This is a genomic window from Kocuria carniphila (assembly GCF_004136555.1).
GTDB lineage: Bacteria > Actinomycetota > Actinomycetes > Actinomycetales > Micrococcaceae > Kocuria > Kocuria carniphila.
This window is the reverse complement of sequence record NZ_NOIT01000015.1, coordinates 1-57,671: the sequence shown is the minus strand read 5'-3', so window position 1 is coordinate 57,671 and position 57,671 is coordinate 1. Positions and strand designations below refer to the sequence as shown.

Genomic DNA, 57,671 nt, shown 5'->3' with positions numbered 1-57,671 from the left:
GCGCGCTTGACGCCCGCCCGCGGGTCCCCGCGCCACGCCTCCCCCGTGACCAACTGAGACAGCGGCTGCTGAGTTGCCACCACCAGCGCCACGCCCAGAGCCAGCCACGGGGCCATCTTTGCAAGTGTCCGGGGCGCACGAGTCCCGGCGCCGGATGCGCGAAGTCTCACCACGGCGTCGACGAGGGCGATGAACACGATGGGCATGATCACCGCGTTGTAGTGCCAGCCCGTTCCCCAATAACCGTGATTGGGCGACAGCATTCTCCAGGCCAGGGTGGGGAGCGCAATCAGCGCCAGCGGCGAGCGCACCGCAATCACCGCGCCGGCCGCAAGGGTCAGCAGCCACGTGCCCAGTTTCTGTTCCGGAACGAACAAGGAGATCACCGCTCCGGCCGGATCACGCAGGATTCCGGCGATGTCCAGTTTGTCCGCGTAGGCAAAGGAATCATTGGGGTTCAGACCGGGAAGCACCACCCAGATCGCCAGCAGGCTCAGCCCCACCCCCCACAGCATCAGCAGGGCACCCAGCAGGGCCGGCCGTTGCGCGGTGCGGCTCAAAGCCGCACCGAATTCTCTCACCGTTGCCCCCGACGACGACGCCGCTCGCGCGCCCGGTCCGCGCTCGGTCGCCGGTTCGTACACGCGGTTCAAGAGCATCCCCGACACCCGCGCCGCGGGCCGGAACGCGTGACCAAACATGACCGCGCCCAACATTGCGACCGTCATACCCAGATCTTCCTTGACCAGGGCCACCGGCGCGCTCCACAGGGTTGCTGTGACCCACCGCCGTTCCCTCAGTGCTGCCACTGCGAGAGCCAGGAGCGGCACGGCGAGGGAGATCTCGTGGAACTGCACCGATACGGCACCCTGCAGACCGAAGCTCAGCCCGTAGGCCACTCCGATCGCTGCGGCGGGTGCCGTCCGGAGGGAGCGGACGGCGCACCCTGTGACCACCCCCACCGAAATGCCCAACAGGACGTCCTGGGTGATCATCAAGGTCAGTGCGGAGGGGAACAAGCCGTAGACCGGCGCGAGCACCACTAGCAACGGATGAAAATGATCGCCGAGCAAATTGAAGTCGTGGCCTTTGATGTTGACCACGGGTGGCTGACCGGAGGCGTAAGACTGCAGCAACTGGGTGAAGATCGCGTTATCCCACGACGGCACGTCCCAGCGGTACCACTGGGACAGCGAGAAGAGCACGTACAGGGTCGTGCACGCCACTGCGATCACACATGGCAACCAGGGCCCGACGCTGGGAGCCTTGACCCCGCGCACCACCAGGCCGCCCCTTGAAGGCTTGGAACGCGCGAACGAGGTGGACACGGGATTTCCTCACGTGGGTGGTAGTCGTGGGCAGGATATCCCAGCCCTCTCACCTGCAGATGAACATGTAAACGACACGAAATGCGGCGCAGGTCAGCGTGCCGGTTGCTGCGGCCCCCCGCACTAGTGAGTTGCTTATGCGTGTCGTAGGCCCGTGGAATGATGACGAGCATGTCCCTGGAAATGGTCGCCAGCACCGCGCAGCAACTCGGGTCCGAGCCCGTGCGGCTCCGCTGGTCACCGCGCGGATCGGTGCATCTGGGGCAGACCTTGTCGGTGCTTGGCCGCGGCACGAACGATCCCACGGTGAGGGTACTTTCCCCCGAGTGCGTGTGGATCACCACCAGGTATCTGGGCTCGGCCGTCTCCGCACGATTCACCCGCGGATCCGGTGGCACGGACACGACCGCGCTGGAACGGGACATCGTGGTTGATGCATGGGGCCCGGGAGCGGCCGCATGGATTTCACAGGCTCCGCGGTGGTGTGGTGCCGCGGATGACTGGACTGATTTCGAGTCCTCCCCCGCCTACGGCCTACTCCCGGAACGATTGACACTGGCGCGCCGTCGGCACCCCGGACTGCGGTTGCCGGCCACCGGCGCGGTGATTGACCGGGCCGTCATCGCCATCATTGAGCAACGTGTCACGGCCATCGAGGCCATTCGTGCCTATCGCTACCTGGTCCGACTGGCGGGTGAACCTGCGCCCGGCCCCGCCCCCGTCGGAATGTACGCGCCCCCCACGGCGGAGCAGTGGCGCAAGATCCCGTCCTGGCAGTGGCACCGTGCCGGCGTGGATCCGCACCGGTCCGCGACCGTCATGCGAGTAGTTCAGCGCGCATCGGCGTTGGAACGCCTCGGGCTGCTCGAGGACCCCGTCGTGGTGCGTGCCAAATTGCAGACTCTCAACGGGATCGGTGTGTGGACCGCCGCGGAAATTACCCAGTGTACGCACGCGGACCCTGACGGGATCAGCGTGCGCGATTACCACCTGGCCGATTACGTGTGCTGGTTCTTCGACGGCGCACCGGGCTCGGACGAGCGCATGGAGGAATTGTTGGAACCGTGGCGGGGGAACCGTCAACGCGTGGTGCGGCTCATCAAGGCCAGCGGTCATCGAAAGCCGGCGTTCGGGCCACGGCTGACTCCCGCAGACCATCGCCGGCACTGATCCTGGGGGTCGAGTTCCGAATCAATGAATGGCCAAGTGAGGGTTGGTTAACCTAGCTAGCTAAATTTTGGGTGCCGGAGCACACTGAAGACATGAGCGAGCACGTCATCACCGAACCCCACAATGACAAGTACGGCGAGAAACTCAACAAACTTCGCGCCGGAGTCCTGGGCGCGAACGACGGCATCGTGTCCGTCGCTGCAACGGTGGTCGGTGTTGCCAGTGCGACAGCCAATTCATGGCCGATCCTGGTGGCCGGTTCGGCAGCCGTCATCGGCGGTGCCCTGTCCATGGCGCTGGGGGAATACGTATCGGTCTCCAGCCAGAAAGACTCGCAGGAAGCCCTGATCGCCAAGGAAGAACTCGAGCTCCGGGAAATGCCGGAGGCCGAACTGGAAGAACTGATCGGTATTTACCGGTCCCGCGGGCTGTCTCATGACACAGCTCGGAAAGTTGCGGTGGAACTGACCGAACGCAACGCCCTGCTGGCGCACCTGGATGCGGAGCTGGGCATCGATCCGGGAGACATTCCGAGTCCGTGGGCCGCAGCATGGGCCTCCGCGGTCGCTTTCCTGCTCGGTTCGCTGCTCCCGATGCTCGCCATCCTGCTACCCCCGTCGGAATGGCGGATTCCCGTGACGTTCGTTGCCGTGCTCGTGGCCCTGGCCATCACCGGCAGCCTGGGCGCGCGGCTGGGTGGTACCCCGCACGTGGGACGTGCCGCTGCTCGCGTGGTGATCGGTGGCGCCCTCGCACTCGGCGCCACATTCCTGATTGGATCTTTGCTGGGCGTGACTGCGGCTTAGCCGGCCGTCTCGAGAGCGAGATCTGGCCGCGCGGAAGGAATACCGCGCCGGTCCATCTCGAACAGAAAAAGACCCAGGGGCGCTCTCCGACCGGAGAGCACCCCTGGGCGATTAAGTCTTGAGCTGGGTCAGTTGGCCTGCTCGCCCTCGGCGGCCTGCTTCTCGACCTCGGCGCGAACCTCTTCCATGTCCAAGCCCTTGACCGCGTCAATGACCTGGTCCAGAGCGTTGGCCGGCATGGCACCGGGCTGGGAGAACACCAGAATGCCCTCCCGGAAAGCCATGAGAGTGGGGATCGAGGAAATCTGCGCTGCGGCAGCCAGTCCCTGCTGGTCCTCGGTGTCCACCTTGCCGAACACGATGTCGGAGTGCTGCTCAGATGCGGCCTCGTAGGTTGGAGCGAACTGCTTGCAAGGGCCGCACCAGTCTGCCCACCAGTCCAACAGGACAATATCGTTGTCGGAGATGGTCTGGCCCAGAGTGTCTTGGGTGATGTCTACAGTAGCCATGGAACCAGCCTAAAACGCCGGGAGTTTCAACCCCAGAGCGTTCACTGCGGGCACAAGACCCCGCCGGGGCGAACTTCGCGGAAGAAGCCGTGTGAACACGCAGCTTGGAATCTTGTCCTGGGGCGAGACCGCCGCTGACCCGACCACCGAATCCGACTGTCCGCCACGGCTAGCAACCTCACCACCGCAGATCCGGTACGTCTCGCAGAACAACGCACCACGTTGTCCTTACTCTCCCGGGGTCGCACCGAGCTCGTCGCCGGACAGGGCGGGCTCCCCCGCGACCTGGAACTCTTCGGGGTTGACCCGCACCTTCGGGAAGAAATCTTCGAAGAACGTCTCGACCAGCTCCTCGGCCTGCTTCGCCCCGGCCCCTCAGACCTGCTCGGGACCTTCCGCGAGCGGGCTACGAACGTGGAGCTGCCCGCCACCGGACGGGACCCGCGAGATCTGGTGTGGGCGGCGTCGTCGGGCTCACCCAGGTCGGTTTTGCGCGGCGGGACACGGGCTCGGTGTGATGCTGAACGTCATGGAGGGCGAGTGGCGCCATCTGGTCCCCTATGTGAAGGCGTATCGCGAGGCGTTGCACGGGTTCGGGGATGAAGCCTCCGCGCGCGTGGGTCTCGCGGTTCCGGCGTTCGTCATTCCCGACGACGCCGCCCCCACCCCCTGGGAGGCGGCCGTCCAGCAGGCGCACCCCTACTTCGCCGCGGGCACACGCGCGTTCGGCGCAGCCTCGCCCGAGGTTTCACCTTGGACCCTCGACGAATTCGCGGCTCAGTGTGGACCGGAAGGTTCGCTCGTGGTGGGTGGGGTGAGCGACGTCGTCGACAAACTCACGACCCTGCGCCGGGAACTGGGGGTGGAACGAATCCTGCTGCGTGTGGATATCAACGGGCTGCCGCACGAGAGGGCTCTGCGAACGCTCCGCCTACTCGGCAACCAGGTATTGCCGCGGTTGCGATGCAACCCCGAACAACTGGAGGAGCGCTAGGGCACCGGCCTGTCCACGAGAACAGCCAGGCCGTCGAGCACTCGGTCAACACCGAAGGCATAGTTGCTCCGGGCGTTGTACGCCCCACCCTGCGCCTGACCGGCGGAGGTCCCCACACGGGTGGCCAGGGGGTAGTCATTCGGGGATACCAGTTCCTCGAGGACAGGTCCGGCAGCTTGCCACCAATCCGGTCCGGAGTTGTTCAGGGTTTCTCGGTCGGCAACGTCCAGTGCTGCCGTACGAGCAAAGTTGTTGAGGAAAGTCAGGGTCGCATCCAGAGTGATATCGCTGAGACCCAGCCCTTGAAGACACTCGAGCTGTCGTTCATATCGCCCCAGGAAACCTGGGCCCAAGACTGGTTGCTCAGTATGAATGGACGAAAGCCAGTCATGTGACAAGTACATCTGGAACGTATCGTCGATGACCGCCCTGACCCGATCGCGCCACGCCCCTGAATGGGGCAATGACCTGGCCGAGCTGTCGAAAACATGATCCGACATAAGCGCTAAGAGGCTCTTTTTGTCTGGCACATGGGCATACAAAGTCATAGTTTTCACGCCGAGGTCAGCAGCCAAGTCCCGCATAGTCAGTCCGCTCAAGCCAGCCGATCCAGCTCGTTCAATAGCGGTGCCAACCACGTCATCCACGGTGATGCGCGGACGCGGCCCGGGACGAACCGGCTTCTCGTCATGACCAGCCCACAGCAGCCGAAGATGCTTCTTCACGACCTCAAGGTCGTTATCCTCCGGGGTCTTGGGAATTTTCTGCGGCATAACTGCATTCTACCTAATACCGTACGATGTACGGCATTAATCTAAGGAGCCCCATGAACATCACCGCTTCTGCCATCTCCCTCAATGTGGACGACGTTCAAGCTTCAGCCGCGTTCTTCAAAGATCACTTCGATTTCCAGGAGGTCATGGCCCAGGATGGATTCGCCTCATTGAGCCGCGAGGATGCCGGGTTCAACGTGGTTCTCCTCCGAGCAGGTCTCGATACCTTCAAACCAGCCAGTCACGCGGGGACCGCCGCAACCGGCCTGCTCATAGTCTTCGAGGTCGACGACATCGACGCCGAATGGCACCGATTAGGCTCCCGCGACCTGGTGATCCCCACCGCCATCGAGACCGAGCCCTGGGGCGAACGGTACTTCCAAGTTCTGGATCCGAATGGGATCATCGTCCAGCTTGTTCAGTGGGTGGATGCACCCTGACCCTGAGTTCTACAACGAAAAAACCCGGACCTCACGGTCCGGGTTTTTCTCGGTGGCAGATGAGGGATTCGAACCCCCGTAGGCATAGCCAGCTGATTTACAGTCAGCCCCCTTTGGCCGCTCGGGTAATCTGCCGCGGCATCACTCACGTCAATGAGCAATAAGGTGCCCCCGCGAGCGGGAGCACCTCAACATTACACAGGGATGAGCCCGACTCCAAAATCGGAGCTGTCAGTCCATGTGTCGAACGAGCTTGGTGACGAACGCGTCGGCCTGTTCGCGCGTCACGTCACCCACGGCGACGGCACGATCCAGGTCTTGCCGGATGCCGTCCAATCTCCGCTGAACCGCCACGCCCTGACCGGTTATGGTCCCAGGTTGAACCACTGGAGGCGTCATGAGCGCACGGGGAGGCTGAGCCTGAGCGGCTCCCGAGCCACCGACGATCAGGCCTGCGGCAAGGGCCGTTCCTGCCAGGGCGCCACTGCCCCGGCGGAGCGCGGACCTGGAGGCCTTGACCCCGGGCACACGGATGCGCGGTTGTTTTTTCATAGGGAGAACGTGTCCTGACAAGGAAGAATGATGGGAAGAAGCAGAACGGCTGCTGTCGATCTGAGTCATGCACTTATCCTCACCTGCCGTCCTGAGATCCGCCTGTGCTCCCGATGACAAGTTGATAACAACTCCGGCACCGGAACGAGCACTAGGCTTGTCCGTAAGAGTTAACGACATCCCTGAAACTCCCAATGAAAGGAACATCGTGGCTTCAGAATCTTCGTTCGACGTGGTCAGCAAGGTAGACAAGCAGGAAGTCTCCAACGCGCTCAACCAGGCCCAGAAGGAGGTGTCCCAGCGCTACGATTTCCGCGGGGTGGGTGCCGAGATCGACTTCTCCGGCGAAAAGATCTTGATCAAGGCCAACTCAGAAGAACGCGCTCAAGCAGTTCTCGACGTGTTTCAGTCCAAGCTGGTCAAGCGCGGCATCTCCCTGAAGTCCCTGGACGACGGAGAGCCCTACGCCTCCGGCAAGGAGTACCGCATCGAGTCCACCATCAAGGAGGGCATCGCCCAGGACCAGGCGAAAAAGATCACCAAGCTCATCCGTGATGAAGGCCCCAAGGGCGTGAAGGCCACCATCCAGGGCGATGAGCTGCGCGTTTCTTCAAAGTCCCGTGATGACCTGCAAGATGTCATTGCCCTGCTCAAGGGCTCAGAGCTGGAAGTTGATCTTCAGTTCGTCAACTACCGCTGACTCGGTCCATTCAGGGGAGGGAGAATGACTCGCGTATCAGTGGTAATTCCGGTTTACAACGCCCATGAATGGGTAGATGAAGCCGTGCATTCGGTTCTGAACCAAGATCACCCTGATCTAGAGGTGATCATTGTCGACGACGGCTCAACGGACCCCAAGACCATAGCTCTCATGGAGAACCCTCCATGGCACGGGGTCAAAGTTATTCGACAAGACAATGCAGGGTCGGCGGCAGCTCGGAATGTCGGCATCACCGCAGCAACGGGCGATTACATCCTCCCCGTGGACGCGGACGACTATATTGCCCCCACTTACGTATCAAAAGCGGCGCAGATACTAGATAGTGAGCCCACGATTGGGATAGTTTATGCACAGGCAGAATTCATGGGCGACGCTACCGGGCCATGGCAACTTCCCCCATATTCGCTAAAGTTGATGCTAACCGAAGGCATCATCTTTGCAACCGCCTTGTTTCGAAAACAAGACTGGTTCACCGTGGGAGGCTATGATGAAACTCTACATTTTCGTGAAGACCACGACTTTTGGCTGAAAATCGTTGGATTGGGACGCGGAGTACATCGGATCGATGAAGTTCTTTTCCGGTACCGTATCCGCGCTGACTCGTTGAACAGCGTGTTCACACGTGACGAATTAGTTGCCACCTACGCGAAGATCATGAGAAATAATTCGGCGCTGTATATCGACAATGCGAATCTCCTCTTTAGCGCATGGTTCGAGAGAACGGACGAACTCACCGATTATAAACATCGATATCGCCGCCTCGAAGGCCTCATTGACAAACATCCACGAGTCTATGGTGTTTTGCGTAGGGTAAAACGAGCCTTAACGTAAATGAAGGTGCGGCCGCGAATTAAGTCGCGGCCGCACCTTCATCTTGAATCGATTAGCGACCGTAGTAACCGCCGCTACGCGCCATGTTCTCCAGGCGTGCCACCCGGTCATCGGTCGACGGGTGAGTGCGGAACATGCTCTTGAGGCCGCCACCGCGGAACGGGTTGGCGATCATCAGGTGCGAGGTGTTGACCACCTTCTGATCGTTGGGATTCATGGGGCGCTGGGAGGCACCACCCTCAATCTTGCGCAGCGCCGAAGCAAGTGCGAGGGGGTCACCGGTCAGCTGAGCCCCGTCTTGGTCGGCGTCGTATTCGCGGGTCCGCGAGATGGCCATCTGAATGACCATGGCCGCCACGGGTGCCAGGAATGCCATGAGCAGCGCGACCAACGGGTTTCCCCCACGGTCACCGCCGCGGCCACCAAAGATGGCGGCGAACTGCAAGAACTGCGCCGCCGACGTGATCAGACCCGCAACGGCCGCGGCTACCGATGAAGTCAGGATGTCCCGGTTGTAAACGTGCATCAACTCGTGGCCCAGCACTCCCCTGAGTTCCCGTTCGTCCAAGATCTGCAGAATGCCTTCAGTGCAGCACACGGCGGCATTCTCCGGGTTGCGTCCGGTCGCAAAGGCATTGGGGCTCATTGTGGGGGCAATGTACAAACGCGGCATGGGCTGGCCCGCCCGCTGGGAGAGCTCATGCACGATGCGGTACATGGTGGGCGCCTGCTGCGGCGTTACCTGGATCGCTCGCATGGAACGGATGGCCAGTTTGTCGGAGTTCCAGTAGCTGTACGCGGTACCGATCAGGCCGATCACGGCAAAAATCACGATGAACACCGAGCTGCGCGTTGCACCGGCAATGATTGCGCCGATGGCCAGCAGCACCGCCCACATGCCACCCAACAGCAGCACGGTTTTCAGCCCGTTGTAATGCTTGTGCATTCCACCTTCTCCTCCGCACCGGCATTACTACGCACAGATCACGGGCGCCCGCCGGTAAAGACAATGACGATCCATTCGGACAACGTCCAACCTTCTGGAAGTGTTCCCCACCAGCCTGTGACATCGCCGGGATTCTCCGCGCTATCCGCGTTTCGATCGCCCACGTCCTCAGCCGGGGGCAGCACGGGTTCAACAGTCGGTACAGCTGGCGACGGCGCATTGGGATTCACCGCGGGAGCGGTGGGTTGGGTGCCCGGCCCGTCCAGCGGCGGGTTTTCAGGCAACGACGGCGCTCCCGGCCTCACCGGCGCGCCCACCTCCGGGGCGCCCGGCTGGGGTTGCGGATTGTCCGGGTTCGTATTGTCGGTTCCCTCAGGAGCCGCGTTCCCATTCCCGTTGCCGTTGCCATTCCCATTCCCGTTGCCCGGGTTACCAGAATTCCCTGGGCTGTCGTTGCCGCTGTTGTCCTCGCCCGGGAGCTCTGGAACATCCGTACCTGGAATATCCGTACCTGGAATATCCGTACCTGGATCGTCTGTATCCGGATCGCCGGGTACAGGATCGCCGGGTACTGGGTCTTCAATGACAGGTACTTCAGGAACAGGGGTGATCAACGGATCCGGAGTGTCAATGGGTCCGGGAATCTCGGGCGTCCCATCTTCTTCATCACTGTCAAGCGGGTCCACGACCGGGCCGTCTAGAGGACCCGTATCTTCCGAAACCGGAGGTTCAAGAGGCAGCTCAGGGGCCGGCAGGGTGGGAATGAATGGCACGTCGAGCTGGGGAATATCGGTATCCCCAGGCAACGAGGGCATGTCGATGCCCGAAGGGGTATCTCTCGAAGACGACGAGTCCCGGCCCGAGTCCCGGTCCGAGTACGGGGGCAGTAACGCACCAGTGCCAGCGAGGACGTCACCGGGCTGCTCGCCGCTGGCTCTCTCACCGCCGACACTCGGACTTTGTGCCCCGAGCGGCGCACCGGTCACATCGGATTCTTTCCCGTCCGATCCGCCGTTGGATTCGCCTTCTGCCTTATCGGCACCCGCGTTTGCTTGGCGGCCGCCGGAATCGCCAGCGGGGGGATCAGCCTTGTCGTTGCCACCGGCTTCCGCCTGGCCCTCGGCTTCATCGGAGGTATCGGATCCGGCAGAAGAACCTGGGCCGCCACCGGAGTCAACATCCGAGGACCCGCCCGCAGAGCCAGCAGAACCCCCGGCGGTATCGCCGGTAGCTGCGCCCTCTCCTGTACCGGCTCCGGCAGGCCCATCCGCGGCCGGCTGCGCCTGCCGAGTGATCTCCACTTCGGACGAGTCCGGTTGGACCGCAGTCACGATGCCCGCGGTGCCCGCTCCGGCAACGGCTACACCAGCCGCCGCGAGAATGACCTTGGTGGCCGAGCCTGCCAGGAACCCGCTGGCTGCAGTAGTGGCGACCGCCCCCGACGCCGCCGCTCCCGCGCTGCCTACAGACGTTGCCGTGGCCGTGGCCACTGCAGGAACTGAGGCGCCCTCGGCACCGGCCCCGAGCGGCGCCGTCGTCCCGGACAACCAACCCGAGACGCCAGCGGCGCCCCCGGCACCCGCCGCGCCGAGTGCGGCAATTAGCCGTTCCGAGGCATCGCCCCAGAGAGGCAGACCAGCCAGGATGGGCAGGATCCAGCCGCGCAGGCCCACACCCAGGTCCTGGAGCTGAAGGTATTCGGCGGTGCACCGTTCGCAGGAATCGAGGTGGTCCTGCATGAGCTTCATCTTGGACGGCGTGAGCGTGCCGCGCACGAACGCTCCCAGCTGCGCGGAGTAGTCACCGCATTCCTCGAGCGCCTGAGCGGACACGTGCTGCTGCATGTACGCGGTGCGGAGGCCATCGCGGGCGCGCTTTCCCAGTGCGGAAACAGCATTGGGTTGCATACCCACCGCGGAGGCGACCTGGCGGGGCCGATATCCCTCGATCTCCAGGTACCACAGCACCTCTTGCCAACGCTCGGGCAGTGAGGCGAAAGCCCTGGCAACCACGGCGGCGTCGACCTGTCGCACCAGGGTGTCGTCGAAGAGCTGGACACGATCCAGTTTGCCCTGTTCTTGGGGTTCCTGCGGTTGGGTCCGATTGAGGTCATTGGCCCGATCGGCGGCCAAGCGTGAAACAGCGGTGACAAGGTAGGCGCGCAAGAACTGTCGCGGACCACCACCGGATTTCAGGAGCGTGAGCACACGGGTGAAGGCCTCCGAGGTGATGTCCTCGGCCTCGGCCTGGCTGTGGGTGTGTAAACGGGCTACGGCGAACACCGCGCCACGATGACGTTCGTACAGCTCACCGAACGCCTGGTTATCCCCGTTTCGGACAGCGTCGAGCAACGGCTCGTCGTTGGCCGCTGGTGTCGAATTCTGCTGGCCGTCCCTCGGAGTGGGACGTCGGTGATGTTCCATGGCGCCTTAAGGGTGCTGGCAGGTCCATCTATTGTGTCAGCACACCGGCACTACGTGGCTTGAGATACCGACTGTGACAAAACCGATACCAAGTGTTTCAAGAGGTGGGCCGGGGGTGCGGTGTCTCCCCTCGCCCGCACCCCCGTCTCCTATGTCACCCGTCTCTCCCCCATCCCGAGCAGCCCACTCGGAAGTTGGTCGCTCTAGCCCACCGCGACGCAGGGCCCTCCCCGGTCCTTGTGCTCCGACTGCGGCGGTACGGCGACCTCCGAGCGAAAAGGCCGTCCGGAATCACACGCAGCCCGCGCGAGATTCACTATGTAGACAGCCGAACGTGCGAATCGTGACGCGAAAACCGAAAAGATTTTTGGAACCCTCCGAGTGAGACGCACGCCACTCAGCTCTATTGTGAGCTACTCAAAATAAAGTTATGGTGGTTGCCATGGAGACCACGCAGACAGGCGCAAGCCACCCCTCACAGCAGGAGTGGGCCGAGCAGCTGCGTTCGAACGGACGCAGGGTCACCAAACAACGTCTCGCGGTACTCGACGCGGTGGACGCAATGCCTCACGCCACGGCGGACGACACCGTACGGCGGGTCCGTCAGGTCCTACCGAACATCTCTGTTCAGTCCATCTACGTGGTCCTCACGGATCTCACGGCCATTGGCATGGTGTCCAAGTTCGAACCGCCCGGCTCTCCTGCGCGCTACGAAACCCGCACCGGAGACAACCACCATCACGCGTATTGCATCAACTGCGGAATGATCGCGGATGTCGCGTGCGCGGTGGGGCACTCGCCGTGCCTCACGCCCTCGGAGGACCACGGCATGAAACTGCTGTCCGCCGAGGTGGTGTATCGGGGGATCTGCGCGCAATGTCAGCAAGACATGGCGAACAGCTCCGCCGTTCAGTAATTGACCGCACGTCCGTCGGATCCCGTCCATCACCCAGGAGGAACCATGTCTGACACCACTCCCCATGAACACGGCCTGCGAATGACTGGCTCGGCCACCACCGACCAGTTGGGTAAGAAAGTAGCGTCCGACGAGCACTCGCTGTCTGTCGGTGCTGACGGCCCCATCGTTCTCCATGACTCTTACGTGGTCGAGAAGCTCGCGGCTTTTGACCGAGAGCGCGTTCCGGAGCGAGTGGTGCATGCCAAGGGCTCCGGGGCTTTCGGTGAACTCGAAATCACCGAGGACGTCTCCCAATACACCAAAGCTGCCGTGTTCCAGCCGGGTACCAAGACTCCTATGCTGGCTCGTTTCTCGCAGGTGGCCGGCGAGCAGGGCTCTCCGGATACCTGGCGCGATCCCCGCGGTTTCTCGCTGAAGTTCTACACGACCGACGGCAACTTCGACATCGTGGGTAACAACACCCCGGTCTTCTTCGTCCGTGACGGCATCAAGTTCCCGGACTTCATCCACTCCCAGAAGCGGCTTCCGGGCTCGGCACTGCGTGACAACACCATGCAGTGGGATTTCTGGACCCAATCCCCCGAGTCCGCCCACCAGGTGACCTATCTGATGGGCCCCCGCGGTATCCCCAGGTCCTACCGTCACATGAACGGTTACGGCTCGCACACCTTCCAATGGGTCAACGAGGCCGGCGAACGTTTTTGGGTCAAGTACCACTTCGTTTCGGACCAGGGCGTCGAATGTTTGACCGGTGATGAGGCCGAGAAAATCGCCGGCGCGGACGCAGACGCCCACCGCCGCGATCTTTACGAAGCCATCGAGAACGGCGACTTCCCCTCGTGGACCGTGTACGTGCAGATCATGCCGTACGAGGATGCCAAGACCTACCGGTTCAACCCGTTCGACGTCACCAAGACGGTCTCCAAGAAGGACTACCCCCGCATTAAGGTGGGTAAGTTCACCCTGAACCAGAACCCCCTGAATTACTTCGCTCAGATCGAGCAGGCTGCGTTCTCCCCGGGTAATACGGTCCCGGGCGTGGAGATCTCCCCGGACAAGATGCTGATGACCCGCGTGTTCTCCTACCCGGACACCCACCGTCACCGCATCGGCGCGAACTTCGCGGATCTGCCCGTGAACTACCCGTACCGTTCCGAGCAGAACTCCTACTCGCACGACGGCCCCATGCGCTACTCGTTCAAGCACCCCAATCAGCCGGTTTACGCCCCCAATACCACGGGTGGCCCGGTGGCCGGTGGCAAGGATGCCGCTGATGAGCTGCGTTGGGAATCCGACAGCGATATGCTGCGCGCCGCGGCCACCCTGCACTCCGAGGACGACGACTTCGGTCAGGCGGGCACGCTGTACCGCGAGGTCTTCAACGACGAAGAGAAGGCCATGACGGTCGAAAACATCGCGGGTCACGTGGGTGATGTGGCCGACGAGGCCATCCAGGAACGCGCCTTCCAATACTGGGAGAACGTTGACGCCGACCTCGGCAAACGCGTACGCGAAGCCGTTGCTCGCGATGCCGGCAACGACGCGTACGGCATCTGATCGCCCGTTCGCTCGGGCCGGTCAGTAGCTGATCAACCAGTCACCGAGCAGAAGGTCCCGTTCCCGTTTCACGCGGGGACGGGACCTCACTCGTTCCGGGGCCACTTCCTTGTTCCTGGTCAACTGCCTCCTGGCCCACCTTGTCCCGACCCATTCCGCGGCCTCATGGACGACGCCGCCGCCTCAGACGGTCTCGACCAACATCTCCCGGCCCTTCCGGTCTTCGGCGGCAAGACGCTCATTGAGTTTCTCGCCTTCCACGTCCACGTTGGGCAGGATCCGGTCCAGCCAGCGCGGCAGCCACCACGCGTGTTTGCCGAGCAGCTGCATGGTGGCGGGGATGAACGTGGTGCGAATCAGGAACGCATCCATGGCCACGCCGAACGCCAGGGCGAACCCGATGGGCCGCACCACGGACACGTGGGCGAAGATGAAGCCTGCGAAAACGGACACCATGATCACACCGCACGCGGTCACCACGGTGCCGCCCTGTCGATAACCGACCCGCACGGCGTCGTGCGCCTCGAAGCCTCGCATGTACGCCTCGCGCATGCCCGAGACAATGAAGATCTGATAGTCCACGGACAGCCCGAACAGCACCCCCACCAGCAGGATGGGCAGGAACGCCAGAATGGGTCCGGGGTCGTGCACGCCGAAGAAGTCAGCTCCCCAGCCCATTTGGTAGACCATGACCACCGCGCCGAAACTAGCGACGGTGGAGAAGATGAAGCCCAGCGTGGCCATCACGGGCACCCAGATCGAGCGGAACACCAGCAGCATGATGACCAGGCACAGCACCAGCACAATGGCCATGTAGACGGGCAGGGCGGCGTTGAGCGTGTCCGAAATGTCGATGTTGGCCACGGTCTGCCCGGTGAATCCCACGTCGGTGCCGGTCGCGTCCTGAATCTCCTCACGCTGGTCCCGCAGATCTTTGACGAGTTCTTCGGTGCGAGAATCCGCCGGACCGGTCTCCGGTGTCACGGTCACGATCGCGGTGCGGAAGTCGTCGCTGATGGTCGCCGGTACCGCGGTGACCACACCGTCCATGCCCGCGATGTATTCGGAGACCTCCACGGCGGCCCCGGTGGCCCGCTCGCGGGTCGGGCTTTCATCCGGCAGCGACACCATGGTCACGATGGGAGCGTTGGCCCCCGCGCCGAAGTTCTCGGAGACCACGTGGTAGGCGGTGTTGGCGGTGGACCCGGGAGGTTCCGCGGCACCGTCGGGCAGGCCGAGCCGCAATTGCATGGCCGGCAGTGCCAGGGCCAGAAGCACGACCACTGCCACAGCGATCATCGCAATGGGATGCTGCGTCACAAACGCACCCCACCCCTTGTTGGCGCGCGCCAGGGCGAGGGCTTCCGGTTTGTTGCCGGCGGCCAGGGCCTCGCGCCGGACATCGGCTTCGATGCGCTGGGCCTGGGCTCGCGCGGACATTCGGGAAGCCCGCTCACCCGCCGACGCCGCTGGGCCCACCTCACGTTGTCGAGCCACCTTCTCGCCGTGTTCGGTGAACCCGCGCTCGCGCCATTTCTTGGCGGGCACTGCACGGTGGCCGACCAAGGACAACAACGCCGGGGTCACGGTGACCGAGGCCAGGATGACGAGCATGACGGTGCCCGCGCCGGCCAAGCCCATGGTCCCCAGGAAGGGGATGCCCACGGTGGCCAGGGCCGCCAGGGCAATCACGTTGGTCAAGCCCGCGAAGAGCACGGACGTGCCCGCGGTGCCGGTGGCCCGCGCAATGGATTCCCGCAGCGGGATTCCGTCGAGCAGGTTGGTGCGGTGTCTGTGGGTGATGAGCAGTGCGTAGTCGATCCCCAGGCCCATGCCCAGCATGAGCGCGAGCACCGGATCGGTGGCGGTCATGTCCACCACGGAGGACAACGCGTAGACCAGGGCCACTCCGGTGCCGCACCCGATCACGGCGCTGACCACGGGCAGCCCGGCCATGACGATACTGCCCAGCACGATGAACAGGACGACGGCCGCCACCGCAATACCGATCAGCTCCGTGGAGCCCACGAGCCCTGAGACGTCCTGGGTGATCTCCACGGAATAGTCTGCAACGACACCTGCTGGCAGCGCCCCACTGATCGCCGAGGTGACGTGATCGCGTTCTTCAGCGCTCATGGACGTGGTGCTCTCCGAGAAATCCACGACCCCTCGGGCGACTGTCCCGTCCTCATTGACGAATCGTTGTTCCTCGGTGAGCGCCGTCTGACGCTGGGCCGTACTCAGTTCTTCCGACCGTGACTCGAGTTCCTGCCGGGAGTCCCGGAGCTGAGCCTCGCCCTGCTCGAGCTGACTCTGGCCGTCCTCGAGTTGCTCGATCTGATCGGCCATGGCGGGATTCGCCTGAGCCGCTTGCTCTCTACTCGGGTTTCCCGGCAACTGCTCCAGGGACCGGTCCAGCTGTTGCGAAGCGCGGTCCAGGTCGCGGCGCTGCTGCTCGAGCTCACGTTCGCCACGTTGGAGCTCGTCTTGACCCGAGTCCAGTTGTTGCTGCCCCTCGGCCACGCTCCGCGCGGCATCGTCCAGTTGCTCTTGCGCCTCGAAGGGATCCGTGATCGAAGAAATGACCGGGACGTCCTCAACGGCACCGTCCAGGGCCGAAGTGATCTCTTCCCGCTCCTTATCGGAAAACGCTTGACCGCCCGTCGTACGGAACACCACGGTGCCCGAGCCGAAGGTGGCCTCCGGCATGCGCTCGTTCATCTCGTCCAGCACCCGCTGATACGGGGCGTCCGGAACCGAGTACTGGCTACTGGTTCCCTTGGCGAACACGAATGCCGCTGCTCCGGCGAGTGCAAGGATCATGAGCCACACGATCATGACGGCCGGAGCTTTCCGGGCACACCAGGCGCCTACCCGGTACAGCAGCGTGGCCATTAGTGCTGTTCGTCTTGCTGTTGGTTCTCCTGCTGTGCGACCAGCTCGAGAAGCTCTCGCAACTGCTGGGTGGGAATCGTAGCCACCGGCGGCAGCGCATTCACGCACATGCCCGCCGCACCCGAATCCACCACGAACTTCAACACTTCACGCGAGGGTGCCGCGCGAACTTGCAGGCTGGTGTCCAGGGCCGCAATTTCCGCGGCGGAGGTGAACACCATGATGGTGTCCGGCGCCGCGTTGGGGTCCTCCGGTTGGACCATCACCGGCATGGACTTGCCGTCCTGATCCCGTGTTCCGAACAGCAACTGACCGTTGGGGTTGAGGACGGCCGCGAGCAAGCCGGACATGTTGTTGTCCAGCAGGGCTTCCTTGACCGGTCGGTTCTGCGGGGTCCTGTTGACCCATTCGATTTGTTCGCGCTTGATGCGCATGGGGTTTTCTCCCCCGGGGTCATACACCAGCTCGTCATACTGCGGGTCCGTGGCGACCATGTTGAGCACGGCCCCGGACGGCTGTCGGAACAGCACGGGTTCGGTCTTCTCGGAGTCCTTGTTGTTCTCACGGAACACCGTGCGCGCTTCTTCGGTGGTCGTGTAGACCGCCAACGCACGGGTGCCGTCCTTCTGCCCCAGGGCCTGCACACGAATATTGGATTCCGGACCCACAGGCTGGCCGTCTTCGCCCGGCACCAGGTCGGAACCGGTGATGTCCAGCAGCACCATTCCGGTCATGGCCTCGCGGAGCACATTGGCCATGGCCTGGTCCACGGGGTTCGCGACGTACTGGGCGATGGCCGCGCGCAACCGGGGGTGGGCGTCGTCGGCCTGGGCGCTCTGGTCCTCGGCGGGGTCGACGAACTCGAGGTCGATTCCCTGTTCCCCCGTGATGCCGATGGCCCACTCGGGCGTGCGTGCCACGGTGCGAGGGTAGGTGCCGAGATGCGTGGCAATGTCCTGGGCTCCGTACCGGCCTTCGTTCGAGAATTGCGGTGGCAGGTCGTGGTAGTTGTACCGAGCGGCGAATCGGTATTCAGGGTCTGGCCAACCCTTCGCAGCGATCGTGACGCTTGTGGAGAACCACGTCCCGCGTCCCTTGAGGTAGCAACTGCGTTGCAACTCTTCGAGTGAATCCAACACGGGGCTGCCCTGTTTAATGGGCCCGGCCGCACCGGGGATAGCCGTGCCGTCCCGGTTCTCCGCAACTCGCAAGTACACGCGATCACCCTGCGGCTTGAAATCGACACGCATGGAGTCCCAGCCGGACTCGGTCCGAAGCACGGACAGCACCCAACGCCCGATCTCCGCCACCAGCTCTCGTTCGCTGCGTGTACCGGAGTTCTGTTCGGCGTGCGGAGTTGAGGTCATGGTGAGTAGGTGTCCCTTCGGCCCGGCAACGCGGCGCCCATTGGTAGAGCGGGATTCCCCCGCGTTCCTCTGCAAACAACCCTATCGAACGCGGCCGCGACGTCAGCAGCCTGAGATCTTTCTGCCAGACGCGGTCAAAACCGCCATGGGCTGCACAGAGGGGCCGTGCCAGTTGTTAGCCTGGGTGGTATGACAAAAACGTTGCAGGAGCTGATCGACGCTTCGATTTTCATCTCCACCGAATACCAGGCAGTGCTGGCGGAACTGTCTCAGGGTGCGGATTGGGACGTGGATTTTTCCGCGCCGTCGTTCACCCTGCAGACGACCCCGCCGGTCACACTCACCCCGTACCTGTTGGGCACCGAGTCCGCCTCCCGCGGTAGCTGGATCTGGTCCTGGCAGGAACTGGGTCACTTCAACCCTGAGGTCGTCTCCGCAGCCGTCCAGGCCAAGGAGGCCGGCCAGCGGCTGGAAGTCGACGAACTCACCACCGACGAACAGCCCATCCAGGATGGCTTGGCACGTCGCTTGACCTTGGCCTCCAAGGCCGTCACGGGTCTGTACGCCCACTACCCCGCACGCGCCGGTGGCAACATCACCGCGTGGTTGTTGCTCGAGGGCGATGCTTTCGAGCTGCCCCGCCTGACCGAGCAGCGCATGATGCAGGTGATCGGCGAGTCCCTGACCACCGACACCGCCGTGGACCACAATCTGGCCGTGAACAGCTATGCCGCCCTGCGAGGCGCTCACGTCGAGTGGGACACGGATGCAACGTGCGTGGTCACCGTTCACGACGGCGCTCAGCGCTTCTGGTTCGATGATCACCAGATCACCGGGGTGGAACCCGCCGAACCTTCCGTCGGTGAGAAGGAACTCGAGGAGCTCGAGCGCCAGGCCGAGACCCACCGCGAGGCCCTGCGCGAGGATCGCCAGGTCGCCATGAAGCTCGCCGTTCAGCTGGGCGAGCTGCAACGTGCCGAGGCCGAGGAGAAGAACGAGCGCGAACGCGAGGCCGCTGAGAACGAGCGTCGTGAGCGCGAGGCGGCCAGGGCGGCGTCGGCGACCGAGGAAGAGCCCCTGCCCCAGAAGCTGTCCACCGAGGACATTTCGGCTCCCGAACCGGAACAGCCCGAGGACGACGTTGCGGTTCCCGCGAGCGAGGTGCGCGACGGCGATCGCCCGTTCGACCAGGAGCCCACCCAGGAACCGGCCGTTCCCGGTCGTGTGCAGACAACCGTGCTGCCGGATCCGGAAGACAAGGGCGAGCCCACTGCGGGCCCGCAGGCGTCCCCGCAGCCGGACACCACCACCATGGCGCGCATCCCCGAGCCGGACCTGGCTGCTTCCCAGCCGGGTATCCCGCGCGAGGAAGAAACCGTCGTGGCCGATCGTGGACGTGACGAGCGCGAGGTCGTGGAGGTTCGCGAAGACCTCGAGATCCGTGAGGTGCGCGAGCAGGACGCCGCCGCCCGCCGGGAAACCGTGGCCGGCCCCGATGCCGCCGAGGACATCTCCGCTCCCGCCGTGGTCGACGGCGAAGAAGTGGAGACCAACGAGCAGTTGGAAAAGAAGGGCGAAAAGAAGAAGGGCTTCTTCAGTCGTTTCTTCGGAGTGTGATCGAGTGGCCGTCCGCCGTTAGGATCGGACGGTGACTTATAACGCTGAGACCGGCTCGGGACCTGATCGTAAGAAAAGGACCCGGGCCGGTTTTCTGTACGGGTTCGGCGCCTACGGCCTGTGGGGCCTGCTGCCTCTGTACTTCGTGCTCCTGCTGCCCGCCACCGCGTACGAGATCGTCTCGATGCGGGTGCTGTTCTCTGTGCTGTTCTGCCTGATTCTGCTGGCACTCACGAGGTCCCTGGGCACGCTGGTGCGGCTCTTCCGGGACGGCAAGGCGGTCATTGCGCTGGTGATCGCGGGTGTACTGATCGCCACGAACTGGCTGCTGTACGTCGTGGCCACCACCACCGGCCACACGCTGGAAGCCTCCCTGGGGTACTTCATCAACCCCATCGTGGCGGTCCTGCTGGGCGTGATCGTCCTGCGCGAGAAGCTCCGGCCCCTGCAGTGGGCTGCGATAGCGGTGGGCTTTCTGGCCGTGCTCATCATGTCCGTGGTCTACGGATCCGTGCCGTGGCTGTCGCTGGCCCTGGCCTTCTCATTCGGCTTCTACGGGCTGGTGAAATCAACGATCGGCGGCCGTTATCCGGCACTCGTCACGCTTACCGGTGAGACTGCGGCGATCGCTCCCCTGGCGTTGGCGGCCGTATTCTTCCTGAACTCCGACGGTCAGATCACGTTGTTCTCCGAGGGCGCGGGCCACTTCTGGCTGCTGGCGTCCTCCGGCATCATCACGGCGGTCCCCCTGCTGCTCTTCGGATCCGCGGCCGCCCGGCTGCCCCTGAGCACCGTGGGCATGATCCAGTACGTGGCACCGATCGGCCAGTTCATCTTGGCCATCACCGTGCTCAACGAGTCCATGCCGCTGGAGCGCTGGATCGGTTTCGGTATCGTGTGGTGCGCCGTGCTCCTCATGATTCTCGACGCCGTTCGCGCACCTCGCGCACGCAGGCTGCAGCGCGAGCGGGACGCGGCCTAGCCCCTGCTCCTGCGCGGGCACGGCGAAGGCCGGGGCGCACCGGGATTCCTCGTGGAATCCGGGCTGGCCCCGGCCCTCATCATGCGTTCGCCTCGTGACGACGGCGCCCGCTCAGCGGGTCGGTTCGCTCACGCGGGAGCGCTCCCCCTGTTCCGGCTGATCCGGGTTGCCGAACCCATCGGGCTGCTCCGGGTAATCCGGATCCAGCTCGTCGACCTCTTCCGGTGACCGTCGAATGTTAATGATGGAGAGCACAAGTCCGCCCCACACCAGCACGATAGCGACGACCATCATGACGATTGCGGTGGTGCTCATCGGGCACCTCCTTCGTGGTTGTCACGGGTGGGCTGGCCCGCGGAACGGGACGCCGGGGCTTCGTCGGCGGTTGCCTTGCCCTCATCCCAGGGAGCGCGCTGGTGCACCACGGTGCCGTGCTGAATGGCGCGCAATGAGTAGTCCTGATCCAACGCCGGGCTGCGCATCGCGGTGTCGCGGTAGTGGGTGAAGGACTTGTCCTGGGTCAGCAGGTCGCGGTCCAGGTAGGCGTCCTGCACGCTGGGCGCGGGGCTGGTGAAGGCCGCCGCCGTGCGACGGGACCAGGGCAGCTTGGACAACAGGTACGCGATGACCACCAGGCTGCCGGCCATACCCCAACCGAACACGTTCACGAACCAGGCGGGCATGTCGTTGTACCCCTCGGCCAGGTTCAGCGTGAGCTGGTCGATCAGCATGTAACCGAGCACCACGGGTGTCACGGCACCGGCCACGATCATCCAGGTGCGGCCCAACTTGAAGGAGGACACCGAGTTGAGGTGATCGCGCAGGGTGGGCAGGGCGGAGAAACCAGCGGTCAGCATGAGCACCGACACCAGTGCAGCGGCCACAATGCCGAAGTTGTTGACGAATGCGTCCGTCACGTCCAGCAGGTTCAAACCCGTGGTCGTGGGGAAGAACAGCAGCGAGACAGCGGCCAGCGGGATGACCACCACGGCCACTGCGGTGCGGCGGCTCAGGCCCAACTTGTCGCGGAAACCGGCCACGATCACTTCCACGATCGAGATCATGGACGTGAAGCCTGCGAAGGCCAGCGCGCCGAAGAACAGCACACCGATCAACACGCCGAACGGCGCCTCCGAAATGATGGTCGGGAAGGCGATGAACGCCAGACCGATACCCGAGGTCGCAACATCACCGACGCCGGTGCCCGCAGCGGCGGCCATGAAGCCAAGTGCCGCGAACACGCCGATACCCGCCAGAATCTCAAAGCTCGAGTTGGCGAAACCTACCACCAACGCCGAACCGGTCAGGTCCGACTTGGGCTTGAGGTAGGCGGCGTAGGTGATCATGATGCCGAAGCCCACGGACAGCGAGAAGAAAATCTGTCCGTACGCGGCAACCCACACGGACGAGTCGCCCAGGGCCTCCCACGATGGAGTGAACAGGGCGTCCAGACCACCGGCTGCGCCGGGCAGGGTCAGAGCGATGCCCACCATGATCAGGAACATGACCACGAGCAGCGGAATCAGGATCGCGTTGATGCGGCCGATGCCCTTCTGCACGCCCATCATCAGAACGACCAACAGGGCCAACCAGGCAATGGCGGTGGCGATGAAGACCGGCCAGATGAAGTTGAAGCTGATGGTGACTTCTTCGGAGACCTGCATGTAGTCGGACATGAAGAAGGCCGCCGGGTCATCTCCCCACGCCTTGGTGAAGGAGAAGATCGTGTACTGCATGGCCCAAGCCAGAATGATGGCGTAGTACAGCGAGATGATCACGCAGATGCCCAGCTGCCACCAACCGATGGCCTCGAGCTTGGGGTGTAAGCGGCGGTACGCCAAGGGCGCGGAGCCACGGTAACGGTGGCCCACCGCGTAGTCGAGCATCAACAGAGGGATGCCGGCAGTCAGCAGTGCGACCAGATAAGGGATAAGGAACGCGCCGCCACCGTTGTCATACGCGACATAGGGGAAACGCCAGATATTGCCCAGACCAACGGCGGAGCCGATGGCGGCAAAGATGAACATGGTGCGTCCCGAGAAAGCCTCGTTGGAAGCGCCACCACGTAAAGGTTTTGTGGACATTCGATGATCCTCACAGGGGGAACACATCCCGCCCGAGCATCAGTCTGGATCACAGCGTAACGCGGGGCGGTTTTTGGATAGCCCCCAGCTTACTGAGGTATCAGCCTTCTCGGTGGACCACCGCGTGGGCAAATTCGATCAGTGCCGCCTTGGTCACGGTTTCGGGCAGCGGCTGGATCGCCGCAATGGCGTCATCGGCCCATCGGTTGGCCGTGTCCCACGCTTCCGCGGACACCGGGTGCTCACTGACGGCGGCCACGGCCCGTGCCAGTGCCTCATCGCTGGAGAGGTCCCCGTCGATGAGTTCCAGGGCTTCGCGTGCGGAATCCGCCACGGCCTGGTCCGCGCTCTGCGCATCGCGGCGCAACAGCAGGACGGGCAGCGTGTCCACGCCTTCGCGCAGGTCCGTGCCCGGAGTCTTGCCGGAAACGTCGTCGTGGCCGGTGAGATCGATGATGTCATCGGCCAGTTGGAAGGCCAGACCCACCTTCTCGCCGTATTCGACCATCATATTGATCACGTCTCGCGGTGCACCGCCCAGCAGCGAACCGAACTGGCCGCTCGCGGCGATCAGCGAACCGGTCTTGCCGGCCAGCACGTTGAGGTAGTGCTCCACGGGATCCTGACCGTCCACGGGACCCGTGGTTTCCTGCAGCTGACCGATGACCAGCCGCTCAAAGGTCTTGGCCTGGATCAACAGCGGTTCCTGACCGAGTTCGGACACCATGGCCGATGCCCGGGCGAAAATCAGGTCACCGGTGAGAATGGCAACGGAATTGCCCCACACGGTCTGCGCAGTCTCCACACCGCGGCGCAGGGGGGCCGAATCCATGACGTCGTCGTGGTAGAGCGTGGCCAGGTGGGTCAGTTCGACTACCGCCGCAGCTTCGATCACGTCCTGGTTGACTTCACCGGCGGCTTCTGCGGCGAGCAGCGTGAGCAACGGACGAACACGCTTGCCACCGGCCTGCAGCAGGTGACGGGCGGTCACATCCGCGAGTTGATCGGTGGAGCGCAGAGCCTCTTCCAGCCGCGTTTCGATCTGCGCGAGTGATTCCACGACAAGTGGACCCAGGTGGTCGTCCTGGGCAATGAGCTCAAATCCTGCGGGCAAACGCAATGAGCCATTCAGTCGGCTGGTTTCAGTCACGGTGTACCACTCTATCGAGAATTCAGCGGGCGGGCGTCAGCGCATCAATGAGCGCTACGGCACGGTCGGTCAGGGTGTGGGCGGGGCGATCAGAAAGCTCGGTCATGACCTGCACCGCGAATCGCATCAGCTGGGGCATCCGCATTCCGGCTCGCACACCGGCGCTCAACAGCGCGGGGTGGCCGATGAGTTCGGCGAGCGCCCGGCCCTGCACGAAGTGGGCGCCCCATTCGTCGTGCACCATGTGCGGATAACGGGCCAGCGCGTTCTCGCGCTGCTGCGGGCCATTGGCCGAGGCTGCGTCGACCACGCAGGATGCGGCGAACAGCGCGGATTCCATGGCGTTGGAAATCCCCTCGCCGTTGAACGGGGACACCAGTCCGGCGGAATCACCCAGCAGCATGAGGCCGGGAATGTAATGCGGGGTACGGTTGGCGGCCATGGGCAGCGCAGCCGATCCCACGCGGCCCTCTTGATGCTCGGGGTCGAAGGTCCACTCGGCGGGCATGGATGCGGCCCAGTCGCGCAGCACGGCACGGTAGTCGAGTTTCCCGAAGGCGGGCGAGGTGTCCAGGATGCCCAGGCCCACGTTCGCGGTACCGTCGCCCACGCCGAAGACCCAGCCGTAGCCGGGCAGCAGCGACCGCTTGGGATCGGTGCCATCCACGAGTTCGAGCCAGCCCTCCATCCAGTCCAGTTCGGAGCGCGGGGAGCGGTAGTAAGTGCGCACGGCCACGCCCATGGGGCGGTCCTTGCGGCGGTGCAGTCCCGCGGCCACGGCGGTGCGGGTCGAGTTTCCGTCCGCCGCCATCACGAGATCCGCGTGGTAGTCCTCGGTTTCCGAGGTGCGGCGCCCGGTCGCCGGGTCCATCACGGTGGCCCGCAGGCCGATGACCCGCCCGGTGTCGTCGCGCAGCACATCCTGCACGGAACGGTGCTCGATCACGGTGGCTCCGGCGCGCTGGGCATGCCGGATGAGGTCCTCGTCGAAACCGGCGCGCGTGCGCACCAGTCCGTAGGAGGGGAAGTCGGTGAGTTCGGGCCACGGGAATTCCACGGTGCGCCCGTCGGCTACCAGGCGCAGACCCTGATTGCGCTTGTAGCCGTGCTCGCTGTCGTGGGGCAGACCCATGAGCTGCAATTGTTTCACGGCGCGCGGGGTCAGTCCGTCGCCGCACACCTTTTCGCGCGGATAGCTGGTTTTTTCCAGCACCGTGACCGAGATTCCCTGGGTGGCCAACCAATAGGCTGCGGTGGCTCCGGCGGGCCCTCCCCCGCTGATCAATACCTTCACTCTGCCGTGGCCCTCCGTGTGCCCATAGCCGTTACTGCTCGGTCCGTCGTCCATTGTGTCATTGCCGGTGAGCTTTCTCCGCCCGCAGCCGTCCTATGCTTGAGGGCAATGACCATCGATACTTCCCCGCCCAGTCTGAGTGTTCTCACGGTGCCCGCAACCGACGTGCAGGCCGCCGCCGATTTCACGACCCGTCCGGATGTCCGCCGCCTGCTGGGTAGTCCGGATCCGGCCACGTGGATTCTGCGCGGTCAGGGATTGTTGGGGCTGGGCCGTTCCGCCGAGTTCCGGGTGCGCGGTGGCACCCGCTTCACCTCCGCTCGTGTGTGGTGGGACGCGGTGCGCAACGCCGCGCGCGTGGACGATCGTGTCAACCGTCCCGGCACCGGCCTACTCGCCTTCGGCGCGTTCGCCTTCTCACCGTCCTCCACCGTGAGTTCCGGGCTCGTGGTCCCGGAGGTGGTCATCGGTTCCGATGACCACGGCGCGTGGGTCACGTTGATCCGCCCCGGTTCCGAAACTCTCACCGAGTCCGACGTCGACGCCGCCTGGCGGGCTCTCGTGGTCGAGGCACCGGCCGCGATCGAAACGCGACCCGCGTCCGAAACGACGAGTGCGGCGTCGTCGTACCCCACCGCGACCCCGGGTGCCCTGGACGAGAACCGCTGGATGGCGGCCGTCGCGGACGGTGTGGACATGATTCAGGCCGGTGACCTGGAGAAACTGGTGCTCGCGCGGGACGTGGTGGTCAACGTGGGGCAGCCCATCGACCTGAGTGCGGTGCTTGCGCGGCTGAGCGACCGGTACGACTCGTGTTGGACGTACTGTGTGCGGCCCGGTGGCATCGACGATCCGGACGCTGGGCGGTTGCTGGGCGCGACTCCGGAAATGCTGATCCGCGTCAAGCAAGGAACCGCGTCCGCTCGCGTGCTTGCGGGAACACTGGACCGGCACGATCTGCCGGAAGGCGCCAATCCGGAAGACTTTGCGGGTGTGACGCTGGGCGGCTCCGACAAGCAACAACGCGAGCACAAGTTCGCCGTGGATTCGCTGCTGGCGGGGCTGTCCCCGTACGCGGAGACCGTGCACGGTGAGGAAGAACCCTTCATCCTGGCCCTGCCCAATGTGTGGCATTTGGCATCGGACGTGCGCGCCGAACTGCGCACCGGCGTGGACGGCACCCTGCCCTCCCCGCTGGAACTGGCCGAGGCCGTGCACCCGACCGCTGCCGTGTGCGGGACGCCCACCGATGTGGCCGGCGGCGTGATCGAGGACCTTGAGCGCATGGACCGTGGTCTCTATGCCGGGCCCGTGGGGTGGCTGGACGCCTCCGGTAACGGCGAATGGGGCATTGCCCTGCGCGGCGCCGTGCAGTTGGATGCGCATCAGGCGCGCGTGAGTGCTGGCTGCGGGATCGTGGCCGAATCCGATCCGCAAGCCGAGCTGGCTGAGACCTGGGCCAAGCTGCGGCCCATGCTCGAGGCGTTGCCCGCCACGCGTCTTTGATTCTTGCGCGTGAATTCGCTCGGGGTGGGCTCGGCTTGAGGTCGCCAGAAATAACGGCGTAGTAAGGTTTTCCCCAAACTAGATAGCGCTTTTGCTTTTCGAGGGAGATCCCATGTCCAAGCTTCGCCGTGTAATGCCCGCACTGGCCGTGCTGTCCGCAACCGGCCTGATCCTGACCGGTTGCGAATCCACGTCCGAGTCAGATTCCCAGGCGGGCGGCGAGGGCGGCACGATCACCGTGTGCGCCAACTCGCCCTATCCCCCGTTCGAGTTCGAGCGCGACGGCGAAGTTGTGGGCTTCGACATGGCCCTGGCGGACGAGATCGCCAAGGACCTGGGCAAGGAGAAGGAATTCATCCAGGCCAACTTCGAGACCCTGGAGTCCGGTGCCGCCCTGGACACCGACCAGTGCGAAATGGTCATCTCCGGCATGGGCATCACGGACGAGCGCAAAGCCTCCATGGACTTCTCCGAGCCGTACTTCAATGACGAAATCGGCCTGTTGACCACCAAGGATTCCGGTATCACCAGCTTCGATTCCATCGGTGACGCATCCGTGGGGGCCCAGCAGGCCACCTCCGGTGAGAAGTACGCCGAAGAAAAGGGCGCCACCATTCAGCAGTTCGAGGATGTGGAGCTCATGTTCCAGTCCTTGGAGACCGGCGGTGTGAAGGCCGTGTCCGGTAACATCTCCACGCTGGGCAACCGCGCCAACGAGAATGAGGACCTCGAAATTGTCGAGACCGTGGACACCGGTGAGAACCTGGGTGTGGCCGTGAAGAAGGGCAACACCGAACTGCTCGATTCCGGGAACAAGACCCTGGACCGCCTCAACGAGGACGGCACCATGGACAAGATGCGCGAAGAGTGGATTGGTCTCTGATCCGGTTCCTCGAACCAGGTCCTGAACCAGCTTTGATGTGATCGACAACGGGTGCCGGGCGAGTCTCTCGCCCGGCACGCCCGTTGTCAGCGCAGTGCGAGATCATTGAACGAGATTTTGTGGTGACTAGTGCGATGACTTTTGTGATGACTGAGGGAGAAAACTGATGGCCATGACCACCCGGCAGCGCGCCAAGCTGTCGAGGGGCATCCAGTACGCCTTGTTGGTGCTGGTGTTGATCGCCCTGGTCGTTCTCGCGGACTGGCAGGTTCTGTACGAACGAGTGTTCAACCCCGCGGTGATTGCGGATCAGTTCCCCGGGATCATCACCATTGCTCTGAAGAACACGCTCATCTACACGGCCCTGGGCTTTGTGGTGGGTCTGACCCTGGGCGTGATCCTGGCGCTCATGAAGCTCTCCTCCGTGGCGCCCTATCGGTGGATCGCCACGCTTTACATCGAGTTCTTCCGCGGTGTTCCGGCGCTGTTGGTGTTCCTGGCATTGGGTTACGGCATTCCGCTGGCGTTCGGCTTCAGGTTCAACCACTACGTGACCGTGATGATCGCGTTGGGCGTGGTGGCGGCGGCGTACATCGCCGAGTCATTGCGCGCCGGTCTGCAAGCCGTGCCCAAGGGCCAGTACGAGGCGGCCCGCTCGCTGGGCATGTCCCACACCCGCGCCATGGTGACCATTGTGATTCCACAGGCGCTGCGCATCGTGCTGCCCCCGCTGACCAACGAGGTCATCCTGCTGACCAAGGATTCCTCCCTGGTCTATCTCCTGGGCATGGGATTGGCTCAGTACGAGCTCACGAAGTTCGGCCGCGAGGGCATCTCGGGTGCCGGCGCGGGTCTGACCCCGCTGGTCGCGGCGGGTATCTGCTACCTGATCATCACCGTGCCGCTGGGCATCCTGTCCCGCCGCTTTGAAACCAAGACCGACCGCGTCAAGAAGTCCTCTTAGGAGCCACGGTGTCCACATCTGCAACCGAAAACACTCAGGCATCTACACCCTCCGAGACGCCGGCCGTGTCCGTGCGAGGGCTCAACAAGGCCTACGGCGATCTTGAGGTGCTGCGCGGAATCGACCTGACCGTGAACTCCGGTGAAGTGGTGTGCCTGATCGGGCCTTCCGGTTCCGGTAAGTCCACGCTGCTGCGCTGCCTGAACCTCTTGGAAGAACCGCAGTCCGGGGACATCACGGTCAGTGGTTTCGACGTGACCGACCCTGACATCGATGTGGATGCCATGCGCCGCAACGTGGGCATGGTGTTCCAGCATTTCAACCTGTTCCCCCACCTGACGGTGTTGGAGAACTGCACCGTCTCGCAGATCAAGGTGCTCAAGCGTTCCAAGTCCGAGGCCGAACAGACCGCGATGACCAACCTGGAACGCGTAGGTCTGGCAGAAAAGGCACAGCAGCGCCCCGGTCAGCTCTCCGGCGGCCAGCAGCAGCGGGTGGCCATTGCTCGTGCGCTGTCCATGAACCCGGATCTGATGCTCTTCGACGAGCCCACCTCGGCCCTGGATCCCGAGACCGTGGGTGACGTGCTCGCCATCATGCGCAAGCTCGCGAATGAGGGCATGACCATGCTCGTGGTGACCCACGAGATGTCGTTCGCCCGCGACGTCGCCGACCGTGTGGTCTTCATGGACGGCGGAGTGGTGGTCGAAGAAGGCCCCGCCCGCGAGGTCATCGGCTCCCCCAAGCACGAACGCACGCAGTCCTTCCTGTCCCGCGTGCTCAATCCCACCAAGGTGGACACGCCGGAGTAGGCCTGGACAGGGGTCGCCGGAGCTGGGATTCGTAACAGCGCCTGGGCCCCGAGTGCCACTTACATCTGGTGCCCCACACGTCAGGCGCCACTAGAACCTTGGAACACACCTGAGGGGCCGTTGGAACCTTTTTCGAGTGGCTGGAGGGTTCTAACGACCCCTCAGGCGTGGCGGTTGGCTCTGACAACGCTTGGCGCGTGCTGAATCCAGGTGGTGGAACAGCCACTGCAGGAGTTCTCTGCGCCGTTTGGGATCCCTGAGGTCGTCGATCACCACCACTCGGACCTGCCACCCGTGATCGCGCAGGCGTTGAATCCGATAATTCTCGTCTCCGTACGCCTTGCCGTCCTCCCAGTGAGGTCGTCCGTTGTACTCGAGCGCGACCATGTCTTCCGGCCAGGCGAGATCCGGGTATACATACTTGCCGCCCATCATGACCGGGAAGTTGCTCTCCATGGGTGGTAGTCCGCAGTTGAGGAGCACTAATCGGAGCAGAGTTTCCATCGCGGAAATCGTGGGCCCCTGGACTAGTGCCATGGCCTGCCGAACCCGCACCACGCTCTGAGCCCGCGGTGGCAGCTGGTTGAGCAGGTCCGTCAGTTGATCGACAGTGAGCGGTTCCATCACGGTGCGCCCTTCAGCCAAGACCCGCAGCGAGATCAGAGCATCCAAACACGCGGTGATTCTCCACAGCGGGAGGACCGGCGCCGCCACCACAAGCGCCTCCATCGGGTGAGTCAACGGACAATCCCATGGACCCACGATCTCCGGCAAGCCCAGTGTTTTGGACACCCGCGTCAGTCTCTGGTTCGAGGCGATCCTCGTTCCGTTCCATGCCAGATGCGTGGTGTTGGATCGCGCTACGAACTCCCGAGCCCGCGGTGCCGACGGGTGTCTCAAGAGCCGTTCTTCCCAGCCGTAGGCGTGATCGACGGGAAAGTTCAGCATGACCAGCGCGGTCAACCCAGTAATCGCCACCTGGCTTCGATGTTGGTCCAGGTGATCCCGCAACAGAACCGATTGCTGCTGAACATTCAGCGGCTCAGCGCTCCGAACCCACGCTCCCCTGGCCAGTTGCTGCATGTACGGTCTGCGCCGGAGATCTCTGGGACGTCGTTCCCATTCCCTGGCGCTCAGCACCGTGAGTTTCGGTCCCAGGTCCATGGCTTCGAGAGTTCTCATGGAACGGACCCTAGAAATTTTCGACGCCGTTCGGTCACCTTTTCCACAGACCAAGCCGTTTCCTTGCCCACACGTTGCCAATGAGGCATCTGTGGAGGCCCCTCCGCACGGCGAGGGGAGATGGGAACGAGCCGAGCGCCGTCGTCAGGAGGCAGTGGACGGCGCGCGATGCGGTGGTGCGTCTCCGAGCGCCGTCGGCGAGCAGAAGCCCCGTGCGTGTGAGGTTCCGGGAGCGCCGCCGGCAAGCAGAAGCCGTGCGTGTGAGGTTCCGGGAGCGCCGTCGAACCCACGTGAGGTTTCGTTAGGGCCCTTCCGTGGCGCCAGAAAGGTTCCAACGGAGCATCAGATGGGCAATGCGGTCCTGGCGGCGCTTCAGGCGACTGCAGCGCCCGTGTGCGAAACAGCAATAGGTTCGCGAACGCCGTCGGCGGGCACGACGTGGCGGGTGCCTACGTAAGCAGCAGGCAGCGCGGGGGGCGAGCGAGAGCCACGCACATGAGCGGACGATAGGCGAGTGAGAGCCACGCACATGAGCGGACGATAGGCGAGTGAGAGCCACGCACGTGAGGGGACGGTAGCGCCGAGGAACCCGCGTGAGGTTGCGTTGGAACCCTTTTACGCCGCCCGAAAGGTTCTAACGGCGCATCAAGTGCGGGAGGTGGTCGCAGCGGCGCACCAGATGGTGGGGACCAGTGCCAGCGCACGGCTGGTGGGGCGGTTGGGGCGGTTGAAGTGGTGGGGCGGTTGAAGTGGTGGGACGAGTGAAGTGGTGGGGCAGGTGAAGCGGTGGGACGACTGAAGCGAGGGCCAGCACGCAAAAGCAGGGTGCCGCTGCTCGCAATGAGCAACGGCACCCTTGGTGTTTCTATGTTTCCCGAGGCAGTCGGTGGTCAGTGCGCGGATGCGCCGACCGACCGTCGTTCCCGGAAAATCAGTTCAGGACGGTAGAGGGAGTGTTGGTGTCCTGGTTGTCGGTGGACTCCAGGATTTCCTCTGCCTTTTCCTTGGCTGCTTCCACAGCCTTCTGGCGGGGAACCAACACGGTCACGAGTGCGCCGAACAGTGCCACACCACCGAAGATGTAGAACGCGGTGGCGCCACCCAGACCAGCTGCAACCAACCAGCCACCGATGAGCGGGCCGAAGATGCCGCCCAGCCGACCGAAGCCGGAACACCACGCCACACCGGCTGCACGAGCGTTGGTGGTGAAGTAGTTGGAGGTGAAGCCGTAGATCAGCACCTGGGTACCCAGGGTGCCCACACCGGCAATACCGATGAACATGAACAGCACCGGCAGCGGGAACTGGAAGGTCATCAGCACCAGGGTGATGGCTGCGATCACGAACGTGGTGGCGACGATGAACTGCGGGCCGCGGCGGTCGGCCAGCTTGGATGCAACCACACCACCGATCACGGCACCGGAGTTGAGCACCAGCAGGAACGCGAGCGAGTAGGTCTTGCCGTAGCCGTAGCTCTCCATGATCTTGGGGAGCCAGGTGTTCAGGCCGTAGGTCAGCAGCAGACCGGAGAAGGACATGAAGCCCAGCAGGATGGCACCCGCACGGAACTGCGGGGAGAACACTGCGCCGAAACCGGTCTTGGCGGGAGTAGCGCCGGCCTTCTGGACGACAACTTCCTCGAGCAGAGGAGTACCGGTCTTGAGCGACAGTGCCTCAGCTTCTTCACGACGACCGCGGGAGAGCAGCCAACGCGGGGACTCGGGAAGCTTGAAGAACGCGATGGGCAACAGGAACAGGATGGGAGTTGCACCGATCATGAACAGGCCGCGCCAGCCGAGGGGCTCGAGCAGGATCATGCCCAGCAGTGCGGCGAGCACACCACCGGCGGGGATACCCGAGTACACGATGGCGTTGTAGAAGTTACGACGCCCGGCGGGAGCGAACTCCGCAATGGTGGCGCCGGCCGTGGCGAGGATCGCGCCCAGGCCGATACCGGTGATCAGGCGCAGCGCGCCGAAAGCAAAGATCGAGGTGGAGAGCGCGGTGACGAACATGCCGATGGAGAACCAGGCGATGCCCACCAGGATGATGCGGCGGCGGCCCACGTAGTCGCCGATGGAGCCACAGATCAGGGCGCCGATGAGCACGCCGATCAATGCGTAGGAACCCAGGGTGCCCGCGGTGGCGGCATCGAGTGCGCCGATGTGGGAAGGATCTGCCATCAACGTGGTGAGGACGGTTCCGTAAATAGTGAGGTCAAAGCCGTCGAAAATCAGTGCGGTGCAGGCGATACCTGCGACCCAAGCGGCGGTCCTCGCCTCTTTTCGCGGGTCCGCGGCAACGAGTGTGTTGCTCATAGTGGTGGTCCTCTCGGATCAAAGATCTTCCGGAGAGCCCCTAGACTCCCGGTGCGTTTCCGGAATGGTTGCGCGTTAGATCTCAATCCTGAACTACTGTGAGCCTTACCACACGGGGATAACCCCCAGGGTTTCGCCAGGGGGTGTTAAATAACAGCCTGCATATGAGTTGGTCGTAGTTTGTATAATTTGCTACCTAATGCAGGGCTGATCATGGCGATTCGGGCCCTCCCCGACCACCGAATACACAGAAACTGGTCAGAGAGAGCCCGACACCAAGGGGGTCGCCAGGGACCTAGTGCATACCGGAAGGTCGCACGGTGATGACCTCGACCTGAGAGGTCCGTTCCGCATCTACGGCTACGCGCACGGCCGCGGCGATCTGGGCCGGCTGGATCCATTCCTCGGCACGATATTCCTTGCCCTGGTAGGCGTGCAGTTCTGCCTGCATGTCGGTGGCGACGCGGCCCGGGTGCACCGAGGACACACGCACACCGTTCTCGCGCTCTTCCTCGCGTAGCGCGTCCGTGAAGGCACGCAGGGCGAACTTGGTGCCCGAATACAACGACGACGCCGGCCCGGCCGTGAAGCCCGACCCCGAGTTGATAGCCACCACGTCCCCGCCGACGGTCCGCAACTGGGGCAACACGAGCTTGGTCAGCTGCGCCACGGAGAAGACGTTGACCTCGAAGATTTCGCGCCACTGCTCACGGGTGGCCTCTTCCACCCGTGCCATGGGGGCGATACCGGCCGAGTGCACCACGACGTTCAGACCCGGGAACTCTTCGGCCAGGGGCGCCCAGGCTGCTTGGACGGCGGCGTCGTCGGCAAGATCCGCAACGAACGGTCGCGTGCCCGGCCCGAAACCCTCGAGTTCGGAACGCACGCGCTCGACATCCTCGGAGCTGCGGCCGCCCACGAACACCACATGATCTCGCGCGAGGTCCTCGGCCACGGCACGACCGATACCCCGGGTGGCCCCGGTAACCAGAGCGGTGCGGGGCGAATTGCTGGAAGCAGTCTGCTGTTCAGTCATGCACCCATGCTAATCAGGGGTGCGCGATGAGTCCTGGGTACCCCTGATTAGGACCAGGCCGTGGTCACGCCTTGATCGGGTTCTTCGCCAGATACTCCCTGGCCGCGTCCTGGGCAGCCCCGCGGATGCCCTTGTGGAATTCACGCAATCCCGCGCGGTCGATGGGGATCTCGATGACCCGTCGTCCGCGCAACGGGGCCGCGAACAGCGCCGCCAGTTCGATGGCGGTATTCGCCTCGCTGTACTCCACCCCGTAGGCGGCACACAGATCCGGCAAGGACACATTGTGCGGAGTTCCGAAGAACCGTTCCACGGTGCCTGTGTATCGCTCGTCCTCCGCCACGGCGCCGTGCTCGAGCTTGCCGAAGATCCCGCCGCCCTTGTCGTTGAGCACTACGAACTGCACATCCGGGATTTCTTCGCCCTCGCCCACCAGCAGAGAGCCGGCATCGTGAAGCAGGGTGAGATCGCCCAGGAAAACGCGGACCGGGCGGCCCGTTCCCAAGCCCACACCGTGTGCGGTGGCCACGGTGCCGTCGATTCCGGACACTCCTCGATTGGCCACCACGGCCACCGGATCATCCGGCCAGGCAACCAGGTCCAGGTCGCGGATCGGGTTGGACGAACCTGCCACCAGGACGGCGCCGTCCGCGGCGCAGGCATCCCACACGGCGTGGGCCACGTGCGGCCCGGTCAGGATGGGAGTGGAGTTCGCCTGGGTCCGCAGGGCGTCACACGCAGCAATGCCGGTGGCTTCCCAGAGTTCGAACCAGTTATCGCGGACGGGCCCGAGTAGTTCAAGTGCTTCCTGGAACGTGTGCACGACCTCTTCGTCGCGGCGGCCTTCCTCGAACCACGGCACCGGTCCGGGACGTACCGCCAGCACGCGAACGTCCTCGCGCTGCAGCATGGCTGCGACCTGCCGGGACAGCGTGGGACGCCCCACGAGCACCACGGTGTCTACAAAATCCACGATGTCCAGTTCCAGGACATTCTGATACGAGTGCACGGCTGACTTGCCGAAACGCGCATTCGAGGAGGGCTCGGCCATCAGCGGCAAGCCTGCCTCCTCCGCAAAACGAGCTGCGGCGGGCCCGGCGCCGTCACCGGCCATGACCACGGCACGCGCGCCGTCCGGTGTGGTGGGGCGCTTACCGGGGTTCTCCCCCAACGGCGACGGGATGCTGCCACCGTGCACGTCGTGGATGCGGAAATTCCTGCCGATGTCCCGAGGAAGTCCACTGGTATCGGTTTCCAAGTTCTCGGTCACCAGGGATTCGTCGAACACGGCCCAGGGGTGCGCGAGCCGCGCGGGGCGGTTCTCCTTGAGTTCCGCTGCGAGCTCCTCGGCCCAGTTCTTGAGGAACACGTGGTCTTCCTCGGCCCAGGGGTAGAGCGGATCTCGCAGTGCGAGGTTCAGGTGCACCGGACCCGGGGCAGTGGTGTCGTCTCCCCCGGCCGCGGCGAGCGCGCGGTCAAGGGTCTCCACAGCGGACTTCTGATCGTCCGGTACCAGATCCACCTGAGCACGCACGAAAGACTCAAAGACTCCCGGCTGGTACGTGGTCTGGTTGGCTCCGGTTCCGCGCAGCTCCGGGGGCCGGTCAGCGGTCAACGCGACGAGCGGGATTCCCGAGTGGGAGGCCTCCATGACCGCGGGCAATAGATTGCCCACCGCGGTGCCGCTGGTGGTGAGAATCGCCGTGGGACGCCCGGTGGAGCGGGAAATTCCCAGGGCCGTGAAGGCCGCCGAGCGCTCGTCGATCCGCACGTGCACTCGCAAAGCCCCGCTGGCCTCGGCAGCCGCTGCGGCGTACGCAACGGGTGCGGACCGTGAACCCGGTGCGACGACCATCTGCTCCATACCCGCCCGTGCGAGGGCACTCAGTGCGATGGTAGCGGTCAGCAGGCTTGGAGTGATCATGGAGCCCACTCTAGTAATCGGCGCGGACACTCACAGTCGACCACGTCACGCAGCGCCTTATGGCGAGGTCACGCGCCAAAGTGCCGTGGGGCGGCGTCGTCCGATCAACGACGCCGCCGCCGCACCTCAGATGCGCCAGTCCCCGTGCTCGGCCTTGAGACTTCCCAGCACCCCGGGAGTCTCGACGCTGTCGTCCTGGATCATGCCCGCGGCCTGCGTGCGCCCGGTCTGCGGGTCGATCAGCAGGAACGATCCCAACGCGTGGGACTGCGTGTACCCGGTGCCGAAGATCGGTTCGGCCACACGCACCGTGATCCGTCCGATGTCGTTGAGCCCGAAGGAATCCACGGATTCCGCACTGAGGGAGTCCAGGTTAAGCCGACCGTCGATCGAACCCACGATCCCCCGCACCACCCGCGTGGTGTGCTTGAGCAGCACGCGCTGGCCCTCGTGCAACGGTTTCTCGTCGAGCCAGCAGACCACGGCCTCCACGGACTGGCTGGGCTCGGCACCCGTGTCCACGCCCGAGATGAGATCACCACGGGTGATGTCGATCTGATCGCTCAGTCGCAGGGTCACGGACTGCCCGGCCACCGCTACCTCCAAGGGCTGACCGGCCAGGTCGATGCCCTCGACCGTGGTCTGGCGACCGGCCGGTTGCACCGTGACCGTGCCACCCACGCGCACGGTTCCGGCGGCAATCTGTCCCGCGTAGCCGCGGTAATCCACCAGTTCCGGATCCACCGCAGCGGACTGCGGGCGCAGCACCGTCTGCACGGGGAACGCGAACCGCTCCGACTGCGTCAGTTCCGCGGAATCCGGCAGGGTCTCGAGCCATTCCAGCAGGCTGGGACCCTCGTACCACGGGGTGTTCGGCGACTTCTCCGCCACGTTGTCCCCGCGCAGCGCGGAGATCGGAATGGTCTGCAATGCGAGCACGCCGAATTGATCGGCCAGTTCGTGCAGGTCCGAATTCAACTGCGCGAAGCGTTGCTCGGCGTCCGGGACCAGGTCGATCTTGTTGAGCGCCACGATCAGGTGCGGCACGCCCAAGAGCGCGGCCACTGCCAGGTGACGGCGGGTCTGCTCCACAATTCCGTGTTCCACGTCCACCAGGATGATCAGTGCATCCGCGGTAGAGGCACCCGTCACGGTGTTGCGGGTGTACTGCACGTGTCCCGGGCAGTCGGCCAGGATGAAATTCCGGGCGGGCGTGGCGAAGTAGCGGTAGGCCACGTCGATCGTGATGCCCTGCTCGCGTTCGGCACGCAGGCCGTCGGTCAGTAACGCCAGGTCAGCGGAGTCCAAGCCACGCGCCTGGCTGACCCGCTCAATGGCTTCGAGCTGGTCGACCAGGATGTTCTTGGTGTCGTGGAGCAGGCGCCCCACCAGGGTGGACTTGCCGTCGTCCACGCTGCCCGCCGTGGCAATGCGCAGCAGGCTTCCTCGGGTGTCAACGCTCATTTTAGAAATAGCCCTCTCGCTTGCGGTCTTCCATGGCGGCTTCCGACATGCGGTCATCCGCTCGCGTGGCTCCGCGTTCGGTGAGTGTGCTGGTTGCAACCTCCGCCAGGACGTCCTCAGCGTTGGCGGCCGGTGATTCAACGGCACCGGTGCAGCTCATGTCGCCCACGGTGCGGTAGCGAACCGTGCGGCGTTCGATGTCTTCGCCGTCGCGCGGGGTCACGTACTCCCCCACGGCCAGCAGCATGCCGTCGCGCAGGATCACGTCCCGCTCGTGGGCGTAGTACAGGGGAGGCAGTTCGATGTTCTCCGCGGCGATGTAACGCCAGATATCCAGCTCGGTCCAGTTGGACAGCGGGAACACGCGTACGTGCTCGCCCGGGCGGTGGCGCGTGTTGTACAGGCTCCACAGCTCGGGGCGCTGATCGCGCGGATTCCACTGGCCGAACTCATCACGCAGGCTGATGATGCGTTCCTTGGCGCGGGCCTTCTCCTCGTCACGGCGAGCGCCACCGTAGACGACGTCGTGGCGGCCGTCCGTGATCGCGTCCAGCAACGGCACCGTCTGCAACGGGTTGCGGGTGCCGTCCGGGCGTTCGCTGAGCCGCCCGTCGTCGATGTAGTCCTGCACGCTCGCGACTTCCAGGCGCACCTTGAGCCGCTCGGCGGTGCGATTGCGGAAGTCCAGGACCTCCGGGAAGTTGTGCCCGGTGTCCACGTGCAGCACGGGGAACGGGATGGGGCACGGCCAGAAGGCCTTGGCGGCCAGGTGCAGCATGACCACGGAGTCCTTGCCGCCGCTGAACAGCAGCACGGGGCGCTCGCCCTCGGACGCGGTCTCGCGGAAGATGTGCATCGACTCGGCTTCCAGTCGCTGCAGCTGGGTCAGCGCGCTCGAGTTCGACGCCGAAGTAACAGTGGAGGTGGCTGTGGTGGTCATACGTGAATCCCGCATTCTGTCTTGCCCAGCCCGGACCAGCGACCAGCGCGCGGGTCCTCGCCGGGGGCAACTTTTCGTGTGCACGGAGCGCAACCGATGGACGGGTAACCCTGCGTCAGCAGCGGGTTGACCACCACCAGGTTGGTCTCGGCCCAACTCACGACGTCGTCAAAGGTCCAGTCCACGATCGCGTTGATCTTGACCATGTGATGGCGTTCATCCCATTCGACCGGCGCGGCATTGGCGCGGTGGGGCGTTTCCTCGCGCCGCAGTCCGGTCACCCAGGCCTCGTAGCCCTCCAGTGCGTTGTCGAGCGGCTCGACCTTGCGGATCCCGCAGCACGTGGCGGGCTCCCGGTCGTGGAGTTTCGGACCGAACTCGGCGTCCTGCTCCGGCACGGTCAGCCGCGGCAGCAGGGTGCGCACGTTCACAGGCCAGTCCGAGGCGAACGCGTCCCGGGTCTCGATCGTCTCCTGGAAGTGATAGCCGGTGTCCAGGAACAGCACGTCCACGTCTTTGATGTGCTGGCTGACCAGGGCGGGCACCACCGTGTCCGAGGCCATCGAACACGCGACCGCGAGCGACTTCCCGAACGTCCTACCGGCCCACGCCAGCAGTTCTTGGGTGTCCGCGTTGCGCTCGCCGAACAGTTCGTTGGCCTCCTCGACCAGAGCCTTCAGCTCGGCCTCGGAGCGAGTTCGTTGGGGCGCCGACGCCGCTCCGGGCGCCTTGGTGTCGACGGTTGCGGAGCCCACTCCGGTTGCGGCCGGCGAAGTGGTCGCGTCAGGTGACGTACCCGCGGCAGGTGCCTCGGGCGGCGTCGTCGTGGTTGAAGTAGTGACTGAAGAAATAGGCGTGGTCATCGCAGAGAATCCTCCTCGGCGTTCTGTGCCCACTCGGCAAAGGTGAGTTCGCCGTTGGTCTCGGCCATGTAGCGGCGGGTGACGCGTTCGACGTAGTCGGTGAGGTCGTCGGAGGTGACCTTCAGGCCGCGCACGGTGCGACCCAGGCCGCCCTCCTCGCGATCTGCGGAGGCGAGGCCACCGCCCAGGTGCACCTGGAACACGAACTCTTCACCGATGAACTGGCCCTTGAGTCCGATGTCCGCGGTCTGGATCCGCGCGCACGAGTTGGGGCAGCCGTTGATGTGCAGCGAAATGGGGTTCGTGATCTCGAGGTCAGTGAGCCGCTCTTCGAGCTGGTCGATCACTTGGGCGGCCAGGCCCTTGGTCTCCACGAACGCGAGCTTGCAGAACTCGATGCCGGTGCATGCAATGGTCGCGCGGCGGAACGGGCTGGGGTGCGCGTCCATGCCGTGGGGCTTGAGCGCGGTGGTCAGCTCTTCCACGCGATCCTCGGGAACGTCCAGCACCAGAACCTTCTGGTATGGCGTCAGTCGGATGCGATCGGAACCTGCGGCCTCAGCGGCGTCCGCGAGCGCCAGCAGCGCCGCGGAGTTGAGGCGACCCACGGTGAGGGCGAAGCCCACGTACTTGTTGCCGTCGTGCTGGTCGTGCACGCCCACGTGATCGGGGCGGCCCACGGCGCGGGCGGGCGCGGGGCCATCCGGAAGCTTACGACCCAGGTACTCATTCTCGATGACTTGGCGGAACTTCTCGGTGCCCCACTCGGCCAGCAGGAACTTGAGGCGGGCCTTGGTGCGCTGCTTGCGGTAGCCGTAATCGCGGAAGATCCCGGCCACGGCGGCCCACACGGGGACCACGTCTTCCGGGGCCACGAACACGCCGAGGCGCTCTGCCAGGCGCGGGGTGATCGACAGTGCGCCGCCCACCCACAGGTCGTAGCCGACGCCGAGTTCGGGGTGTTCGACGCCCACGAAGCTGACGTCGTTGATTTCGTGCACCACGTCCAGGCTCTTGCTGCCGGTGATTGCGGTCTTGAATTTACGGGGCAGGTTCACGAAGTCCGGGTTGCCCACGAACGCCTCGCTCAGGGCGTCCAGCTGCGGGGTGCAGTCGATGATCTCGTGGGCATCCACGCCGGCCACCGGGCTGCCCAAGAACACGCGCGGGGTGTCACCGCACGCCTCGACGCTCAACAGGCCCACCGAATCCAGTCGCTCCCAGATCTCGGGGACGTCCTCAATTCGAACCCAGTGCAGCTGGATATTCTGGCGGTCGCTGACATCGGCGGTGTCACGGGCGAAATCACGGGAGATCTCTCCGATCACGCGCGCCTGAGCCACGTTGAGCCGGCCGCCATCCGTGCGAATGCGCATCATGAAGTACTTGTCCGACAGGGACTCCGCATCCAGCTTGGAGGTCGATGCGCCGTCCACGCCCTGCTTGCGCTGGGTGTACAGACCCATCCAACGGAACCGTCCGTGCACGTCATCCGTGGGGATCGAATCGAAGCCCTGTTTGGAGTACGTGTCGATGATGCGCTCGCGAACGTCCAGCGGGTTGCCCTCGGACTTGAACTCCTCGTTGTGGTTGAGGGGTTCCTTGCCGCTGATCTTCCACTGGCCCAGGTTGGTGCCCGGGCGGGGTCCGCGCACGCGCGGTGCGGCTGACTTGGAAGAAGTTTCGGTCGACGTGGTTTGCGCGGCCATGGCAGCTCCTTGAACGGAAACTAGTGATCGGAGGTGCGCCACGAGTCTTCGGGGAACGGGTGAAGTCCCCGAGCGGCACAGTTCTGCGTGACCCGTTGCATAAAAGCTACCGACGTCAGGGCGGGCCTCACAGCCCGTTGTCACGGGGAGTCACATCACGTCACACCGCGTCACATAGGTCGCGGGCACCCAGGACGACGCCGCTCGGCCCGGTGACATGTCCGGCTCGGCTTCGCAGCGGGCACCGTGTGTCCCGAGCAATACCGTGCCGGAATGTCGGGCGCGGCGGGGCACCCGGGTGCGCGAGCGACGTCGTCGACATGAACGCGTTAAAGACCCGTGCGGGGCCGCGGACAACCGCGACCCCGCACGGGTCTGATCACGCACTCAAGCGTGGCTGGCGCTGGCTCAGCGCTTGGGCAGCGGGCGGGTGATGTTGCCCTCGCCGCCGCTGTCCTGGAAGCTCCAGTCCTCGTAGGAACGGCGGGCCCGGCGAGCACGGTTGCGGGTGTCCGGGTTGGACTTGCCCCGGTAGCCGCGGTACTTGGGACCCTTGGGGCCGTTCTTGCGGCGCTTGCCGCGGCCGTGTCCCTTGCCCGGCTTGTCGCTCACGCCACCGGGGAACTCCGGATCCTTGTCGCGCTCCAGCTTGAAGACCTGCACCACGGCGGGGCGAGGCATGGAGAACTCGCCCTCCTCGAGGCGGGTGGGCAGTCCATAGTCCGGGAAGTAGGAGCGGGGCTCCTCGTACGAGCCGTCCTCACCCGGGTGCTGCACGGCCACGTAGACCATGTCCTCGTTGTCGTGGATGACCGGACCGCAGGTTTCGGCGTCCTGCGGGACCGAGAGGAACTGCTGCACGCGGCCGCGCTCGGAGCCGGTCAGGCCGACCTTGAACAGGGCGTCGTTGTAACCGATCTTGGACGGCGCGCCGTCCGTGGAGACCCACAGGTTGCCGGCGCGATCGAAGGCCACGTTGTCCGGGCAGGAGATCGGCGAGACCTTGTCCTTGGGGTAACCGCCGAAGTACGTGCCGGAGTCCTTGGTGGGATCACCGCAGACCAGCAACAGGTTCCAGTTGAAGCGGGTGGAGTTCACGCGGCCGTGGCGCTCGGTGAATTCCAGAACGTAGCCGTCGCGGTTGCCGGTACGCGGGTTGGCCTCGTCCACCGGTGCGAAGCCGGGCTTGCCGCGGTCGGAGTTGTTGGTCAGAGCCACGTACACCTTGCCGGTGTGCGGGTTGGGCTCCACGTCCTCCGGGCGGTCCATCTTGGTGGCACCCACCTTGTCCGCGGCCAGGCGGGTGTAGACGAGAACCTCGTCCACGGCCATGTCCTTGATCATGGACTTGCCGCCCTTGATCAGGGGCAGCCATTCGCCGGAACCGTCGAACTCGCCGTCTGCGGGCAGGGTGCCGTTGCCGGTGATCTCTGCCGGGTTGGAGTTGCCCTTGAGCTTGGCCACGTAGAGGTCGCCCTCGGAGAGCAGCTTCATGTTGTGGCGCTTGTCGCCCTCCTTGTACTTACGGGAGGAGACGAACTTGTAGATGTACTCGAACTTCTCGTCGTCACCGGAGTAGGCAACCACCGTGCCGTCGTCGCCCACGTGGACGTTGGCACCCTCGTGCTTGAACCGGCCCAGCGCGGTGTGCTTGACCGGCGCGGAGTTCGGGTTCTGCGGGTCGATCTCCACGATCCAGCCGAAGCGGTTGGGCTCGTTCTTGTAGCCCTCGATGCGAGCGTCGAAACGCTTCTCGACCTCGGGCCAGCGGCGGGACGGCATGGCCGTGGGGAAGCCGTAGCGCTTCTCCTCAGCGGTGCCGGAGGTGATGAAGTACTGGTGCACGTTCTCCTCACCGGAGAGGATGGTGCCCCACGGGGTCACGCCACCGGCGCAGTTGTTCTGAGTGCCAGCCACGCGCTTACCCGTGGGATCGTCCTGCGTCTTGAGCAGGTCCGAACCTGCGGCGGGACCGTCCACCACGAACGGGGTGCTCAGGGTGATGCGGCGGTTACGAGCGCCACCGCGCACGTAGGACCACGGCTCGCCGACCTTGGTGCGGGTGATCTCCACGACCGACATGCCGTGCGCAGCCATGGCGGTGCGCACCACGTTGGCCAGGTTCTTCTCCTGCTCCCCGGTGGGGAACATCGTGTTCTCGTTGGTGTACTCGTGGTTGTTCACGAGCACGCCGGTCAGGCCGTTCGGATCCGGCAGGATGTCCAGGTAATCGGCGTTGAAGCCGAACTGCTTGGACTGGGCCTCCGGGGTCTGGTTCTCCGGATCGAAGTCCGGAGCATCGTAGAACAAGGGGTCACCCCATCGGATGATCGGGGACCAGTCATAGCCCTCAGGGACGTTGAAGTCGTCCACGGTCATGTCCACGGGCTTGATCGGGTTGAAGTCCAAGCGTCCGCGGCCCTTGCCCCAGTACGCGTAAGTTGCATTGGCGGGCTCAGAGGTACCGGCCACGACCCCCACCGTGACGGCACCTGCCAGGCCGAGGCCCAGAGCGGAACGGCGGCTGACCGCCGCAGAAATGATGTCGTGCGCGTACTCGTTGTTGGACTGGTTGCAGTCCGGGTTGGTGCACTGGCTGCCGCACTTGAGCTCACACGTCAGCGGGCTGCGCTTGCCGTTGACGTGGCCCAGCATGGGCAGGAGCTTGCGGCGTTCGGGCGTTTGGGTCATGGAGTCCCCCTGGGTGACGACATTCGGATAGGCATGTCAGCGAGTTCTTTCGATGCATAGCTCATCACCCGTGGGTGATCCGGGTGCGACCGCAGATGAAACGGGAGGTTAATTGCTTGGCTACCCATCGGCGGATGTGCCGATGCCGTCTCGACCCGGTCCACGTGACCTCTTGTGTCATCAGTCTCATCGAATCCTTCGGTCCTGACTAGGCTGCTCATGCGGAGACTTCCCGATTCGCGCCAGCCGTCACCCAACACCGGTGACAATCCTCGAAAGGCATCTCTTTGGACATTCGTCGCGCCATTGATCAGTCCAGAATGTCCGTTTACCAGTGGGTCATCGTGGCCATGGCCACCTTCTTGAATGCCCTGGACGGCTACGACGTCCTGGCGATGGCGTTCACCGCAACCTCCGTGACTGCGGAGTTCGGGCTGTCCGGTTCCCAGCTGGGCTGGCTCTTGAGCGCTGGCCTGATCGGCATGGGCGCGGGCGCGCTGCTCCTGGGTCCCTTCGCGGACCGATATGGAAGGCGCAACATTCTGCTGGTCGCCTTGGTGCTGAACGGCCTGGGCTTGTTCTTGTCCGCAACGGCCGGGAGCGCCGTCGAGCTGGGGCTGTGGCGCGTGCTCACCGGGGTTGGCGTGGGCGGCATCCTGGCAACCATCACGGTTCTCACCAGCGAGTACTCCAACAATCGCAACCGTGGCATGGCCGTGAGCATTTACGCGGCCGGTTACGGAGTGGGTGCCACGCTCGGCGGCATGGGCGCAACCCAGTTGATCCCCGGCTTCGGCTGGCGTTCGGTGTTCCTCACCGGCGCGATCCTGACCGTGATCGGAATCGTGCTCACCGCCCTGATCCTGCCGGAATCCGTGGACTACTACCGCGCCCGCCGTCCCCGGGACGCCGCCGAAAAGATCGCTCGCATTGCTCGCCGCATTGGCCTGCCGAGTGACGTGGTTCTGGGCCCGCCCGACGCCGCCGCAAGCAACCAGGGCAGCGTGACTCAACTCTTGAGCGGCCGTTACCGCGTGCCCACCCTGATGCTGTGGATCGCGTTCATCGTGATCATGTTCGGCTTCTACTTCGCCAATTCGTGGACCCCCAAGCTGCTGGTCGAGTCCGGCATGACAGAGCAACAGGGCATCGTGGGCGGCATCATGCTGACGATGGGCGGAACGTTCGGTGCGCTGCTCTACGGCGCGATCACCACCCGCCGCGATGCCCGCCTCACCCTGCTCGTGTTCTCGCTACTCTCCGCCGTGACGCTGGTGGTATTCATTTCGACCACGTCCATGCCGACCCTCGCGTTCTTCAGCGGCGTGATCGTGGGCATGCTCATCAACGGTTGCGTGGCCGGCCTCTACACCGTGGCACCGCAGACCTATGCTCCCGCCGTGCGAACCACCGGCGTTGGCTGGGGCATTGGCGTGGGACGCATCGGCGCGATCCTGGCGCCCGTTCTGGTGGGCGTGCTGCTGGACGCCGGGTGGACCCCCACGCAGCTCTACATCGGTGTGTCCGTGATCGTGGTGCTCGCCGCGCTCGCGCTGCTCAAGCTGCGGCTGTACGAGGTGCCTATCGAGCCCGGGGCTGAGTCGCACGCCGCCGAGGCGAGCGCGGTGCGCTAACTCACCAGGTGTGCGTGGGCCCGGCGGATCCGGTCGAGCCACCAGTCCCGTCGCTCCCCCGTGACCGCGAATTCATCCAGCAGGCCTTCGTCCACGGCAACGTCTCGCACGGCGATGAAGCCGTCCTGCGGTTTGAGCGGTTCGCGGGTGACGTCCCCTTCCATGAGCGACAAAGTTCCCAGCCCGCACGCGTACGGCAGCTCAGGTAACGCTGCGGCCAAGGCAACGCCCGCGCGGATTCCCACCGAGCTGTCGATCGCAGAGCTGACGACGGCGGGCAGCCCCGCGTCCTGCACGATCTCAAGTGCTCGACGCACTCCCCCGAGCGGGGCCACCTTCACGATGATGAGATCCGCGGCCCACGCTCGGGCCACGGCGAGGGGATCTTCGACTTTGCGCACGGACTCGTCCGCGGCAATCTTCAGATCGATGCTCTTGTCCCGCAGCCGTTGCCGCACGGCAGCCAGGCCTTCGATGGTGGCCACGGGCTGTTCGGCGTATTCAAGGTCGTACACCGCCAACTCGGTCAGCGCCACGACGGCCTGATCCTGGTCCCAGCCCATGTTCGCGTCCACGCGAAGCTCCGCGTCAGGAAGGAGGTCGCGGACGGCGGCCACACGAGCGACGTCGTCAGCCAAGGACTGGCCGCGCTCGGCGACCTTGATCTTCACGGCGGGGACCGCGCCGCCGTACCCGGCGAGTACGTCACCCACCCGATCCGCGGGGACGGCGGGGACGGTTGCGTTGACCGGGATGCTCTCGCGAACGGGAGCGGGGAACCCCTGCCAGGCGGCTTCGATGCCAGCGCGGAGCCACTGCGATGCTTCGGCGTCCTGGTATTCGGGGAACGGACCGAACTCGCCCCACCCTGCGGGACCCCGGAAGATCGCGGTCTCGCGGACCGTGACCCCACGGAACTTCACGCGCATCGGGAGTGCGACCACGCGAACGGTATCGAGGAGAGCATCAACGGGCGGGAGATCCAGGGTGTGTGGGGAGGTCATGCTTCAAGGGTAGGTCCGCCCAATGGGAACGCTCGTGAACGGGTCGCGAAGCACCCGGGACATGCGAACGGCCCGACTGGAACATCCAGCCGGGCCGTTCACGCGGGTCCGTCAATCCCACCGCGCGGCGGCGGGGGATGAGGAATTTAGACCCTACTTGTCCTCGTCAACGCCCATGCCCGGGACGGAGTTGTCCTGGGCTGCGTCCTTGACGGCCTTTTCGATGCGCTCACCAATGGTGGCGTCCACGTTCTTCCAGTATTGGAAGGCGTTGGACAGCACCGGCTCCTGCACGCCGTCCAGGGCGCCGGCAACGGTCTCGACGAACCCGTCGCGCTCGGCATCCGAGAAGACCTCGCGGACCAGAATGCCTGCCTGCACAAAGTCACCGTCGTCCGCGCGGAGGGCTTGCGACTCGCGCACCAGGGCGCCGTCGTCCTCCCAACCGTTGTCCACGGGGCCGGTCTCGTCCGACCAGGAGTCACCGAAGGAGTTGGGTACGTACGTGCGGCGGTCACCGCTGTCGTGGTACCACATGTTGCCCTCGAAGTTGTAGGTGTGCACCTCGTTCTTCGGGCGGTTGACCGGCAGCTGCTGGAAGTTGGTGCCGATGCGGTAGCGCTGAGCATCCGCGTAGGCGAAGTTACGGCCCAGCAGCATGCGGTCCGGGCTCATGCCGATACCGGGAACCACGTTGGCCGGGGAGAAGCCGGCCTGCTCGATCTCCGCGAAGAAGTTCTTCGGGTTGCGGTTCAAGGTCATGGTGCCGACCTTGTGACGCGGGTAGTCCTTCTTGGAGATCGTCTTGGTGACGTCGAAGGGGTTGAAGCGGTAGGTCTTGCCCTCTTCGTAGGGGATGACCTGCACGTACAGATCCCACGAGGGGTGCTCGCCGCGCTCGATGGCGTCGAACAGGTCGCGGCGGTGAGCCTCAGCGTCAGAGCCGGCCAGTGCTTCGGCCTCTTCGTTGGAGAGGAACTCCACGCCCTGGTTGCTGATGAAGTGCCACTTGACCCAGAACTTCTCGCCGGCTTCGTTGACCCACATGAAAGTGTGGGAGCCGTAGCCGTTCATGTTGCGCCAAGTCTTGGGCAGGCCACGCGGGCCCATCAGGTAGGTCACCTGGTGAGCGGACTCGGGGTTCTGGGTCCAGAAGTCCCACTGCATGGTGCCGTCACGCAGGCCGGAGTCCGGCAGACGCTTCTGCGAGCGGATGAAGTGCGGGAACTTCATTGGGTCGCGCACGAAGAAGATGGGGGTGTTGTTACCGACCAGGTCGAAGTTGCCCTCTTCGGTGTAGAACTTCAGCGCAAAACCGCGGACATCGCGCCAGGTGTCCGGGGAGCCCAGCTCGCCGGCCACGGTGGAGAAACGAGCCAACATGTCGGTCTTCTTGCCCTTCTGCAAGAAGTCGGCCTTGGTCCACTTCGAGACGTCCTCGGTGACCTCGAAGGTACCGAATGCGCCGGAGCCCTTGGCGTGCGGACGACGCTCGGGAACGTTCATGCGGTTGAAGTGCTGCAGGGTCTCCACCAGGTGGTGGTCGTGCAGAACGATCGCTCCATCGGGACCGGTGGTCAGCGAGTTGCGGTCGCTGACGGCGGGGATGCCCGCCTGAGTGGTTGAACCAGTGCCGTGCGGCATGGAATCCGTCATCACTTACTCCTAGGTTGGGTTGGGGACGGGTGAGAGAACCGGTCGACCCAGGTGGGCTTTCCGGAGTTGGGAGGGTCTACGTCAGGGTCATCGTCTTGTCGACCCGGTGAGCCGAGCAATCTGAACACACACCTTGGTAGACCACGTCAGCCACGTGGATGTTCATCCCATGGGTTTCGGTGGGGACCAGACAAGGAGCGTGCCCGACAGCGCAGGCGACGTCCTCGATGCGCCCACACACCGTGCACACCGCGTGGTGATGATTGTCGGCCACCCGAGTCTCGTACCGGGCAGGAGAGTTTGCCAGGTCAAGCTGACGTAGCAATCCGGCCTTGGTGAGCGAGTGCAACACCACGTAGATGGACTGCACGGTAATGCTGGGCATCACCGTGCGGACGGCTGCAAGCACCTCGTCCGCGGTCGCGTGTGGGGATCGCTCCAATGCGTCCAACACCGCCAACCGAGGCTTGGTGACCCGCAGTCCGGCCTCACGGATCCGCGCAGCCCACGACAGGGGTTCGACGGCGCCGTGGCCGCCGTTCTCCTGGTCCTGCGGCTGCGAGGAAAGTGTGGTCGAGGTCATAGGTTCAATATGTCATATTTTGAGTTACTCATCAAAAGGTTTCGCGGGGGTTAACGAAGCGTGGCTGTTCTTGCCGGCAGAACTACCGCCCGCCTGCTGGGCGGTGAGGACAGGGCCTCGGCGGCATCCCACTTTCCGACCCGCCGGGCGAGCCGCGGCCGCAGAGCGGGCGCCCATCGCGGGAGCCGCGTTTCCCGAAGTGAAAAAGGGATTTCATCCTGGAATCACCGGTGACCGGGACTTCCGGATTAGTCCCCTATTGTGCGGGCAACGAATTCGAACTCGTTGAAAAACCTTGCGGTAACTAGACTCTGGTGCCACACTGAGGTCAATCGGCACATCAATGATGAATGGCGCCGTGAGTCCTGTTGGGGAACGGGACTGATCCATTGAGGGGAAACACATGTTCATAGCTTTAAGCACGCCCTTAATTAGCGTGGCCAGCATCTCGGAATCCGCGCAATCGATCCTACAAAGTGGCGGCCGACTACTACTGATGATCGCCATGGTGCTCTTCCTCGCCTACATGCTTTTCATGCTGTGCGCCGTGACAATCTCCAGCGCGTTCACCACCTGGCAGACGCTGCGGCAGTACTCCAGGGGCGGCGTTGCGACGGCGATTGCCGGCGGGTCACATGCATTGCACGCGGGTCGTCATGTTCGGGGCAGACACACGGCCACCACCGTGAATAAAACTGCAGGTCAACGGTAAAGAATCCGTCATGATCATATTTTTTGGGAACAGGATCGATTTGGTTCTGTGGCTCGCAATTGCCCTGGTACTGGTTAGCGTCCTGTACGGCTTGACATTGTTGCTGCTTTCTCGTTTTGAACCTCGTGAACACGGAGTCCGCCCAGGTCACGCTATTAATTCCGATTCAGGAATGACCGTAGTTTTCGTGGTTCCGTGTTTGAACGAGGATCGCGTCCTGGAAGCCAGCTTGGACCGTCTAACCAGTCCCACTTATCCGCGAATCCATATTCTCGTGATTGATGACGGGTCCGATGACGGCACCGCGGACATCGTTCGTTCACATCCGGACCCACGCGTTCACCTGTTCCAACGTGTCCTACCGGAAGCTCGTCAAGGTAAGGGTGAGGCTTTGAACGCGGCCATCCGTCACCTCGTGGCGGGTGAGTTGATCGCCGGGTTGCCGCAATCCGAAGTGATCGTATGCGTCATGGACGCGGACGGCCGATTGGACCCCCACACTCTGGGTGATGTCATGCCCCTGTTCTCCGACGAGCAACTGGGCGCCGTACAGGTCGGGGTTCGCATCAACAACCGTCAACAGAACCTCTTGGCTCGCATGCAGGACATCGAATTCGTGCTGTTCACTCACGTGTTCCAACGCGGTCGCCGCCACTTGGGCAGCGTGGGTCTGGGCGGTAACGGCCAATTCGTGCGGTTGTCCGCGCTGACCGGTCTGGGCCCGTCCCCGTGGTCGCGAAGTCTCACGGAGGACCTGGACCTGGGGGTCCGGCTGCACATCGACGAGTGGGACATCGAGTTCTGCTCCACCTCATCCGTGCACCAGCAGGGCCTGGTGGACGTCAAGCGGTGGATCAAGCAGCGCACCCGCTGGTTCCAGGGGCACCTTCAGTCCTGGAACCTGGTGCCCTGGGTCCTGCGCGATCTGACCGGAACGCGCAGGGCGGACATTCTGTATCACCTGACCAGCCCGTTTCTGCTCCTGGTCACGTCCTTCCTCAGTGCGGCATTCGCGTTCTGGGTCCTGGACATCCTGCTCGGGATCGCCCTGGGACAGGCCGTGGTCTCCCCCTGGTGGCTCTCTGCCTACCTGGTGGCGTTCGGACCCGCCGTGCTGTTCGGATTCGTGTACTGGTCGCAGGAGAAACATCAAGGGTTGAACCCGTTCGTGGCCGTGGTGCTGATTCACGGGTACGTCCTCTATGCCCTGCTCTGGTACGTGGCGGGCTGGAAGGCCGCCTACCGCGCCGTGATCGGCCAGAACTCGTGGACCAAGACAGAACGCAATGTCGAAAGCAGAAATCAAGTGGATACGTCCGCGGAGGAGCTGACAGGTGAGGCCATACCCGAAGAAATTGCCGGCGGTGCTACTGGGAGCCGTGCTCCTGGCGCTGTTGGTCACGGCGGGGGTCAATAACGTGTGGCGGGTCCAGCCCTGGGCGGACGGAGAAACCCACGGCCGGTGGACGGCGCTGTACAACGGGCACGGCCGGACGGTGGGTACGGACCAGCAGGTGGTGCTGGAACCCAACGCGGCGACGTCGGCGGATGTCACCCACGGGTCACTGGTGCACACCACCGAGACGTACCAGGACGCGGACTTCGAGATCACCATGAAGACCGAGGAGCAGGTGCGCGAGGGATCTCCCAACGTGTGGGAGGTGGGCTGGGTGCTGTGGAATTTCCGGGACAACGACCACTTCTACGCCGTGGCGCTCAAGCCCAACGGCTGGGAGATTTCCAAGCAGGACCCCGACTATCCGGGAAGCCAGCGTTTCCTGGCCACCGGGGAGGACAAGAAATTTCCCATCGGTCAGGAATATCAAGTGCGGATCGAGCAGGACTGGCCCCGGATGACCGTCAGCGTGGACGGTCATGTTCTGGCCACGGTGACTGACACGGAGCGGCCGTACCGCGGGGGCTCCATCGGGCTGTACACGGAGGACGCCCGGGTCCGCTTCATGGACCTCAGCGTGGCCACCGAATCGGGAGACTGACGCTAACAATCGGGGTGCCGTGGGCCGGCATCCCAGAGGAGAAATTATGGTACGAACACCCCCCCTTCAGCCGGTCACCATCATGGCGGTTTACGGAACCCTCCCCGAGGGCATCAAAATGGCGCCGCTCGTTCTGGCGCTGCGCAAAGATCCGCGTTTCCGAGTACGCGTGGTCGTCACGGGGCAGCACCGCGAGATGCTGGAGCAGGTCAACGAGGATTTCGGTATCGTCCCCGATCACGACCTGGACATCCATGTCCCCGGACAGACGCTCACACAGATCAGCGCACGCACCCTCGAGGGGCTGACTCGGGTCCTGCAGACGGAGCGGCCCGATGCTGTGCTGGTTCAGGGTGACACGACGACGTCTTTCATGGGCGCGCTCGCGGCCTCCTACTCCGAGATTCCGGTGATCCACACGGAGGCCGGGCTGCGCACGGGTGACAGGTCCTCGCCGTTCCCGGAGGAGATCAACCGGCGTCTCACCGGGCAGATCGCCAGCCTGCACCTGGCCCCCACGGCGGCAAGTCGCGAGAATTTGCTGCGGGAGAACGTGGCGGCGTCGGACATTGTGGTCACGGGCAATTCGGGCATCGACGCCCTGTTGGCCACCGTGGCGTCCCGGCCCCGGATCACCGACGCCGCTCTGGTCCGACGCCTGGGCCGCGGTCGCCCGGTCGTTCTGGTCACGGCCCACCGGCGGCAATCGTGGGGCGAACCGTTGGAGGCCGTGGGCCGGGCCGTAGCCACGCTGGCCAGGAGGCACCCCGACCACGATTTCATTTTCCCCGCGCACCCGAATCCTATGGTGCGCGAGGCGCTACGACCGGCCCTGCGGGGGCATGACAACGTGCTGATGATCGAACCGTTGCCCTACGCGCAGTTCTGCGCGCTGATGGAACGGTCCAAGATCATCCTCACCGACAGTGGCGGTGTGCAGGAGGAAGGTCCTTCATTGGGCAAACCGGTCCTGGTGCTGCGTGAGACCACCGAGCGACCGGAAGCCGTGGAAACCGGCATGGTGAAGTTGGTCGGGACCGATGAGAACACCATTGCCCGAGAGGTTTCCACCTTGATTAGCAACAGCCTCGCGTACGGCCGCATGTCACGGGGGCTCAATCCGTACGGGGACGGCCGTGCGGCGGAACGCACGGTGCACGCGGTGGCTCGGCACTTCGGCATGGGGGATGCCGTGGATGAGTTCAGCTTTGGCAAACCACCGTTCACCCGGGCCGCCGCCCACTGAGTTTTTCACACGGTGTTCGGACTTGGGCGAACACCTATATTTCACGATCCACATCACGTTCAGGCGGGGGAGCCATGAGCAAGACTTTTCAATTGTCGAGGGGCCAACGCGCCGCCTGGGTCGCGGGACTGTTCGTTCTGTTGCTCATGTCCACCGCGGTAGTTTTCGGTTTGACCAACGATTCGTTGCGCGAGGGCCAGGGTTCACCGTTGGCCAAGGAGTACACGACCGTCTCCGACGGGGAGGGGGATGGTTCGGAAGCCACTTTCCCCGCCACGTTCGGCGAGGAAGGTAAGGCCTCCACGCTGGTGCTGTATGACAAGACGGACAACACGTCCTCCAACGGTGAACTGTACGCCGTGGCCACGGGAAACCTGGTGACCCATTTCGGGACGGCGGAGATCAAACCGGTGGCCGAGTACGCGGACAACGCCATGAACGACTACGACGCCGTGGTGTACATCGGGACGGATTCCGCGGCCACGCTCCCGCCCGCGTTCCTGGATGATGTTCTGACCTCGGACACCCCGGTGATGTGGGTGGGCGAGAACCTGAACGCGATGACGAGCGACCGAACGGCGCAGTTCCGTTCCGAATTCGGCTGGGACCCGGGCCAGACGCGGACCGTGAGCAGCGACCTGGTCCATTCGGTCCGTTACAACGACAAGGACGTGGCGCGATACACCGATTCCGTGGCGATCTTGGAATCGCCCGTCGTGGAATCCGGTAGCTCCGTGCAGGTGCTGGCCAGCGCGCAATGCCGCAAGGACGACGCCCCGGTTTCCTGCGTGCCCGATAATGCCGACGGCGCTCAGGACGTTCCGTGGGCGGTGCGTTCCGAGAATCTGACGTTCGTGAGCGAGATCCCGTTGGACTACATCGACGAGAATGACGTCTATTTGATTTATTCGGATTTGTTCTACGGGCTGCTGGCACCGGACACCGCCGCGGTGAAGCAGGCCGCGGTGCGGTTGGAGGACGTGGGGCCGGAGTCCGATCCCGCCGACCTGCGCGCCATGGCCGACTACCTCCAGAAAGCCGGTGTCCCGTTCCAGGTGGCCGTTATGCCCATTCACATCGCCAAAACTCCCGAGGGGGACGATTGGTACGGGCTGAGTCTGCTGGATCGTCCCGAGGTGGTGGATGCGCTCAAATACATGCAGGAGCGCGGTGGAACGCTGATTCAACACGGCACCACGCACCAGTTCGGCACCCTTGACAATCCGTACAGCGGCCGCAGCGGTGAGGATTACGAGTTCTACCGCTACGGATGCAGTGCCACCGCGCGTCAGCCCTTCGAGTTCGGGGAGTGCTCGAACACCTCTTACATTCGCCAGATCGGCCGGATCGCCGAGGACTCCATGGAGCAGCACACCGCGCGCATCGAAAAAGGCCGCCAAGTCATGGTCGACGCCGGGCTGGGCGAGCCGGAGATCTTCGAGACCCCGCACTACGCCGCATCACCCAACGCGTATGCGGCCATGACTGACGTCTATGACGCTCGGTACGAGCAGAGCGACTACTTCGCGGGGATCCTCTCGGGCGAGCCCAGCGAGGCAGGCCGGGCCTACAGCCAGCACTTCCCGTACACCGTGCATGACATTTACGGCAGCAAGGTGTACCCGGAGAACCTGGGCAACATCACCGAGTCGGAACAGAACAACCACGCCACCCGCGACCCGGAGTTCCTGATCTCCCGGGCCGAGGCGCACCTGGCCGTTCGTGAATCCACGGCGAGTTTCTTCTTCCACCCCTACCTGGACATCAACTACCTCAAGGACACGGTGGAGGGCATCCGGGAGTTGGGATACGAGTTCGTGCCGGTGACGGAGCTGAAGTAGTCAGCTCACCGGTTCGTCTTGCGCGCGGGTGGGATCGGCGCGGTGAATCGGGGGTCTCACGGAGACGTGAACCCCGTGTGATCTTTATCACTTGCAGCGGGATATACTGGCGCCAGACCCGAGGATCCCCTGGGGCCTGCGGCTTCAGAGCAACGGATCCCGTACCGCCGGGCGGCTGGGCGGGAACCGTGGACAAGGACCCCCGCATGGACTTCTTCCGACGGCAGCTGCGCTTCCGCGATTACAACCTGGGCGTATTCGCGATCGCTGCGGCGGGGGTGTACCTGTTCCTGGTGGCCCTGGCCCTCGCGTACCTGTTGTACTTCCTGGTCAACCCGGACCCGGACGCGATCGGTGCCACGTTCGAGGGACTGCCCGCCATCGCGCTGACGGCGCCGACGTCGCTGCTCCTGCTCTCCGCCACGGGTCCCTTTGATGTCTTCGGACCCGGCGTGGCCCTGTTCGTGCTGATTCTCTCCGGGCTCGTACAGGCGTTCGTGCTCTACGTGGTGCTGCGCGGGCGGCGTCGGGTGGTACCGAAAGCTACGACCGTGTGAGTGGGCGCGTTCAGTTCTAGTTCCTTGCGCGTGATTGGGTCCGTGGTTCCGGTGCGGGGCCTCCGGGACAGCCGAGCGGCGGCGTCGTCGGGCTCAGCGCACGGCGGTGGCCAGGTGTGAGCGGACCTTCATGGGAACGGCACCGGGACGCGGGACGGCCTGCAGCGCGATGCTCTCGATGACGTCGGGCCGGAAGACGACGCACTCGGTGGACCCGCCGTACTGGAAATAACCCAGCTCCTCGCCCTTCTCCAGGTGGTGGCCCGGGGTGACGTGCGGATCGACAACGCAGGAGGAGACCTCGTTCATGCCCACCAGCACGACGGCGATCAGGCCGATGGCGGGGTTGTCCGCGTCGATGAGGATGATCGCGCGGGTGGCCATGTGCGCGAGGTACCCCTGGGACTCGGGTGGCTCGATGGACTTCTTGCCCTCGGTGTCGGCCTCGGAGAAGTAGGTGCCGGGCTGCACGAACGCGCGCCGGACGGTCCCGGACACGGGACTGTGCCAGCGGTGGTAGTTGGTCGCGCTGAGGAAGGCCTGGTAGACGGTGCCGCCGACGAACTCGTCGACGTCCGCGTCGTGGGCGAGCAGGTCCTCCAGGGAATAGGGCTGTCCCTTGACCCAGAACTCGTCGCGCCGGCGCACTCCCGTGCTGAGTTTGTAGGGGGTCGACTCGCAGACGGAGGCGATCACCCGGTCGTCCGCGGGTCCGGCCACCGGGCGGCGGCCCTCGGCGAAGTGGCGGGTGAAGAAGTCGTTCCAGGAGGTGAAGCCCCAGTGCTCATGGGCGGGATCGTGGACGAACTGGTCCATGCCCACAACCTCCTGGGCCGTGTCGCCCTTCCACCCGGCCGGTGAATCGTTCAGCACGGACAATGAGTCCGGGCTGTCGAGGTACTCGCACCAGGCGTTCAGAATGTCCTTCAGAACCTCGTTGACCCGGGGGTCCCGGTAGAAAGCGAAGCCGGCCGGGGTACCCATCGTCCAGTCCAGCAGCCCGGCCATCGGTGTCATGACCATTGAAGCCTCGCTGAATTCCGGGGCCGTGGTGATCACCCGGTTGATCAGCCGCAGCAGTTGATCGACGCTGTGCAGGTGCCGGCGACTGTACGGCTTAGCCAGCGGCACCTGCTCGATCATCCGGGTCATGTACATCCGCACGGTCGCGTCAGACTCGACCAGCTGCCGCAGCCGCTCGACCGCGGGATGCAGCGGAGCGTCCGACCCGCGATCCCGGTCCTTCTCCTCGAGTCGCTGCAACCACGACTCCAGGTCGTCCTGTTCGGGAAGCCATCCAGCGCGCTGTTTGTGATCCTGTGTCGACATTTCCTCAGTATCACTTGATGCCCTGTGGGAGACAAGGAGCCGACGCCGCGTTCACTTGCGGCGGGCGCTGCATACGTGTCGCACGAGAACAAGGGGCCGACCCACATCTGAAGCCTCCCGTTCATGGTTCCCTACCCTGCCCCCGCAGCAGACCGCCGTCCGGCCCGTTCAGCGAAAGCGTCGATGGCCGCGAGCACTTCATCGCTGCGCCAAAAGGGGCCCAGCTGATGTTCGGCTTTTGACTTCGCGATGCCGGCAGACACCAGCCCTCTTAGTGGTGGGTAAATGTTGGGTTGCTTGACACCCAGTTCTTCGGCCGCGGCCGAGCTGTTGAGCACGGGCCGGCGGGCCAGAACATCCAGTAGTCTCCACGCATTGGAGTCTCGCCGGGCCTTGAGCCGTTCATCCCAGCTCGTACGGATGCTTCGGATGTCTTCCACCAACTGACGAGCATTCCGGACCGCGCGCAGAGACGCGTCTGCGAATTGTTGAACCATGGGATTCACGTCTCCGGAACGATAGGCCGTCAGAGCGTCGTGATATCCGTCGACATCGGCCAGCAGCCCAGCCGAGACGGGCACCGCCACGTTTTGAGTGACCCCCCTCTGACGCAGCATGGATTGCGCCAGTGCACGCCCCCACGCGGCCATTGCCGTCACTGAACGGGTGGATGGTCTCGAATTGAGCGTGGCCGATAGCTACCGCAATCATCGGGGCTACCGAGTTGTTCGTGACGAACTCGACCAGATCATCCACGATTCGTGGATGTGGGTGTGATGCGGGGCTATGTAGGACGCCCCCACCGGCGAGCCCGAACGCGTACCGATCCGCACGGGTTCATCCCGCCACCATCCCGGCGTCTGATGAGGCTGCTGCTTCATGAGAACCCCGTGCATGTGCTATATCGACCCCCAGGCCACTCTTGTGCCCTGCGCACCCATTCGTGCTCTTCGTAGCCGATAGCCGACCACCCCTGGTGCGCAGTCATAACAAGCTCCCCTGCAATTATGAGTTAATTGGATATCTCATAATTTTGGGGCAGAGATTCTGACGTGATGGGTTCGGGCACCCGACCTCCTGCACCGGAATCTCGCCGGCCGCCTGTAGTCCGGGGATCCCAATTCGCGGTGAGTCACGCGCCGGATTTCTGTACCCGCTACGGCATGTTTTCGGCGCCGGCGTCGAGCGTCTCAAGCACGAGGAGTTCGAGCATGTCCCGCAAAACCGCAAGAAGGATCTTCAGCGCGGCGGCCGTAATCTTCCTCGTCGCAGGCCTTCTCCAGCTCTCCCGAAACTTTTCGCTCGGATGGGCGGCCGTCATCTCAGCCCTACTGACCGCCATCGGTCTCGCGGTAGCGATGAAGAGCCGCTGGGGCGGGCTAATTGGGCCCTTCACAGATGAGCATGGGTAGCCGGGTGCGTGGGGGCGTTTCGGAGCGCGTGTTGTGGGGTCTGGGTAGAGG

General features: G+C 64.2%; 49 protein-coding genes, 1 tRNA gene and 1 pseudogene (1 of these 51 running past the window's edge). 22 read left to right on the top strand and 29 right to left on the bottom strand.

Features of this window, described 5'->3' with window-relative positions:
* A protein-coding gene (locus EWV37_RS11810) for a DUF2079 domain-containing protein (RefSeq protein ID WP_238663243.1) crosses the window boundary here: on the bottom strand, positions 1–1,328 show its 5' portion. The gene continues 265 nt to the left of window position 1, outside the view; only the first 1,328 of its 1,593 coding nucleotides appear in the window; the start codon lies at positions 1,326–1,328; the stop codon falls past the left edge of the window.
* 159 nt (positions 1,329–1,487) lie between these two features.
* On the opposite strand from EWV37_RS11810, the gene EWV37_RS11805 reads away from it, so the two are divergent.
* Complete coding sequence (locus EWV37_RS11805; protein WP_238663242.1) at positions 1,488–2,498, top strand: DNA-3-methyladenine glycosylase family protein; 1,011 nt, start codon at positions 1,488–1,490, stop codon at positions 2,496–2,498.
* Positions 2,499–2,590: 92 nt separating this feature from the next.
* Positions 2,591–3,304 carry a VIT1/CCC1 transporter family protein gene (locus EWV37_RS11800; RefSeq protein WP_095796533.1) on the top strand — a complete coding sequence of 238 codons (714 nt, stop codon included), beginning with the start codon at positions 2,591–2,593 and terminating at the stop codon, positions 3,302–3,304.
* Positions 3,305–3,432: 128 nt separating this feature from the next.
* Here EWV37_RS11800 and trxA read toward each other — a convergent pair whose 3' ends face one another.
* Positions 3,433–3,813 carry a thioredoxin gene (gene trxA, locus EWV37_RS11795; protein ID WP_095796532.1) on the bottom strand — a complete coding sequence of 127 codons (381 nt, stop codon included), beginning with the start codon at positions 3,811–3,813 and terminating at the stop codon, positions 3,433–3,435.
* Positions 3,814–3,963: 150 nt separating this feature from the next.
* Between trxA and EWV37_RS15875 the strand changes: the two genes are divergently transcribed.
* A complete protein-coding gene (locus tag EWV37_RS15875) occupies positions 3,964–4,416 on the top strand; it encodes an LLM class flavin-dependent oxidoreductase (protein ID WP_129701833.1) in 453 nt (150 codons plus the stop codon).
* Positions 4,328–4,807, top strand: coding sequence for a hypothetical protein (locus EWV37_RS11785; RefSeq protein ID WP_129701791.1), 480 nt, complete (start codon positions 4,328–4,330; stop codon positions 4,805–4,807). The genes EWV37_RS15875 and EWV37_RS11785 overlap by 89 nt, the downstream gene beginning before the upstream one ends.
* On the opposite strand, the gene EWV37_RS11780 is transcribed toward EWV37_RS11785, so the two are convergent.
* The gene (locus tag EWV37_RS11780; RefSeq protein ID WP_129701789.1) at positions 4,804–5,580 is read right to left on the bottom strand and encodes a TetR/AcrR family transcriptional regulator; all 777 of its coding nucleotides are present in this window, start codon (positions 5,578–5,580) and stop codon (positions 4,804–4,806) included. The genes EWV37_RS11785 and EWV37_RS11780 overlap by 4 nt on opposite strands.
* A gap of 53 nt (positions 5,581–5,633) precedes the next feature.
* On the opposite strand from EWV37_RS11780, the gene EWV37_RS11775 reads away from it, so the two are divergent.
* Entirely contained in the window at positions 5,634–6,020 is a 387-nt protein-coding gene (locus EWV37_RS11775; protein WP_129701787.1) for a VOC family protein, read from the top strand.
* A gap of 53 nt (positions 6,021–6,073) precedes the next feature.
* On the opposite strand, the gene EWV37_RS11770 is transcribed toward EWV37_RS11775, so the two are convergent.
* Both EWV37_RS11770 and EWV37_RS11765 read right to left on the bottom strand, forming a co-directional pair.
* Positions 6,074–6,155: transfer RNA gene (locus tag EWV37_RS11770), tRNA-Tyr, on the bottom strand.
* Positions 6,156–6,251: 96 nt separating this feature from the next.
* Entirely contained in the window at positions 6,252–6,572 is a 321-nt protein-coding gene (locus EWV37_RS11765) for a hypothetical protein (RefSeq protein WP_129701785.1), read from the bottom strand.
* A 208-nt stretch (positions 6,573–6,780) separates the two neighbouring features.
* Here EWV37_RS11765 and EWV37_RS11760 point away from each other — a divergent pair, with 208 nt between their 5' ends.
* Together EWV37_RS11760 and EWV37_RS11755 are read left to right on the top strand one after the other, a co-directional pair.
* Entirely contained in the window at positions 6,781–7,272 is a 492-nt protein-coding gene (locus EWV37_RS11760) for a YajQ family cyclic di-GMP-binding protein (protein WP_095796527.1), read from the top strand.
* Positions 7,273–7,296: 24 nt separating this feature from the next.
* Positions 7,297–8,124, top strand: coding sequence for a glycosyltransferase family 2 protein (locus EWV37_RS11755; protein ID WP_129701783.1), 828 nt, complete (start codon positions 7,297–7,299; stop codon positions 8,122–8,124).
* Positions 8,125–8,176: 52 nt separating this feature from the next.
* Here the strand turns inward: EWV37_RS11755 and htpX are convergent, their stop codons facing one another.
* Positions 8,177–9,070: a zinc metalloprotease HtpX gene (gene htpX, locus EWV37_RS11750; protein WP_129701781.1), complete on the bottom strand. Its 894-nt coding sequence runs from the start codon at positions 9,068–9,070 to the stop codon at positions 8,177–8,179.
* Between the two features lie 38 nt (positions 9,071–9,108).
* On the bottom strand, positions 9,109–11,493 hold the full coding sequence (locus EWV37_RS11745; RefSeq protein WP_129701779.1) for a sigma-70 family RNA polymerase sigma factor: 2,385 nt from the start codon (positions 11,491–11,493) through the stop codon (positions 9,109–9,111).
* A gap of 442 nt (positions 11,494–11,935) precedes the next feature.
* Here EWV37_RS11745 and EWV37_RS11740 point away from each other — a divergent pair, with 442 nt between their 5' ends.
* Together EWV37_RS11740 and EWV37_RS11735 are read left to right on the top strand one after the other, a co-directional pair.
* Positions 11,936–12,409: a Fur family transcriptional regulator gene (locus EWV37_RS11740; protein WP_129701777.1), complete on the top strand. Its 474-nt coding sequence runs from the start codon at positions 11,936–11,938 to the stop codon at positions 12,407–12,409.
* A 45-nt stretch (positions 12,410–12,454) separates the two neighbouring features.
* Complete coding sequence (locus EWV37_RS11735) at positions 12,455–13,969, top strand: catalase (RefSeq protein ID WP_129701775.1); 1,515 nt, start codon at positions 12,455–12,457, stop codon at positions 13,967–13,969.
* 183 nt (positions 13,970–14,152) lie between these two features.
* On the opposite strand, the gene EWV37_RS11730 is transcribed toward EWV37_RS11735, so the two are convergent.
* Together EWV37_RS11730 and EWV37_RS11725 are read right to left on the bottom strand one after the other, a co-directional pair.
* Positions 14,153–16,864, bottom strand: coding sequence for an MMPL family transporter (locus EWV37_RS11730; RefSeq protein WP_129701773.1), 2,712 nt, complete (start codon positions 16,862–16,864; stop codon positions 14,153–14,155).
* A complete protein-coding gene (locus tag EWV37_RS11725) occupies positions 16,864–18,231 on the bottom strand; it encodes an SseB family protein (protein WP_129701771.1) in 1,368 nt (455 codons plus the stop codon). Before EWV37_RS11725 ends, EWV37_RS11730 begins: the two co-directional genes overlap by 1 nt.
* A 189-nt stretch (positions 18,232–18,420) precedes the next feature.
* On the opposite strand from EWV37_RS11725, the gene EWV37_RS11720 reads away from it, so the two are divergent.
* Together EWV37_RS11720 and rarD are read left to right on the top strand one after the other, a co-directional pair.
* Entirely contained in the window at positions 18,421–19,848 is a 1,428-nt protein-coding gene (locus tag EWV37_RS11720) for a DUF6882 domain-containing protein (protein ID WP_129701770.1), read from the top strand.
* Between the two features lie 31 nt (positions 19,849–19,879).
* Positions 19,880–20,830, top strand: coding sequence for an EamA family transporter RarD (gene rarD, locus EWV37_RS11715; protein WP_129701768.1), 951 nt, complete (start codon positions 19,880–19,882; stop codon positions 20,828–20,830).
* Positions 20,831–20,941: 111 nt separating this feature from the next.
* Here rarD and EWV37_RS11710 read toward each other — a convergent pair whose 3' ends face one another.
* From EWV37_RS11710 to EWV37_RS11695, 4 genes are all read right to left on the bottom strand, one after another.
* A complete protein-coding gene (locus tag EWV37_RS11710) occupies positions 20,942–21,145 on the bottom strand; it encodes a methionine/alanine import family NSS transporter small subunit (RefSeq protein ID WP_095796517.1) in 204 nt (67 codons plus the stop codon).
* The gene (locus tag EWV37_RS11705) at positions 21,142–22,914 is read right to left on the bottom strand and encodes a sodium-dependent transporter (protein ID WP_129701766.1); all 1,773 of its coding nucleotides are present in this window, start codon (positions 22,912–22,914) and stop codon (positions 21,142–21,144) included. Before EWV37_RS11705 ends, EWV37_RS11710 begins: the two co-directional genes overlap by 4 nt.
* 100 nt (positions 22,915–23,014) lie before the next feature.
* A complete protein-coding gene (locus EWV37_RS11700; RefSeq protein WP_238663241.1) occupies positions 23,015–24,064 on the bottom strand; it encodes a polyprenyl synthetase family protein in 1,050 nt (349 codons plus the stop codon).
* 22 nt (positions 24,065–24,086) lie between these two features.
* On the bottom strand, positions 24,087–25,358 hold the full coding sequence (locus tag EWV37_RS11695) for a geranylgeranyl reductase family protein (protein ID WP_129701764.1): 1,272 nt from the start codon (positions 25,356–25,358) through the stop codon (positions 24,087–24,089).
* 108 nt (positions 25,359–25,466) lie between these two features.
* Here EWV37_RS11695 and EWV37_RS11690 point away from each other — a divergent pair, with 108 nt between their 5' ends.
* The 4 genes from EWV37_RS11690 to EWV37_RS11675 all read left to right on the top strand — a co-directional run bounded on the left by EWV37_RS11690 (position 25,467) and on the right by EWV37_RS11675 (position 29,523).
* A complete protein-coding gene (locus tag EWV37_RS11690; RefSeq protein ID WP_095796513.1) occupies positions 25,467–26,864 on the top strand; it encodes an isochorismate synthase in 1,398 nt (465 codons plus the stop codon).
* A gap of 112 nt (positions 26,865–26,976) precedes the next feature.
* The gene (locus EWV37_RS11685; protein WP_238663240.1) at positions 26,977–27,747 is read left to right on the top strand and encodes an ABC transporter substrate-binding protein; all 771 of its coding nucleotides are present in this window, start codon (positions 26,977–26,979) and stop codon (positions 27,745–27,747) included.
* A gap of 166 nt (positions 27,748–27,913) precedes the next feature.
* Positions 27,914–28,711, top strand: a complete 798-nt coding sequence (locus tag EWV37_RS11680; RefSeq protein WP_129701762.1) for an amino acid ABC transporter permease — start codon at positions 27,914–27,916, stop codon at positions 28,709–28,711.
* 8 nt (positions 28,712–28,719) lie between these two features.
* The gene (locus EWV37_RS11675) at positions 28,720–29,523 is read left to right on the top strand and encodes an amino acid ABC transporter ATP-binding protein (RefSeq protein ID WP_129701760.1); all 804 of its coding nucleotides are present in this window, start codon (positions 28,720–28,722) and stop codon (positions 29,521–29,523) included.
* A gap of 150 nt (positions 29,524–29,673) precedes the next feature.
* Here EWV37_RS11675 and EWV37_RS11670 read toward each other — a convergent pair whose 3' ends face one another.
* The 9 genes from EWV37_RS11670 to EWV37_RS11630 all read right to left on the bottom strand — a co-directional run bounded on the left by EWV37_RS11670 (position 29,674) and on the right by EWV37_RS11630 (position 43,649).
* The gene (locus tag EWV37_RS11670) at positions 29,674–30,705 is read right to left on the bottom strand and encodes a hypothetical protein (protein WP_129701758.1); all 1,032 of its coding nucleotides are present in this window, start codon (positions 30,703–30,705) and stop codon (positions 29,674–29,676) included.
* Between the two features lie 931 nt (positions 30,706–31,636).
* Complete coding sequence (locus EWV37_RS11665; protein WP_129701756.1) at positions 31,637–33,022, bottom strand: MFS transporter; 1,386 nt, start codon at positions 33,020–33,022, stop codon at positions 31,637–31,639.
* Between the two features lie 295 nt (positions 33,023–33,317).
* On the bottom strand, positions 33,318–34,058 hold the full coding sequence (locus EWV37_RS11660; protein ID WP_095796508.1) for an SDR family oxidoreductase: 741 nt from the start codon (positions 34,056–34,058) through the stop codon (positions 33,318–33,320).
* Positions 34,059–34,122: 64 nt separating this feature from the next.
* Positions 34,123–35,982, bottom strand: coding sequence for a 2-succinyl-5-enolpyruvyl-6-hydroxy-3-cyclohexene-1-carboxylate synthase (menD, locus tag EWV37_RS11655; protein WP_129701754.1), 1,860 nt, complete (start codon positions 35,980–35,982; stop codon positions 34,123–34,125).
* A gap of 126 nt (positions 35,983–36,108) precedes the next feature.
* Positions 36,109–37,446, bottom strand: a complete 1,338-nt coding sequence (locus EWV37_RS11650; RefSeq protein WP_129701751.1) for a sulfate adenylyltransferase subunit 1 — start codon at positions 37,444–37,446, stop codon at positions 36,109–36,111.
* 1 nt (position 37,447) lies between these two features.
* Entirely contained in the window at positions 37,448–38,386 is a 939-nt protein-coding gene (gene cysD, locus EWV37_RS11645) for a sulfate adenylyltransferase subunit CysD (protein WP_238663239.1), read from the bottom strand.
* Positions 38,383–39,249, bottom strand: a complete 867-nt coding sequence (locus EWV37_RS11640) for a phosphoadenylyl-sulfate reductase (RefSeq protein WP_371514523.1) — start codon at positions 39,247–39,249, stop codon at positions 38,383–38,385. Before EWV37_RS11640 ends, cysD begins: the two co-directional genes overlap by 4 nt.
* Positions 39,246–40,958: a nitrite/sulfite reductase gene (locus tag EWV37_RS11635; protein ID WP_129701747.1), complete on the bottom strand. Its 1,713-nt coding sequence runs from the start codon at positions 40,956–40,958 to the stop codon at positions 39,246–39,248. Before EWV37_RS11635 ends, EWV37_RS11640 begins: the two co-directional genes overlap by 4 nt.
* A gap of 408 nt (positions 40,959–41,366) precedes the next feature.
* A complete protein-coding gene (locus tag EWV37_RS11630; RefSeq protein WP_129701745.1) occupies positions 41,367–43,649 on the bottom strand; it encodes a PhoX family protein in 2,283 nt (760 codons plus the stop codon).
* A gap of 320 nt (positions 43,650–43,969) precedes the next feature.
* On the opposite strand from EWV37_RS11630, the gene EWV37_RS11625 reads away from it, so the two are divergent.
* A complete protein-coding gene (locus EWV37_RS11625) occupies positions 43,970–45,283 on the top strand; it encodes an MFS transporter (protein WP_238663238.1) in 1,314 nt (437 codons plus the stop codon).
* Here EWV37_RS11625 and EWV37_RS11620 read toward each other — a convergent pair.
* The 3 genes from EWV37_RS11620 to EWV37_RS11610 all read right to left on the bottom strand — a co-directional run bounded on the left by EWV37_RS11620 (position 45,280) and on the right by EWV37_RS11610 (position 48,526).
* The gene (locus tag EWV37_RS11620) at positions 45,280–46,287 is read right to left on the bottom strand and encodes an o-succinylbenzoate synthase (RefSeq protein ID WP_095796501.1); all 1,008 of its coding nucleotides are present in this window, start codon (positions 46,285–46,287) and stop codon (positions 45,280–45,282) included. The two genes, EWV37_RS11625 and EWV37_RS11620, sit on opposite strands and share 4 nt — an antisense overlap.
* A gap of 153 nt (positions 46,288–46,440) precedes the next feature.
* Positions 46,441–47,943 (bottom strand): catalase, encoded by a 1,503-nt coding sequence (locus EWV37_RS11615; RefSeq protein ID WP_129701741.1) that lies wholly within the window; start codon positions 47,941–47,943, stop codon positions 46,441–46,443.
* Between the two features lie 76 nt (positions 47,944–48,019).
* Positions 48,020–48,526 carry a Fur family transcriptional regulator gene (locus tag EWV37_RS11610; protein WP_129701739.1) on the bottom strand — a complete coding sequence of 169 codons (507 nt, stop codon included), beginning with the start codon at positions 48,524–48,526 and terminating at the stop codon, positions 48,020–48,022.
* A gap of 436 nt (positions 48,527–48,962) precedes the next feature.
* On the opposite strand from EWV37_RS11610, the gene EWV37_RS11605 reads away from it, so the two are divergent.
* The 6 genes from EWV37_RS11605 (at position 48,963) to EWV37_RS11580 (ending at position 54,879) form a co-directional block, all read left to right on the top strand.
* Positions 48,963–49,238, top strand: coding sequence for a hypothetical protein (locus tag EWV37_RS11605; RefSeq protein ID WP_129701737.1), 276 nt, complete (start codon positions 48,963–48,965; stop codon positions 49,236–49,238).
* 172 nt (positions 49,239–49,410) lie between these two features.
* The gene (locus EWV37_RS11600; protein WP_202976217.1) at positions 49,411–50,655 is read left to right on the top strand and encodes a glycosyltransferase; all 1,245 of its coding nucleotides are present in this window, start codon (positions 49,411–49,413) and stop codon (positions 50,653–50,655) included.
* A complete protein-coding gene (locus EWV37_RS11595) occupies positions 50,603–51,235 on the top strand; it encodes a 3-keto-alpha-glucoside-1,2-lyase-like domain-containing protein (RefSeq protein WP_129701827.1) in 633 nt (210 codons plus the stop codon). Before EWV37_RS11600 ends, EWV37_RS11595 begins: the two co-directional genes overlap by 53 nt.
* 46 nt (positions 51,236–51,281) lie before the next feature.
* Complete coding sequence (gene wecB / locus EWV37_RS11590) at positions 51,282–52,481, top strand: non-hydrolyzing UDP-N-acetylglucosamine 2-epimerase (protein WP_202976216.1); 1,200 nt, start codon at positions 51,282–51,284, stop codon at positions 52,479–52,481.
* Between the two features lie 74 nt (positions 52,482–52,555).
* Positions 52,556–54,322 carry a DUF2334 domain-containing protein gene (locus EWV37_RS11585; RefSeq protein ID WP_129701733.1) on the top strand — a complete coding sequence of 589 codons (1,767 nt, stop codon included), beginning with the start codon at positions 52,556–52,558 and terminating at the stop codon, positions 54,320–54,322.
* Positions 54,323–54,528: 206 nt separating this feature from the next.
* Entirely contained in the window at positions 54,529–54,879 is a 351-nt protein-coding gene (locus EWV37_RS11580; protein ID WP_129701731.1) for an SCO4225 family membrane protein, read from the top strand.
* A 93-nt stretch (positions 54,880–54,972) separates the two neighbouring features.
* Here EWV37_RS11580 and EWV37_RS11575 read toward each other — a convergent pair whose 3' ends face one another.
* The 4 genes and pseudogenes from EWV37_RS11575 to EWV37_RS15715 form a co-directional block, all read right to left on the bottom strand.
* On the bottom strand, positions 54,973–56,208 hold the full coding sequence (locus EWV37_RS11575) for a phosphatidylserine decarboxylase family protein (protein WP_129701729.1): 1,236 nt from the start codon (positions 56,206–56,208) through the stop codon (positions 54,973–54,975).
* A gap of 131 nt (positions 56,209–56,339) precedes the next feature.
* Positions 56,340–56,825, bottom strand: a complete 486-nt coding sequence (locus EWV37_RS15725; protein ID WP_238663237.1) for a hypothetical protein — start codon at positions 56,823–56,825, stop codon at positions 56,340–56,342.
* Between the two features lie 76 nt (positions 56,826–56,901).
* Positions 56,902–56,964, bottom strand: a pseudogene (locus EWV37_RS15870) (hypothetical protein); the annotation flags it as partial.
* A gap of 400 nt (positions 56,965–57,364) precedes the next feature.
* Positions 57,365–57,671 (bottom strand): hypothetical protein (locus EWV37_RS15715; protein WP_238663235.1); only part of this gene is annotated, 307 nt, incomplete at its 5' end.

What these genes read in the sequence shown, in the direction of transcription:
- EWV37_RS11670 (WP_129701758.1), bottom strand. Translation starts at nt 30,705, where the DNA reads ATGAGAACTCTCGAAGCCATGGACCTGGGACCGAAACTCACGGTGCTG.
- EWV37_RS11720 (WP_129701770.1), top strand. Translation starts at nt 18,421, where the DNA reads ATGACAAAAACGTTGCAGGAGCTGATCGACGCTTCGATTTTCATCTCC.
- EWV37_RS11665 (WP_129701756.1), bottom strand. Translation starts at nt 33,022, where the DNA reads ATGAGCAACACACTCGTTGCCGCGGACCCGCGAAAAGAGGCGAGGACC.
- EWV37_RS11620 (WP_095796501.1), bottom strand. Translation starts at nt 46,287, where the DNA reads ATGACCTCCCCACACACCCTGGATCTCCCGCCCGTTGATGCTCTCCTC.
- EWV37_RS11615 (WP_129701741.1), bottom strand. Translation starts at nt 47,943, where the DNA reads ATGACGGATTCCATGCCGCACGGCACTGGTTCAACCACTCAGGCGGGC.
- EWV37_RS11730 (WP_129701773.1), bottom strand. Translation starts at nt 16,864, where the DNA reads ATGGCCACGCTGCTGTACCGGGTAGGCGCCTGGTGTGCCCGGAAAGCT.
- EWV37_RS11680 (WP_129701762.1), top strand. Translation starts at nt 27,914, where the DNA reads ATGGCCATGACCACCCGGCAGCGCGCCAAGCTGTCGAGGGGCATCCAG.
- htpX (WP_129701781.1), bottom strand. Translation starts at nt 9,070, where the DNA reads ATGCACAAGCATTACAACGGGCTGAAAACCGTGCTGCTGTTGGGTGGC.
- EWV37_RS11575 (WP_129701729.1), bottom strand. Translation starts at nt 56,208, where the DNA reads ATGTCGACACAGGATCACAAACAGCGCGCTGGATGGCTTCCCGAACAG.
- EWV37_RS11805 (WP_238663242.1), top strand. Translation starts at nt 1,488, where the DNA reads ATGATGACGAGCATGTCCCTGGAAATGGTCGCCAGCACCGCGCAGCAA.
- EWV37_RS11610 (WP_129701739.1), bottom strand. Translation starts at nt 48,526, where the DNA reads ATGACCTCGACCACACTTTCCTCGCAGCCGCAGGACCAGGAGAACGGC.
- EWV37_RS11635 (WP_129701747.1), bottom strand. Translation starts at nt 40,958, where the DNA reads ATGGCCGCGCAAACCACGTCGACCGAAACTTCTTCCAAGTCAGCCGCA.
- EWV37_RS11775 (WP_129701787.1), top strand. Translation starts at nt 5,634, where the DNA reads ATGAACATCACCGCTTCTGCCATCTCCCTCAATGTGGACGACGTTCAA.
- EWV37_RS11650 (WP_129701751.1), bottom strand. Translation starts at nt 37,446, where the DNA reads ATGAGCGTTGACACCCGAGGAAGCCTGCTGCGCATTGCCACGGCGGGC.
- menD (WP_129701754.1), bottom strand. Translation starts at nt 35,982, where the DNA reads ATGATCACTCCAAGCCTGCTGACCGCTACCATCGCACTGAGTGCCCTC.
- trxA (WP_095796532.1), bottom strand. Translation starts at nt 3,813, where the DNA reads ATGGCTACTGTAGACATCACCCAAGACACTCTGGGCCAGACCATCTCC.
- EWV37_RS11580 (WP_129701731.1), top strand. Translation starts at nt 54,529, where the DNA reads ATGGACTTCTTCCGACGGCAGCTGCGCTTCCGCGATTACAACCTGGGC.
- EWV37_RS11685 (WP_238663240.1), top strand. Translation starts at nt 26,977, where the DNA reads ATGTCCAAGCTTCGCCGTGTAATGCCCGCACTGGCCGTGCTGTCCGCA.
- EWV37_RS11710 (WP_095796517.1), bottom strand. Translation starts at nt 21,145, where the DNA reads ATGAGCACCACCGCAATCGTCATGATGGTCGTCGCTATCGTGCTGGTG.
- EWV37_RS11690 (WP_095796513.1), top strand. Translation starts at nt 25,467, where the DNA reads ATGACCATCGATACTTCCCCGCCCAGTCTGAGTGTTCTCACGGTGCCC.
- EWV37_RS11755 (WP_129701783.1), top strand. Translation starts at nt 7,297, where the DNA reads ATGACTCGCGTATCAGTGGTAATTCCGGTTTACAACGCCCATGAATGG.
- EWV37_RS11600 (WP_202976217.1), top strand. Translation starts at nt 49,411, where the DNA reads ATGACCGTAGTTTTCGTGGTTCCGTGTTTGAACGAGGATCGCGTCCTG.
- EWV37_RS11630 (WP_129701745.1), bottom strand. Translation starts at nt 43,649, where the DNA reads ATGACCCAAACGCCCGAACGCCGCAAGCTCCTGCCCATGCTGGGCCAC.
- EWV37_RS11660 (WP_095796508.1), bottom strand. Translation starts at nt 34,058, where the DNA reads ATGACTGAACAGCAGACTGCTTCCAGCAATTCGCCCCGCACCGCTCTG.
- EWV37_RS11800 (WP_095796533.1), top strand. Translation starts at nt 2,591, where the DNA reads ATGAGCGAGCACGTCATCACCGAACCCCACAATGACAAGTACGGCGAG.
- EWV37_RS11745 (WP_129701779.1), bottom strand. Translation starts at nt 11,493, where the DNA reads ATGGAACATCACCGACGTCCCACTCCGAGGGACGGCCAGCAGAATTCG.
- EWV37_RS11585 (WP_129701733.1), top strand. Translation starts at nt 52,556, where the DNA reads ATGAGCAAGACTTTTCAATTGTCGAGGGGCCAACGCGCCGCCTGGGTC.
- EWV37_RS11780 (WP_129701789.1), bottom strand. Translation starts at nt 5,580, where the DNA reads ATGCCGCAGAAAATTCCCAAGACCCCGGAGGATAACGACCTTGAGGTC.
- EWV37_RS11765 (WP_129701785.1), bottom strand. Translation starts at nt 6,572, where the DNA reads ATGAAAAAACAACCGCGCATCCGTGTGCCCGGGGTCAAGGCCTCCAGG.
- EWV37_RS11740 (WP_129701777.1), top strand. Translation starts at nt 11,936, where the DNA reads ATGGAGACCACGCAGACAGGCGCAAGCCACCCCTCACAGCAGGAGTGG.
- wecB (WP_202976216.1), top strand. Translation starts at nt 51,282, where the DNA reads ATGGTACGAACACCCCCCCTTCAGCCGGTCACCATCATGGCGGTTTAC.
- EWV37_RS15725 (WP_238663237.1), bottom strand. Translation starts at nt 56,825, where the DNA reads ATGCTGCGTCAGAGGGGGGTCACTCAAAACGTGGCGGTGCCCGTCTCG.
- EWV37_RS11725 (WP_129701771.1), bottom strand. Translation starts at nt 18,231, where the DNA reads ATGACCTCAACTCCGCACGCCGAACAGAACTCCGGTACACGCAGCGAA.
- EWV37_RS11705 (WP_129701766.1), bottom strand. Translation starts at nt 22,914, where the DNA reads ATGTCCACAAAACCTTTACGTGGTGGCGCTTCCAACGAGGCTTTCTCG.
- EWV37_RS11625 (WP_238663238.1), top strand. Translation starts at nt 43,970, where the DNA reads ATGTCCGTTTACCAGTGGGTCATCGTGGCCATGGCCACCTTCTTGAAT.
- cysD (WP_238663239.1), bottom strand. Translation starts at nt 38,386, where the DNA reads ATGACCACCACAGCCACCTCCACTGTTACTTCGGCGTCGAACTCGAGC.
- EWV37_RS11640 (WP_371514523.1), bottom strand. Translation starts at nt 39,249, where the DNA reads ATGACCACGCCTATTTCTTCAGTCACTACTTCAACCACGACGACGCCG.
- EWV37_RS11735 (WP_129701775.1), top strand. Translation starts at nt 12,455, where the DNA reads ATGTCTGACACCACTCCCCATGAACACGGCCTGCGAATGACTGGCTCG.